Here is a 55,083-nt window from a genome sequence, read left to right on the forward strand (position 1 = left end):
GGAAGCGGAGCGCCACGGGGCGTGCGGAAGGTGGCTCAATCCCTCCGCGCCGCATCCTGGCTCAATGGAAGCGGCCTGATACCCAACCGCGCCTCGCGGCGCTCCGCTGCCCCTCACCACCACCGAACGCGGCGACGCGGGCGGGCGAAGGCGTGTGCGTCGCGTGGGTTCAGATGGCTTTTGCGGCGTATTGCGCGTCGGTCACCTGTTCGAGCCAGTCGACGGGCGAGCCGTTCAGCTTTTCCTGAAGGGCGATGTGGGTCATCGCGGTCGTCGCCGTGGCGCCGTGCCAGTGTTTCTCGCCGGGCGGAAACCAGACGGTGTCGCCCGCGCGGATTTCCTCGATCGGTCCACCCTCCCGCTGGGCCCAGCCGCAGCCGGCGGTCACGATCAGGGTCTGGCCGAGCGGATGGGTGTGCCAGGCGGTGCGGGCGCCGGGCTCGAAGGTGACGAGGGCCGTGGCGATCCGCGCCGGCTCGGGCGGGTTGAACAGCGGGTCGATACGGACCGTGCCGGTGAAATATTCGGCCGGCCCCTTGCCGGAGGGCTGCGAGCCGATGCGTCGGATTTCCATGGTTCGCTCCTGCTCGCGCCCCTCGTCTTATTCCATCACCGCGGCCTTGAGGATGCAGACCATCAGCGCCGAGCCGGGTTCGTTGCCGACGCAGCGGACGATGTGGCGGCGGTCGCAGCGGTAGCGCAAGGTCTCGCCCGCCTTGGCGCGCTGGACGATATCGCCGACCTCGACCTCGAATTCGCCGGCGGTGACGGAGAGCGATTCGATCGAGCCGCGCTGATGGCCTTCGGAATCGAGCTCGCCGCCGGGTTCGGAGGAGACCTCGTACCATTGCAGCCATTCGACCGTCTTGATCCAGCCGACGATGGCGAGCCTGAGCTTGCCGTCCTCGGAGACCAGAATCGGCGTGTCGGCGCGGGTGGTCTTGTCGATGAAGGGCTCTTCCTCGCCGCTGGACAGCACGCGCTCGATCGAGATGTCGAGCGCCTGCGACAGCCGCCAGATGGTCGCCAGCGTCGGATTGGTCTCGTTGCGCTCGATCTGGCTGATGATCGACTTGGCGACGCCCGACTGCTCGGCGAGGTCGGAGAGCGAAAAGTTGTAGGCCTTGCGCAGGCGCTGGATCGTCTTGCCGAGCTGGCCCGAGATGACCTGAGCCCCGGATTCAAGCTCCCGCCCGCCGCGCTCCTTCGTCTCGATTCCCATGAATTCGGCCCCTCCTGCGTATGAGGCCGTTTGTAACGGCGGACGTTCGTTTGAACAAGCGAACAATGCCCGGCATCCGGCGAGGCCGGACCGTGCACCGCCGAAAACGCACCCGGACTCAGGTCAGGCGGCTGGGGCCGACCTCGCGCTGGGCGCGCCGGGCGAGGCCGAGTTGGCGCTCGCGGAAGATCACGTAGATGCCCGAGGTGATGACGATGAAGGCCCCGATCACGATGGTCTGCGCCGGCCATTCCCCGAACCAGAACCAGCCGATGGCCACCGCCCAGAGCATGGTCGAATATTCGAAGGGCGCGACCAGCGAGGCGTCGCCATAGCGATAGGCCTGGACGATCAGGATCTGGCCGAGTCCGCCGAGGATGCCGATGACGACCATCATCATCGCATCCCTGGCATCCGGGATGTTCCAGCCGAGCAGGATGGTCGAGAGGCCGAGCAGGCTGGTCAGCAGCATGAAGTAGAAGACGATGGCGCCGGTGCGCTCGGTCGAGGTCAGAAGCCGGACCTCGACCGAGGCGAAAGCCGAGCAGAAGGCGCCGGCCAGGCCCAGCGCGGCACCGATCGCGGCGTTGCTGCCGACAGGGTGCGCGCCGGCGCCCAGATGCGGCGAGAGCATGATGAGGACGCCGACGAAGCCGATCGTCACCGCGGTCCAGCGATAGATCCGCACGCGCTCCTTCAGCACCAGCGCCGCGAGCACGACGACCGCCAGCGGCGCGGCATAGCCGATCGCGACAGCCTCCGAGAGCGGCAGGAACTGCAGCGCCGCGAAGCCGCAGAACATGCCGGTCGAGCCCATGATGCCGCGCTTGAGATGGCCGCGCAGATTGTCCGTCTTCAGGGCTCCCGGCAGCTCAGAGCGCCAGGCGAGCCAGATGAGCAGCGGGATCATCGCGAAGAAGGAGCGGATGAAGACGATCTCGCCGGTGGGATAGCGTGTCGAGATCGATTTGATGCCCGCCGACATCAGCGTGAAAGCCAGCGCCGAGACAAGCTTGAGACTGATGCCGAGAAGAGGGGACAAGGCGGCGGCGCGGCGGGAGGGCTGGGACGGGTTCGGGCGAAACCGCTTCTCCTTAGACCATGTCGAGATCGAGGAGCGAAGCGTGAACTCTGCAACCCGGCTAGGCCATTGGCGTGGGAGCGGGCCGTTCCCGGCGAAAGCGCGTCATTCCCGGGTGGCGCATCGCGCCGACCCGAGAATCTCTTTGCGGAAGAGGCGCAAGAGCCTCCGTGTCGCGAGATGCTCGGGTCAAGCCCGAGGCGCGCGGCTCAGAACGTCCCGCGGAAGGCGCCGCCATCGATCAGGAAGTTCTGGCCGGTGATGTAGCCGGCGTTCGCGCTGGCCAGGAAGGCGCAGAGCTGGCCGAATTCGTCGGGCGTGCCGAGGCGGCCGGCGGGAACCGCGGCGAGCCGCCGCTTCGTCGCCTCCTCGATGCTGATGCCCTGCATTTCGGCCACCTTGTTGGTCGCGGTCTTGATGCGGTCGGTGTCGAACACGCCGGGCAGGATGTTGTTGATGGTGACATTGGCGTGGGCGACCTCGCGGGCGACACCCGAGAGGAAGGCGGTGAGGCCGGCGCGGGCGGCGGAGGAGACGTCGAGGCCGGTCAGCGGCGTCACCACGCTGGCCGAGGTGATGTTGACGATGCGGCCGAAGCCGCGCGCGATCATGCCGTCGATGACGCGCTGCACCAGCTCGAGCGGTGTCGCCATGTTCTGGACGACGCCTTCCAGCAGGCCCTCGCGCGTCACCTGGCGGAAGGGCTTGGGCGGCGGGCCGCCATTGTTGTTGACGAGGATGTCCGGGTTGGGCGCGGCCGCGAGCAGGGCGTCCTGACCGGCCTGGGTCGAGACGTCGGCGACGACGGCGATGACGGTCGCGCCGGTCGCGGCGCGGATCGCGCTGGCGGTGGCTTCCAGGGTGGTCGCGTTGCGGCCGTTGATCACGACGGTGCAGCCCGCCTCGGCCAGGGCCTGCGCACAGCCGCGGCCCAGCCCCTTGCTGGAGGCGCAGACGATGGCCGTGCGGCCGGCAATTCCAAGATCCATCAGATGTCTCCGTCAGTTTCGCACGCCGTTGTCGGACAGCGGCCGGTCAGCAAGGCTGAGCACGGATTGCTGGTTCCGTCATCAAAGCGCAACGCAAATCAGACACACGCCGCAAACATCGCAACAGCATGGACTGCCGCGCATGAGCGACGAGGACGACGCGAAGCAGGTTCGCAGCATCTTCATCTCGGACCTGCATCTGGGCACGCGCGGGGCGCAAGCCGATCTCGTGCTCGAGTTCCTGCGGGCCTATGATGCACCGAACATCTATCTCGTCGGCGACATCATCGACGGTTGGCGGCTGAAGAGCGGCTGGTATTTCCCGCAGAGCCACAACGACGTCGTCCAGAAGCTGCTGCGCAAGGTGCGCAAAGGCTCGAAGCTGATCTACGTCACCGGCAACCACGACGACTTCCTGCGCGATTTCACCGGCCTGCAGTTCGGCGGCATCACGCTCGTCGACGACATCGTCCACGAGACGGCGGATGGCCGGCGCCTGCTCGTCATCCATGGCGACCTGTTCGACCTCGTGGTGCGCAACGCCAAATGGCTCGCGCTGCTCGGCGACTGGGCCTACACGGTGGCGCTCGGGCTCAACATGGTGATCAACAAGGTCCGGCGCGTCCTGCGCCTGCCGCATTGGTCGCTCTCGGCCTGGGCCAAGCACAAGGTCAAGAACGCCGTGAACTATATCGGCGAGTTCGAGACCTGCCTGGCCGACGAGGCGCGCCGCCACAATGCCGACGGCGTGATCTGCGGCCATATCCATCACGCGGCCTATCGCGAGATCGCGGGGCTGACCTACATCAACACCGGCGACTGGGTGGAGAGCTGCACCGCCTTCGTCGAGCACCATGACGGTCGCTTCGAATTGATCCGCTGGCCGCAAGGACGCCTCAAGGGCGAGGCGGCCGTGCCGGTCGTCGTGCCGGCCCGGCCGGCCGCCGTGCCGGAACTCGTCGAGGCCGCCCGGAGCATGCTCCAGCCTCTGGAACTGGCACGCATCATTGGCGCTCTGCCGGAAACGGCGGAACGGAAAGCGCGCTGATGCGCGTCCTCATCGCCACGGACGCCTGGCGGCCGCAGATCAACGGCGTGGTGCGCTCGCTCGAACGGATGATCGAGGCGGCGCCGGATTTCGGCGCGACGGCGGCGGCGCTCACCCCGGACGGCTTCCGGCAGATCGCCATGCCGAGCTATCCCGACATCCGGCTCGCGCTCGCCACCCGCCGCGCGCTCGCGAAACGGATCGCCGAATTCAGGCCGGACCACATCCATATCGCGACGGAAGGGCCGATCGGCTGGCTGACGCGGGCGGTCTGCCTGGCGCAGAAGCGCCCGTTCACCACGAGCTACCACACGCGCTTCCCGCAATATGTCGCGGCGCGCTGGCCCATTCCCGAAAGCTGGAGCTACCGGCTGCTGCGACGCTTTCATGGCCCGGCGGCTGCCGTGATGGTCTCGACCGCGACGGTCGAGGAGGAGTTGCGCCAGCACGGCTTCGAGAAGCTGGTGCGCTGGGGGCGGGGCGTCGATCTCGACCTGTTCCATCCGCGCCCGCAAAGCGTGCTCGACCTGCCGCGGCCGATCTTCCTCAGCGTCGGGCGCGTCGCGGTCGAGAAGAACCTCGACGCCTTCCTGTCGCTGCGGCTGCCGGGCAGCAAGGTCGTGGTCGGCGACGGGCCGGCGCGGGCCGATCTGCAGCGCGCCTTTCCCGAGGTGCATTTCCTCGGGACGAAGGAAGGCGAGGAACTCGCGGCGATCTATGCCTCCTCAGACGTCTTCGTCTTTCCGAGCCTGACCGACACCTTCGGCATCGTGCTGCTGGAGGCGGCGGCGAGCGGGCTGCCGGTCGCGGCCTTTCCGGTGCAGGGCCCGCGCGACGTCTTCGCCGGCAGCGGCGCGGCCGTGCTCGACGAGGATCTGCGCAGCGCCGCCATGCAGGCGCTCAGGATACAGCCTGAAATCCCGCTGGAGCTGGCGGCGCGGCATAGCTGGACGAGCAGCGCGGCGCAGTTCTACGGACATATCCGGCGTGTGGCGCAGCAGGCGGGCTATCTCGCGCGCGAGGCCGCGAGCCCGGGCCTCACAGCCTTCGGGAACGGGCATGGCGCGGAAGGGCGCGGGCTGCCGCGGCGCCTGCCGGCTTGAGCTGGGCGCGGAAGCCGTCGCGCCGCTCATGCACCGAGGCGATGACGAGGCCCATCGGCACGCCGAGCCCGACCAGCGCCGCTTCCGACAATTGCAGGCTCGCCTCGATCGTCTCCGGCACGGCGTCGTTGACGCCGATCTCGTAGAGATGGCGGGCATGGGCCGCGTCGCGGGCGCGGGCGACGATGACGATGTCCGGACGCAAGGCGCGCGCGGCCTGCACCGTGGCATCGACGGCGCGCGGATTGTCGATGGTAACGATCAGCGCTGTCGCCTCTTCCAGTCCGCATAGCCTGAGGAAATCGGGCTGCGTCGCATCGCCGTAGAAGGCCGGACGGCCTGAGCGGCGCTGGGCGGTGACCAGGGCCGCGTCCGAATCGATCAGGATGTGCGACTTGCCGTGCTCGTCCAGCATCGAGGCGACGAGGCGCCCGACACGCCCGCCGCCGACGATGATGGCGCGCGGCGCGCGATCGTCCGGCGGGAGCACCTTGGCCTCGTCCGGCAAGGTCACCGGCGCGGCGAGCTTCTGGGCGAAATGGCGGGCGAAGCGCGCCTGCAGGGGTAGCGCGACCATGGTCAGCGACACCGCCGCCAGCGCGATGCTGGTCGCATTGCGGTCGAGAAGGCCTGTGGCGGAGGCGTCGTTCAGCAGCACGAAGGCGAATTCGCCGCCGGGGCTGACCATCAGCGCGGTTTCGAGCGCCGTCGCCGCAGACAGGCGGAAGCGGCGGGCGAGAACGAAGATGATGAGGCTCTTGATCGCGACCAGCCCGACCGCGATGGCGAGGATGGCGACGGGGTGGGCCGCGATCTGGGCCGGATTCACGCCCATGCCCACGGTGAGGAAGAAGACGCCGATCAGCAGGGACTTGAAGGGGTCGATCGTGACCTCGATCGCCCGGCGGAACTCGGTCTCGGCCAGCAGCAGCCCGGCGATGAAGGCGCCGAGCCCCATCGAGAGCCCGGCGGCGGCGGCGATGAGGCCCGTGCCGAGCGCGGTCAGCAGCGTCGCGGCCATGAAGCTTTCGGCCGAATCGGTCGAGGCGACGAGGCGGAAGAGCGGGCGCAGCGCCAGCCGGCCGATGACCACGATGGTCGCGATGGCCGCCGCCGCCTGGATGAAGGCCTGCGCCAGACCGGCGACGAGCGAGCCCGAGCCGTTCTGCGCATCGAGCACGGCGATCAGGAACAGCAGCGGAATGACCGCGAGATCCTGGCAGAGCAGGATGGCGAAGCTGGCGCGGCCGGCCGAGGTCGTCATTCGCTTCTTGGCGGCGAGCAATTCGACTACCATCGCCGTCGAGGAGAGCGCGAGGCCGAAGCCGATGATCAGCGCCGCCGTCGTGGGCTGGCCCAGCGCATAGGCGACGAGGCCGATCGCCGCCGCCGAAAGGCCGACCTGGCCGAGGCCGAGGCCGAAGACGAGGCGCCGCATCGTCATCAGGCGCTCGAAGGACAATTCGAGCCCGATGACGAAGAGCAGGAAGGCGACGCCGAGCTCGGCCGGCCCGGCCAGCGCCTCCGCATTCGAGACCGTGACCGTGCTAAGCAGCGGCACCTTCGAGACCAGCCCGCCGAGGCCGAAGGGGCCGAGCAGCGCGCCGCAGGCCACGAAGGCGATGATCGAATTGATCTTGAAGCTCTTGGCAAAAGGCACGATCACGCCGGCCGTCGCGAGCACGACGACGGCGTCCTTGTAGACGGAAGGATCGACGGTTCCGGCCAAGGCCTGCCCTTGCGATTCGATGGAGAAGCGGATGCCTCGTCATTCTTGCGATTCGTGGGTGCGATGCACAACCTTCGAATTGCGGTGGCGGAGAGAAATTCGCCTTGCGACGCGAGCGCTTAGGCAATGACCTTCGCGCCGAGCGTGCAAATGGCGGTTTTCGCGTTCGGCGCCGATGGGCTAGCGTACCGGCGTAAAATCAAAAGGATCGCTCATGCGTTTTGCCGGCACCGAGAACTATGTCGCGACGGAGGACCTCACCGTCGCCGTCAACGCCGCGATCCGGCTGGAGCGGCCGCTCTTGGTGAAGGGCGAGCCCGGCACGGGCAAGACGGTGCTGGCCGAGGAGATCGCCGCCGCGCTCGGTGCGCCGCTCATCACCTGGCACATCAAGTCGACGACCAAGGCGCAGCAAGGGCTCTACGAATACGATGCGGTGAGCCGGCTGCGAGACAGCCAGCTCGGCGATCCGCGCGTGTCGGACATCGCCAACTACATCAAGCGCGGCAAGCTCTGGGAGGCTTTCGTTGCGCCCGTCCGGCCGGTGCTGCTGATCGACGAGATCGACAAGGCCGATATCGAATTCCCCAACGACCTGCTGCTCGAGCTTGACCGCATGGAGTTCCACGTCTACGAGACGGGCGAGACCGTCAAGGCGGCGCGGCGGCCGGTGATGATCATCACCTCCAACAACGAGAAGGACCTGCCGGACGCCTTTCTGCGTCGCTGCTTCTTCCACTATATCCGCTTCCCCGATGCGCCGACGATGCAACAGATCGTCGAGGTGCATTTCCCCGGCATCAAGAAGCGGCTGATGGAGGAGGCGTTGCGTCTGTTCTTCGAGGTGCGCGAGGTGCCGGGCCTCAAGAAGAAGCCCTCGACCTCGGAACTGCTCGATTGGCTGAAGCTGCTCGTCGCCGAGGATATCGGGCCGGAGGTGCTGCGCGAGCGCGACCCGCGCAAGCTCATCCCGCCGCTGCACGGCGCTTTGCTCAAGAACGAGCAGGACGTCTCGCTGTTCGAGAAGCTCGCCTTCATGGCGCGGCGCGAGAGCCGTTGAGCCATCTTCAGCCGATGCCGAGCAGCGGACGGGCGTTCAACGCAGCGATGAGTGCCGCTGCGGTGATGCCGGCATAGACCAGGGCGAAGGCTTCGACGCTGCGCAGCGCTGCGGTGCGGCCAAGCAGCGAGGCGAAGAGCGCGAAGGCCGGCAGGATCTGCATGGCGTGCAGCGCCAGGAAATGGCCGAAGCGCAGGTCGCCGACGCTGAGCGACCAGCCGAAGAACGGGACGGCGGGCGCCGATGGCGGCAATGCGCCGACCGTATGTGATCCGGTCGCGCTGAGGACGACGCCCGACAGGATGCCGAGGACGGCTGTCAGGCCAAGGCCGAGGATGAGCGAGCGCCGCAGCGCCGGCGGGAGCGGCGCGGCGTCATGGCGGGCGAGGCCATAGGCGAGGATACCGCTGGCGGCCGTGAAGAGCACCGCTGCGATGCCCATCGCAGCATAGAGCGCGATGGCGAGCGCGCTCGCCTCATTGTAGTGCGAGGCTTCGGCGCGCGAGGCGCGCCAGGCGATGTAGATGATCTCGAAGGTGAGCAGGGCGATGACCGGCCGGACCGTGAAGCGGCCGAGCCACGAGCGCTGGAAGGCTTCACCGGTCAAAGGCAGGATGAGCGCGAAGGAAAAGAGGTAGATCGCGACCGAGATCTCGAACTTCAGCGGCTTGAGCCAGACATTGTCGCCGTTGAACAGGCGCGGATCGAGGGCGTAGGCGAGCGCGGTCGGGACTGCCAGCAGCAGCATCGCGATCCCTGCGGCGGTCAGCCGGGGCTCCCATTCGAGCGCGCGCAGCGGCGCCGGCAGCCGCGCCAGGAAACGCGGAATCCGATCTTCCGAGGCGATGGCGTGACTTGCCGCAAGAAGGAGGTAGAGCAGATAGCCGACCGGGCCGAAGAGGAAGGTCAGGGCGAGGACAGGCAGCATCGCTCCATGCGGCAGGCCCTCGCGCTGCGAGCGGCGCAGCAGCCAGGCGCCGATGAGGAGATCGAAGGCGAGATAATGCGCCCAGCCGGCGAGCAGCAGCGGCCGCGAGGCGAACAGGGCCGCGACATCGTCGAGCGAGGAGAAGCCGCCGCGCGCCTGATGCCAGTAGACACCGATCAGGACGAGATAGCCGAGCGACAGCAGGCTCGGGATGACCAGGCCGGCGAGGAACTGGCCGGCGCGCCAGCGCGGCGCCACGAGCAGCAACAGCCAGCCGCCAACGGCCAGCAGATTGGCCGCGGAAAAGGCGGCGTCCAGCGTCAAAGGTGGCATGACGACCTCCCAACTTGACAGTGTTCAGTTGCGGGACGGTTCTGACTCGCTATCTTGACGTCGTCAAGATTATTTTGACACTGTTAGGATTGGTGGAGTTGCCGATGGCCGAAGCGACGCCCCGGGCCATGCGCGAGCATTATCACCATGGCGCCTTGCGGCAGGCGATGATCGCGGCCGCGGAGGAGGTCCTGGCCGAGCGCGGGCTCGGCGGCTTTACCTTGCGCGAATGCGCCCGGCGGGCCGGGGTGTCGCCGGCGGCTCCCGCGCATCATTTCGGCAATCTCACCGGCCTGCTGACGGCGATCGCGACGCTGGGCTTCGACGATCTCTCGACGGCGATGGAGGCCGCAGTCGCGGCGGCGCAGGAGGCGGGGACCAGCCGGCTCGCCGCGATCGCACGGGCCTATGTCGAAACGGCGCTCGCCAATCCCGGGCGCTTCCGGGTCGTCTTCGGCCAGCGCGGAATAGACAGGGAGGACCCTGCCTTCCGGGCCGCCTCGACACGGGCTTTCGCCATCCTTGTGCGCGAAGTCCGGTTCGGCCGCGGCCTGCCGCCGCTTCAGCTTCCGGACGGGAAACCCAGCGCTGACGCCCTCGATCCCGAGCTGCCCGAGGTCCTGCTGGCCTGGTCGGCAGTGCATGGCTTCTCGACGCTGCTGATCGATGGCGCACTGGATTTCCTGGCGGAAGGCAGCCGGCAAGCTTTCCTCGACAGGCACGCGGCGCGGCTGTTCGGGCTGCTGACATCGGCGTTCCCGGCGATGCAAGGGCTCGCAAAAGCGGATGCCCGCGATTAGGTTCGTCGGATGCGACGCCTCATGCTTCTGCGCCATGCGAAATCGAACTGGCCCACCGGCGTGGCCGATCGGGACAGGCCGCTCGCCCCGCGAGGGCGCGAGGCGGCTCCGGTGATGGGGCGCTATCTCGCCGACGAGCTGCTGCTGCCGGACCTCGTGCTGATCTCGCCGGCCAAGCGCACGGTCGAGACCTGGGAGCTGGTCGCGCCGATGCTGCCGGAGAAGCCGGCGACGCAGTACGAACCGCGTATCTACGAGGCCAAACCCGGGGCGCTGCTCTATGTCGTGCAGGAGACGGAGCCCTCGGTCAGGACGCTGCTGATGATCGGCCACAATCCCGGATTCGAGGAGCTGGCGCGGCGTTTGGCCGGGCATGGCGACCGCTATGCGGCGGCGCGGATGAGCCAGAAATATCCGACGGCAGGCCTCGCGGTGATCGATTTCGCCATCGAGGATTGGCGCGATGTGGCGGAGCGGGGCGGGCGGCTCGACCGCTTCGTCACTCCCGCGTCGCTGGGCGAAGGCCCCGACGAATGAACGTCGTCGCATCGTGAGCGATACCTCCTATATCGATACCGCCCGCAATGCGGCGCTGGCCTTCGGCGACAGCCTGCTCGGGCTCGCGCGGCCGCGCCTGCGGCTCGGCGTCACCGGGCTGTCGCGTTCCGGCAAGACCGTGTTCACCACCGCCCTGATCCAGAACCTGATCGAAGGGGCGCGGCTGCCGGTGCTGAAGGCAGCATCGGAAGGGCGGATCGCTCGCGTGCGGCTGGTGCCGCAGCCCGATCCCGACGTGCCGCGCTTTCCCTATGAGGCGCATCGCGCCGCGATGAACGGGGCCGAGCGGCGCTGGCCGGACTCGACGCGGCGCATCTCGGAACTGCGCGTCGAGATCGACTATGAGCGGGCCTCGGGCTGGTTCAAGGGGCCGGCGACGCTGACGCTCGACATCGTCGATTATCCCGGCGAGTGGCTGCTCGACCTCGCCTTGATCGGACAGGACTACAAGAGCTGGTCGGCGCAAGCCGTGGCGGATGCGCGCAAGGCCCACCGCCGCGCGGCCGCAGCCGAATGGCTCGCCGATCTCGCCGGGCGCGATCCGGAGGGGCCTGCCGACGAGCTCGCGGCCGAGGCGGCGAGCGAGCGCTTCAAGGGCTATCTGGCGCGGCTCCGGGCCGACCCCGAGGCGGTGGCGGTGACGCCGCCCGGCCGGTTCCTGATGCCGGGCGATCTCGAGGGCTCGCCGGCGCTGACCTTCGCCCCGCTCGATCTCGGCCATGATCGCGAGCCCCGTCCCGATACGCTCGCCGGGCTGATGGCGGAGCGCTTCGAGGCCTATAAGCGCGTCGTGGTCACGCCCTTCTTCCGCGACCATTTCGCGAGGCTGGACCGGCAGATCGTGCTGGTCGACGTGCTGGCGGCGCTCGATGCCGGGGCGCCGGCGCTGGCCGATCTCGAAACCGCGCTGGGGCAGGCGCTCGCGGCCTTCTCGGTCGGGCGCAATTCCTGGCTCTCCAGCCTGTTCGCGCCGCGCATCGAGCGCGTGCTCTTTGCCGCGACCAAGGCCGACCATATCCATCATTCCAGCCATGACCGGCTCGCAGCTGTGATGTCGCTCCTGGTCTCGCGGGCGCTGACGCGGGCGCAGGGTGCGGGCGCGCAGGTCGAGGCGATGGCGCTGGCCGCCGTCAGGGCGACCCATGAGGTGCGCATCCGGCAGGGGCGCGAGGAATTGCCGGCCATCGCCGGCGTGCCGGAGGCGGGCGAGGAGATCGACGGGAAGGTCTTCGACGGCATCACGGAGGCTGCGATCTTTCCCGGCGAATTGCCGGAGCGGCCAGACGCGATCTTCGACCCGAAGGCGCGTTGGCAGATTAGGGCGCCGCGCTTCCGCCCGCCGCTGGTCGAGGCGGATGCGGGCGGGCGGCTGAAGCCGCCGCCGCAGATCCGCTTCGACCGGGCGCTCGAATTCCTGATCGGCGACAAGCTGGCCTGAGGAGGGCGCGGCGATGACGAAGGCACCGCGAGCGATCCTTCTGGGCGAGAAGGCTGCGCATGAGGTGGAGGTCGACGACGGCGTGATCCGGCAGGGCGATGTCGCCATCCTGCCCGAGAGCGAGCCGGTCGATGCGGCCGAGCCGGCGGCCGGGCCGGTGGCGAAACGAGCTTTTTCCTGGGGCTCGCTCTTCGTTGCCGGCCTGTCCGGCTTCCTGGCGCTGGCCGCTGGTGTCTGGGTCCAGAACACGATCTCGGCGCTGATGAGCCAGAACCCGGCGCTCGGCTATGCCGCGCTCGTCTGCGCAGCCATCGCGGCCTTTGCCTTGCTGGTGATGCTGGTGCGGGTGCTGCGCGACATCCTGCGCGAGCGCAAGGTCGAGTCGTTGCGCCAGCGCGGTGCGGATCTGCTCGTCGGCGGGACGACGGACGATGCCAAGGCGCTCGCCGGCGAACTCATCGGCCTCTACAAGGGCCGGGCGCAGACGGCGAAGGGCCGGGGCGAGCTCGAAGAGGCTATGCCGCAGCTTTTCGCGCCGCGCGACGTGCTGACCGTGGCCGAGCGCAGTCTGCTCGCGCCACTCGACGCCCAGGCAAAGGCTCAGATCGCGATCGCGGCGCGCAGGGTTTCGCTGGTCACGGCGGTGAGCCCGCGTGCGCTCGTCGACGTGCTCTTCGTCCTCGTCGCCTGCGCGCGGCTGCTGCGTGCCATCGCCGGCATCTATGCCGGGCGGCCCGGCACGCTCGGCCTGTTCAGGCTGGCGCGGCAAGTGCTCAACCATCTCGTGCTGACCGGCGGCATGGCGGCGGGCGATGCGGTGATCCAGCAGGTGCTGGGGCAGGGGCTCGCGGCGCGCCTTTCCGCCAAGCTCGGCGAAGGCGTCATCAACGGCATGCTGACCGCCCGGATCGGGCTCGCAGCGCTCGCGGTCTGCCGGCCGCTGCCCTTCGTCGAGGCCACGCCGCCGACGCTGTCGGACGTCGCGGGCGATCTCGCCTCCTGGCGCGGCAGCAAGGCCGAGGCGGAATAGACCCGGCAGAATCTGCCGGGGGTAGGCGTTTCTGCCCGGCGCGGACTGCCACGAAACCTCCTGTAAACGATCTAACTCACTGAAATGAAACGACCATGCCGGTGGCATGGCGCGTGCAGACTTCGCCGAGAGTTGTGGGCTGCCCCAGGGGGCATGCCGGTCCAGGCGAGGGTTCCATGGGTGTTTTCAGTGCGCTGACGACAGCGGTTTCGGGCATGCAGGCGCAGTCCTATGCGCTGGAGAACATTTCCGGCAACATCGCGAACTCGCGGACGACCGGCTACAAGCGGGTCGATACGACCTTCGCCGACCTGGTGCCGGATTCCGCGCTGAACCGCCAGACCGCCGGCTCGGTCGCCGCCTTCAGCCAGGCGACCAACTCGATCCAGGGCGATCTCAACGCCACGCGGATCGACACCAACGTCGCGATCAACGGCGACGGCTTCTTCGTGGTCGATCAGCGCAAGAGCGGCGTCGGCGCCAACACCCTGTTCGCCAACCAGAACCTCTACACCCGCCGCGGCGATTTCGACTTCGACGCCAATGGCTATCTGGTCAACGGCGCGGGGTACTATCTCAAGGGCCAGAAGATCGACCCGGTGACGGGCCAGCTCATCGGCACCCAGCCGGAGGTCCTGCGGATCACCAAGGACCAGTTCCCGGCCAAGGCCACGACCTCCATCGAGTACAGCGCCAACATCCCCGCCTATCCGAAGACCAACACTGCCGACAGCACCGTTCCCGGCTCCGAACTGCTGAACCCGGCGAGCTTCCCCACGAGCAATCCGCTCGCCACACCGGCCGGCACCGGCCTCGTCGTCGGCAGCGAGATCACCAGCTTCCTCAGCCAGTCGATTCCCGGCGGCTCGGTCACGGTCTACGACTCGCTCGGCAAGGCGACCAATGTCGAGCTGCGCTGGGCCAAGACGACGAATGCCTCCGCCGGTCCGCCGGCCACGGTCGACACCTGGAACCTCTTCGTCGCTGAAAATACGGGCGCGACCGGCGGCGCCGTGGCCTATCGCAACGCCAATGTGAACGTGACCTTCGATGCGACCGGCAAGATGGCGCTGCCTGCCGGCGGCACCATTCCGCTGCCGAACATGACGATCGGGGGCAACGCGATCACCGGCATCCAGCTCACGACCGATGGCGGCACCGCCCTGACCCAAAACGGCGACGTCAGCGGCCAGATCGATGCCCGCAGCATCCGGCAGGATGGCTACACGGCCGGCACGCTCGACCGCGTTTCGGTCTCGGCCGAGGGCCAGGTCATCGGCACCTTCTCGAACGGCCAGGTCGTCGCGATGGCACAGATCGCGGTGTCGCGCTTCAACGCCGACAACGCACTCAAGCGCCTCGACGGCGGTGCCTATGAGGAGACGATCGAGTCGGGTCCGCCGATCGTCGGGCTGGGCACCTCGCAGCTCGTGGGCGGCAGCGTGGAGCAGTCCAACACCGACATCGCCGACGAGTTCTCGAAGATGATCGTCACCCAGCAGGCCTATTCGGCCAACACCAAGGTCATCAGCACCGCGCAGGAGATGCTGACCGCGGTGTTCAACATCATCCGCTGACCGGCACGTCCGCGAAGGCGGTCCAGGAGGGCCGCCGATAACGACAGGAGTTGACGATGGGGCTGAGCACCTCCCTCAATACGGCGATCGGCGGGCTCAACGCCACCCAGGTCGGCATCGGCGTCGTCTCGCAGAACGTCGCCAATGCCGGAACGGCCGGCTATGTCCGCCGCGTCGTCTCGAACACCGACAGCCTGTCGGGGCTGACCATCGGCGTGCAGAGCACGCAGGTGCAGCGCCTGCTGGACACGATCGTCCAGAGCCAGCTCTGGCAGGAATCGGCGGGGTCCGGATACACCTCCACCCGCGCGAGCGCGCTCTCCAATCTCGACCAGCTCTATGGCGCGCCGGGCAGCTCGACCGCGCTCGACACGATCTACAACAACTTCACCAGCGCCCTGCAGGGCCTGCAGAACGATCCGTCGTCCTACAGCCTGCGCTCGCAGGTGCTCGACGCCGCCAACACGCTGGCGAAGCGGCTCAACGGGCTGTCCGATGGCGTGCAGGCCTTGCGCAGCCAGGCCGAGGCCGGCATCGGCGCCTCCGTGACCCGGGTCAACGACCTGCTCGGCGCGCTGACCAAGGTCAATGCCCGCGTCGTCGCCGCCCCGCACGACAACGCGACGGCAGCCCTCAAGGACCAGCGCGATCTGATCCTGTCCGAGCTGTCGCAATATGTCGACATCAAGACGACCGAGGATGCGCGCGGCTCGGTCAGCGTGGTCACCGGCTCGGGCACGCAGCTCTTCGACGGCCAGGCTGCGGTCACCTTCAGCTTCGACCAGCATTCCGATCTCCAGCCCGGCGATCAGTGGAGTTCCGATCCGACGAAGCGCGGCGTCGGCACGATCACGATGAAGGACGCCTCCGGCAACATGTCGGACGCGATCGCCAACAACGTGTTCAGGTCGGGCTCGATCGCCGCCAATATCGAGCTGCGCGACAAGTCGCTGGTGCAGGCCCAGGCCCAGCTCGACGAGATCGCCGCCCAGATGTCGAAGGCGCTCTCCGACCGCGAGATCGCGGGCACGCCCGCGACGGCGGGCGCCGCGAGCGGCTTCGACGTCGATATGACCGGCCTCCAGGCGGGCAACGCGATCACGCTCGACTACAAGGTCATGCCCGGCGGGCAGACCCAGCGTTTCACCTTCGTCAGGGTGGATTCCGCGGCTTCGCTGCCGCTGCCGGCCTCGGCGGGCGGCGACGCCAACAACCGCGTCGTCGGCATCGATTTCTCGGGCGGCCCGGCCTCCGTCGCGGCGCAGATCCAGGCGGCGGTCGGGCCCGGCTTCACCGTCTCCAACACCGGCTCGACCCTGCAGATCCTCGACGACGGCGCGGCCGGCACGCGCGACGTGGTCGGGCTCACGGCGCGGCCGACCAATACGGTGCTGTCATCGGCGGGCGGCACGGCCGAGCTGCCGTTCTTCGTAGACGGCTCTGCCGCCAAGGCCTTCACCGGCTCCTATGACGGCGGCTCGCAGACGGTCGGCTATGCCTCGCGCATCACGGTCAATCCCGGGCTGATCGCGGACCGCTCGCTGCTGACGGTCTACAGCACCAATCCGGCGACGGCGCAGGGCGACGCGACGCGCCCGCAGCTCATGCTCGAGCGCCTGACCAAGAGCCAGCGCGCCATCACCAACGCGACCGGCCTGGACGGCGGCACGTCGACGTCCAGCAGCACGGTCGGCAATCTCGTGCAGCGCGTCATCTCCACGCAGGGGCAGGCCGTCGAGAACGCGAAGCGGCTCGACGAGGGCCAGCAGGTCGCGCTGGCCTCGATCCAGAGCCGCTTCCAGCAGACCGCGCAGGTCAATGTCGACCAGGAAATGTCGCAGCTCATCGAGCTCCAGAACGCCTATGCCGCCAATGCCCGCATCATCTCCACGGTCAAGGAGATGATGGACATGCTGATGAGAGTGTGAGGCTGCCATGACCATCAACGCCTACGGCACCGGCGCCTATCGCGCTGCCAGGACCACGGACTTCGTCTCGCAGCGCGCGCAGTTCGACGATCTGCAGCGCCAGCTCGCGACCAAGGAGCGCAGCACCAGCTATGGCGGGCTCGGCGCCGACCGCACCGTCAGCCTGGACCTCAACGCCAAGATCACCACGCTGGATTCCTGGCTGGACGGCATCCAGCTCTCCAATACCAATCTGAAGCTGATGTCGAACGCGGTCAGCAACTTCGCGACGATGACGAGCGAGAGCCGCAACGACATGCGCTCGAACACCTATCTGGCGAGCTCGACCGGCCAGACCGCGCCGCAGGTGCTCGCGCAGGAAAAGTTCAAGCAGACGCTCGACCTGCTCAACACCAACGTCAACGGCCGCTACCTGTTTTCGGGCAAGACGTCGGATGTCGAGCCGGTGGCGGGCTTCGACGAGATCATGAATGGCGACGGTGCCGGCAAGGCCGGGCTGAAGCAGCTTATCGACGAGCGGCGCCAGGCCGATCTGGGCTCCGGCCTCGGCCGGCTGACCGCGGGAGGCGCCGGGACGACCGCGACGATCTCCGAGGAGGCGACGGTCCACCCCTACGGGTTCAAGCTGGCGAGCGCGGCGACGAGCTCGGCCGGGATCACGACGGCGCTGAACGCCGGCCCGCCCGCCGATCTCTCGATCAATGTCGCCGCTCAGCCGGCGGCCGGCGAGACCGTGACCATCGGCCTCAACCTGCCGGACGGCACGACCACCACGATCAAGCTGACAGCGCGCGCGACCGGCTCGCAGGGCTCGGACACGAACAGCTTCGAGATCGGCGCCGATACCAATGCCACGGCCGCCAATCTCAGGACGGCGATCTCGGCCGCGCTGGGGCAGGAGGCCAAGACCACGCTCTCGGCCGCCTCGTCCCAGGTCGCCGCTCAGGACTTCTTCGCCGGCAGCCCGAGCAACCCGCCCAAGCGCGTGCCGGGCCCGCCCTTCGACACGGCGACGGCGCCGCCGACCAATGCAGGCGCGGCCGCGACCACCGTGATCTGGTATCGCGGCGACGACGGCTCCGATCCGGCGCGCGGCACCTCGACCGTGCAGGTCGACCAGGGGCAGATCGTCGGCACCGGCGCCCGCGCGAACGAGCAGACGTTCCAGGTGGGGCTTGCCCAGTTCGCGATCATGGCGGCCGAGACCTTCCCGGCCGATGATCCCAATTCGCAGTCGCGCTACGAGGCGATGGCGGCGCGGGTCAGCGACAAGCTCGGCTTCGGCGGCACGACGCAGAAGCCGGCCGAGATCATCACCGAGCTCGGCTCGGCCCAGACGGCGCTCGACCGTGCCAAGGATCGCCATCAGAGCACCAAGGACTACCTGACCACGACCTTGTCCGGGGTCCAGAACGTCACCACCGAGGAGGTGGCGACGCAGATCCTCGCCCTGCAGACGCAGCTCCAGGCGAGCTATCAGGTGACCTCGATGCTCTCGAAGCTGACCTTGACGAATTATCTCTGAGCCGCGTCTGGTCCTGCGCTGGGCCCTCGTCGCGCGACAAGACGAAACCGCCGCTTCCGGGTCCGGAAGCGGCGGTTTCGTCAGTTCTGAGGCCGGTCGTGGCCGTGGAGACAGGTGCTCTCAGCGCCCGCGCAGTCCTGCGGCGATGTCGCGGTTGATGTTGACGAGAATGCCGAGGCCCTGCGGCTGCGGGTCGGCTGCGATCTTGAAGGTCTGGTTGAAGATGAAATTCGCCAGGCCGAGGATGTTGGTCTTGATGCCGACCGGCAGCGGGTTGTCCTCGGCGATCACCGCCGAGACGAGCAGGGTCCAGAGCCGGCGGTTATAGGTCAGCGCCTCGTCGAGGTCGTGCTCGCGGGCCTGCCAGTCGTCGGCGACGGCCTGCAGCCGGGTTGCGGCCTTGATCAGCAGGGAGGCTTCGAGTTCGCGGGGTGAAACGACGGATTGGGCCGTCTTGGCAGCGGCGGCGTAGGCGTTAAACCCGTTTTGCATGCTCGATCAGTTCCGCTTCGTAGGCGATCAGTTTCTTGGCGGCCTTGAGGGCTTTGTAGAGGTCGTCGCTTAAGATGCGGTTATTGATCTCATGAACATACGGCAGAGCGCTGGGCGCCGCCTGGACGAAATCGCGCACGAGCTGGAAATAGGTTTCGTGCTCGTGCGTCGGATCCTGGGCGAGATACATCAGCTGGATGGCGAAATAGATCTTCTTCGCCGGGCTGTCCGCGGTCGCGGCGGTGAGAATGTCCTTTTCGCGCAGGATCGGGGCGTCGCCCTCGATGAAGAAGCGCGTGCGCTGCTCGTCGTTGCGGATCACCACCTGACCGATGATGATCCGTTCGCGCGGCTTGAGCTCGACCTTGAGAGCCATGTCTGTCCTGCCTTCTGGCCGAGGGGAGAGGGGCGAAGCGAACCCGAAGGCGTCAGCCGAACAGGCGCAGCACGCCCTGGTCGGCCTGGTTCGCCAGCGACAGCGCGGTCTGCGAGAGCTGCTGGCGGGTATTGAGCGCCAGGAGGCTCGCGCCTTCCTCGTTCGGGTCGGCCAGCACGAGGTTGCCCGCGCCGGTGGTCAGGACGTTGGCCAGTTCCTTGGTGAAGTCCTGCCGGGTCTGGGCGACCGAGAGGTTGGAGCCCAGGGTCGAGGAGAGCGACTTCAGCGAGGTCAGCGCGCCGGTGAGAGCGGCGGTCGCCTTGTCGAGGTCGGCATCGTTCTGGAAGTTGACGAAGCCCGCGAGCTGGGTGTTGATGGCCTGGCTGATGCCGAGATTGTCGGCGGTCAGCGTCGAGCCCTGGATGTCGAGCTTGGTCTGGTTCTTGCCGGTCTTCTCGTTGAACTGGATTGAGAGCCGGTCGCCGGCGAGCAGGTTGACGCCGTTGAAGCTCGAATCCTTGGCGAGATCGTCGATCTTGTTGCGCAGGTCGTTGTACTGGTCGATCAGGTTCGAACGCACCGAGGAGGTGATGTTCTGGCCCTTGATCGCGCCGGCTGCGGTGGCATCGGCAGCGAGATAGCCGAAGGCGGTGTTGGCGCTGCCGGTTCCGGCGGCGGTGACGGCCGCGGCGGCCGAGGTTCCGGAACCGATGCCGAACTGGACGTCGTCCGAGCCGTTGCCCTTGACGTTGAGCTGGCCCTTCTCGTCGACGAAGGCGGTCGCGATGCCCGACTTGTTGATCTCGTTGACGACGTCGCGGACCGTGGCGTTGGCCGAGCTGAAAGAGGCCGTATAGGTATTGCTGCCGCTGGTGATCGAGATCGCCAGATTGGTGTCGGTGTTGGCGATGCCGAGATCGCCGGAGCTGGTCGCGGTCGCGGCATCGGCGGCGCCCGCGGTGCCTCCGGCGATATCGATGACGTGCTTGTCGAGCGCGATGTCCTTCAGGCTCTTGCTGGTCACGGCGGTTTCCGCCGCGGTCGCCAGCGCCGTTCCAGCCTTGGTCGGGCGGTTCTGGGCTGCGTCGGCCTGGGCCTGCTTGACCGTCGATTGCAGGGACTGGACCAGCTTGGTGATGCCGTCGATGCCCTTGGACGCGGCCTGGATGGTCTGGATGCCGTTCGAGATGCCGTCGAGAAGGCCGGTGAGCTGGCTCGAACGATCGTTCAGCGACAGGGCAGTGAAGTAGTTCACCGGGTTGTCGATCGCGGAGTTGACCTTCTTGCCGGTGGCGAGGCGGTTCTGGATGACGCTCTGCTGGGCCGTGGTCTGCTGCAGCGTCAACAGGTTGTTGCGCACTCCGCTGGAAAGGATCGTGTTGGCCATCTTCGGTCCCCTGAACGCGCGACTGCGGCGCGATGCAACCTGATTTCAGGGGCAATCATCACTCGTTAGGGATAACAAAAGGTTAATCACGGCCCGATCCGGTTACTGGGCCGCAACGAAAAAGCGGCGGAGCCGAAGCTCCGCCGCCCTTTGATTTCGCCCCGCGTTCTGCGGGCTGATCCGCTTCTGCGGACCGAAGATCAGAACAGGCGCAGGACGCCCTGGTCGGCCTGGTTCGAGAGCGACAGCGCCGTCTGCGAGAGCTGCTGACGGGTCTGCAGCGCGAGCAGGTTGGCGGCTTCCGCGTTCTGGTCGACATTGACCAGGTTGGAGGCGCCAGTGCTCAGCACATCCGACAGGTCCTTGGTGAAGTCCTGACGGGCCTGTGCAACCGAGAGGTTGGCGCCGAACGTCGACGACAACGACTTCAGCGAGGTCAAGGCACCGGTGAGGGACTTGGTCGCGGCTTCGAGGTCGGCGTCGTTCTGGAAGTTGACCTGGCCGGCGAGCTGGGTGTTGCCAGCCTTGACGATACCGAGGTTGTCGGAGGTGACGTCCGAACCCTGGATGTCGAGCTTGGTCTGGTTCTTGCCGGTCTTTTCGTTGAACTGGATCGAGAGACGGTCGCCCTTCAGCAGGTTGATGCCGTTGAAGCTCGAATCCTTGGCGAGATCGTCGATCTTGTCGCGCAGGTCATTATACTGGTCGATCAGGTTCGAGCGCACCGAGGAGGTGATGCTCTGGCCCTTGATCGCGCCGGCGGCGGTCGCGTCAGCTGCCAGGAAGCCGATCGCGGTGTTGTTCGTGCCGGTGCCGGCCGCGGTCGCGGCTGCGGCCGCATCGGCGCCGACGCCGAAGCCGAACTGGACGTCGTCCGAGCCGTTGCCCTTGACGTTGAGCTGGCCCTTTTCGTCGACGAAAGCCGTGGCAATGCCCGACTTGTTGATCTCGTTGACGACATCGCGAACCGTCGCGTTGGCGTTGGCAAAGCTCGCCGTATAGGTCGTGCTGCCGGAGGTGATCGAGATCGCGGCCTGGGGCGAAGCGCTCGTGTCGATGCCGAGGTCACCCGAGGAGGTGGCGGTGGCAGCGTCAGCGGTGGCATCGGCGCCGGCGATCTTCTTGTCGAGCGCGATGTCCTTCAGGCTCTTCGAGGTCGCGACCTGCTCCGCCGCGGTGGCAAGAGCCCCGCCGGCCTTGGTCGGGCGGTTCTGGGCCGCGTCCGACTGAGCCTGCTTGATGGTCGACTGCAGGGAGTTCACCAGCTTGGTGATGCCGTCGATGCCCTTGGAGGCGGCCTGGATGGTCTGGATGCCGTTCGACATGCCGTCGAGCAAGCCCGTGAGCTGGCTGGAGCGGTCGTTCAGCGAAGCAGCGGTGAAGTAGTTGACCGGGTTGTCGACTGCGGTGTTGACCTTCTTGCCCGTCGCCAGCCTGTACTGGGAAGCCTGGGCCTGGGCGGTGATCGACTGCAGCGACGAGAGAGCGTTGCGCACGCCCGGGTTGAGAGAAACGGCCATCTGTTTTTACCTTCTGGTATGATGCCTTCTGGCGCCCGGACCGTTCTGGCCAGGACGAGGCGACCTTGAGGCGGCAGCCCGTAACAATCGGTAAATTTCCCGCCGCGAATTGAATGCAAGGCGGGGCTCGTCGGGCGATGGTTAAGCATGCGCTAACCGCCGTCGATCTCCCGACCTGGCGATCATGTGCCGACGTAAAAAAGCCCGCGCGGGGCGCGGGCGTCATGCCGATGATGGTTGGAACGGAAGGGCGGAGCCGTCAGGCCGTCCGCTCGATCCGGTGGCGGGCCTCTTCGGCCTCGCGTGCCCGCTCGCCGAGTTCGCGGGAATAGGCGCGGAGCTTCAGCAAGGTCTCGTCCGGGAGCTGCGAGATCGTCTCGCCGGTCTCGCGATCCTTCTTCTGCAGCACGACAGCACGGGTCTTCGGATCGATGATGAGCTTGCGCTCGACGCCCTCGTCGATCGTCTTGTCGGCGAGGCGTCCGTTCTGCGCGTTGGCGAAGGCGCGCTGCTCGCCGGCTGCGCGGCTGCGGGCGTCACGCTGCTGCGCGCCGACATCGACATGGACGGCGTCGCCGGCCGGGGCGGACTGGACGGTCTTCTCGGGAGGGAGCTCGACGGCGACGCTGCCGGGCCGGGCGATGACGTCGGCGCGTGCGACGACAGGTGCGCCGGCTGGAGCAGCCACCCTCGGGGCATTGCCAAAGTCCATGTCGCACTCCTTCTGGAGCTTTCAACGGCACCGTCGTGCCGCCAGGCGTCGTCGTCGCGGACTGGATGCACCAATCCGATCCTGACGATAATGCCGGAAATGATTGAATCCGGCGTTAGGAAATTAGGTAAATATTGACGGTTGCCGTGGCAGCGGCCCGCCGCCGCCGTTCCCTTGGTCGCCGCCTGGAACGGCGTGACCGGCCCATCCGGCCCTAGAGCCGCCGCGATACCACCAGCGGACCGGAATTGGGGCGCGCGAAGACGCCAGCGCCGACCGTGGCGGCCGGTCCGTAGCCATTGGCGCGCATCGGCTTGTTGGCGTCGGCGGCGAGATCGCGGATCACCGATTCCGAGACGGCGCGGGCCGTCGCCAGGACCAGCTGGTTGGTCTCGATGAGATTCTGGAAGGCGTGATGCGCTTCCTTCAGCCGCTTCACCTGATCGGGCGCGAAGCGGGCCAGCGCCACGGCGTTGAGCTTCACCTGCTCGACGCCGCGCATATAGGTGCCGGCGAGCTCGGCCTTGCGCGGCTCGCGTGTCATCGCCTCGGGCAGGCGGCCGACGCGCACGAGCTCGGTCTCCTCGCCGACGAGATGGGCGAGGGCGGACAGCGCATCGAGCACGTTCTCGATCAGCGCCCGGGCGTCGCTGGCGCCCGAGACGCGCGGCCGCTCGTCGAGAATGCGTTCAGCCACCGACATGTCAGGCTCCCTTCGAGGCCTGGGCCTGGAGGCTCAGCATCTCGCGCATGATCTGGTCGGAGACGCCGATGCCGCCGGATTTCTGGATCTGCTTGGCGTATTGCTGGGTGAGCTGCGAGCGCCAGACGTCGCCGCCCGTGCCGTTCTCGCCGAGCGGACCCTCCGCGCCCATGTTGGTGAACATGTGCTGGGTCATCTGCTCGAGGAACATCGTCTCGAAATCATCGGCCTGCTTCTTGGCCTTGGCCTTGGCCGGGTCCAGCGCGTTGGCAATGCCGTCGACGACCTTGCCGGCGACGCCGAGCGCCAGATTGGCGGCGGGGAGGGCGAGAGCGGCAGTCATCACATCACCTCGATTTCGGCCTGCAGCGCGCCCGCCGACTTGATGGCCTGGAGGATGGAAATCAGGTCGCGCGGGCCGATGCCCAGCGCATTGAGCCCGTCGACGAGCTCGGCCAGCGTCACGCTTTCCTTGACGAGGGCGAGCTTGTTGCCGCCTTCGGTGTCGACCTTGACGCTGGTGCGCGGCGTCACGACCGTCTGTCCGCGCGAGAAGGGCTCGGGCTGCGAGACCTGGGGCTGCTCGCTGATCGTGACGGTGAGGTTGCCCTGCGCCACCGCGACGGTGGAGACGCGCACGTCCTTGCCCATAACGATGATGCCGGAGCGCTCGTCGATGACGACGCGGGCGCCCTGGTCGGGCTCGACGCGCAGCTGCTCGATGTCGGTGAGCAGCTTGATCATGTTGCCCTTGAAGCGGGGCGGGATCTGCAGGGCGACGGTCGAGGGGTCGGTCGGCTCGGCGGAATCGCCGCCGATGAAATCGTTGATCGCGGCGGCGACGCGGCGCGCCGTGGTCAGGTCCGGATTGCGCAGCGAGAGGCGCAGCGTCTGGAGCTTGTTCAGCGCGAAGTCGATCTCGCGCTCGACCACGCCGCCATTGGCGATGCGCCCGACGGTGGGGACGCCGCGGGTGATCTTGCTGGCCTCGCCCTCGGCCGAGAAGCCGGAGATCGCGACCGGCCCCTGCGAGACGGCGTAGACCTCGCCATCCGCGCCGAGAAGTGGCGTCACCAGCAGCGTGCCGCCCTGAAGCGACTTGGAATCGCCCATGGCGGAGACGGTGACGTCGACGCGGGTGCCCTGGGTGGCGAAGGGCGGCAGATTGGCTGTCACCATCACGGCGGCGACGTTGGCGGTGCGCATGTTGGCGCCGCGGGTGTTGACGCCGAGCCGCTCCAGCATCGCCTGCAGCGACTGCTTGGTGAAGGGCGTGTTGTTGAGCGTGTCGCCGGTGCCGTTGAGGCCGACGACGATGCCGTAGCCGAGCAGCTGGTTGGTGCGGACGCCCTCGACCGAGGCGAGGTCCTTGATGCGGGAAAGCGCGAAGGCGGGCTGCGCCGGCAGGCTGAGGCCGAGCGCGAGCAGGCCGACCAGCGGCCGCATCAGCGATCTCAGGACAGGCAGGCGAAACATGCGGCTTCCGATGCTCGTGAACGAATCTCGGCTTTGCCTTGCGAGCGCCGTGCCAGATCGCGAAAAATCGAAAAGCCTTGTTTGTCAGTCGTTTGGAGTTTCGATGCAGTCTGGCGCCGGGGAGACCGGGCGGCCGTTCCTGCCGGGGCGGCAGTTTCTGCCGGGTGATTTACCGGCTGTTAACCGTGCCGGGGCAAGCTTTCGTTAACTGTTGAGTTCACGCATCCGATCACCGGGAACCAGCTTCCCCATTCCGGTTCGATGCTCCAGCGAGGCCGCCATGATCAGGATCGACCAGCGCGCGCCCGTCTCCAACGCCGGCTCGGCCGGTTCCGCGAGGCGCACGGGCGGCGCGTCCTTCACGCTTCCGACATCCGACAGCGAGGCGCCGGCCCGCAGCGCCGGCGTCGCCGCGGCCGGTCCGCTCGACATGCTGCTGGCGGTGCAGGCCGATGAAGACCAGCAGGAGCGCAAGCGCCGCCAGGCCCGGCGCGGCCATGACCTGCTCGACGGGCTCGACCGGCTGAAGGCCGCGCTGCTCGCGGGGCGCGTCCTGCCTTCGGAGCTGGAGCGCATCAGGAACGCGCTGACGCTCAGGCGCGAGACGACCGACGACCCGCGCCTCGACGAGGTGCTCGCCCATATCGAATTGCGCGCGGCGGTGGAGCTGGCGAAGCTCGGGCGCTGAGGGGGCGCGTTACCGCTTCGTGCCCAGGGAGGGGCTGGGAAGCGTCTGCGCCGCCAGGCGCTTGATCTCGTCGGAACGGAAAGTCTTCAGACGGCCAAGAAATGCACCGATCGCCTCGTTCCCGTAGGCGCGATGGCTGATCGCGAAAAGCAGGACGCCGGAGCGGCCGTTCGCACCTTTGAAGGAAGCATAGCGATAGGCGTTCCATTCGGCGATTTCGCCGCCTTGCGCGTCACGGCCGCCGATCAGGAAATCGACGATGATCTCGCCGCTCTGCTTGTTCTCCATAATGGCGAGGTTGGCGAGCGGATCCTTGCCCTTGCGGGCGTTGATCGTCCGTATCTGTGCGGAGGCCACGCTCGCGACGCCGCCTCCTTCGAGCAGTTCGACGAGAAGCATCCGCCCATAGCGCTCGACCGTCTGGCCGGCAGGCAGATATTCCTGCTTGTAATAGGCCGGTGTCGGCTGTGCGCTCCAGGCCAGCGCATAGGGCGTTCCGGCGAAGGAGAGGGGGCCTGGCACGCCGATCCGGTCGATGGCCTGAGCGCCAGCGGGCACGGCCAGGACCGCCGACAAGGCGACGGTCGCAGCTTGGATGGCTTGCCGTCTCGTGGCGCGAACCATCTGCCCTCCCAACTCAGCGAATGAACTGGTCGACATACTCCGCGCCGAGGCCGTTCTGCGCATAATGCGCCCGGCATTTGTCGATGCGCGTGAAGACGTCGTCATAGCCCAGGCATTTGCCGTCCGGATCGACATAGATCATCGCGCCGTTGACCTGGAACATGGTGATCATCTCCTCGACATCGGGATCGACCACCAGCGTATGCGTCTCGCCCGGCGCCTCGTAGACATAGGAGCCCTCGGTCGCGACCCAGTCATGCTCCAGGTAGCGCCATTGGCCCTTCAGCACATAGCCATGCACCGGCAGCGGGTGGCGATGGCGCGAGAGCACGCCGGCGCGGCGGACCTTGAGCAGGTTCATCCAGTAGCCGCGCGAGGTGCACAGCAGCAGGGGACGGAACCAGACATTGTCGTCGACCGGCACCCAGACACGCTCATCCGTCGGGATGACGTTCGGCACGATCAGCTCCGGCGGCGATTCCTTCGGCTGGGGATGGCGATAGGGCGTCCAGCGCTCCTCCTGCGTGGCCGTGACGGGCATGGGACTCGTCGAGGTCATGGCGTGTCTCCCGTGTTGAGTTCTTGATTCAAATGCCGCTCGAACTGATTCAATATCGGCGCGCAAGCGGTTGAAATATCTGGGTTTCTAGAGCGTCAGATAGCCGCCGTCGACGGGCAGGATCGCGCCGGTGATGAACTGCGCCTCGTCCGAGACGAGAAACGCGATGGCGCCGCCGACATCGCCCGGCTTGCCCCAGCGGCCCATCGGCGTGCGGGCGAGGATCGGGGCCGAGCGGGCCTCGTCCTCGACCAGCGGCCGGGTCAGTTCGGTCTCGATCCAGCCCGGTGCCACGGCGTTGACCCGGATGCCTTCGGGCGCCCAGGCGGCGGCGAGCGACTTGGTGAGCTGGCCGACGCCGCCCTTCGAGGCTGCATAGCCCGGCGCGAAGGGCGAGCCATGGAAGGTCAGCATCGAGGCGGTGTTGACGATGGCGCCGCCGGGCTTGTCAGGCCCCTTCGCCGCGAGCTTCTCCTTTGCCGCCAGGCTCATCCGCATCGTGCCGGTGAGGTTGACCTCGATGGTCAAGCGGAAGGCGTCGATCTCGAATTCCTTGCCGCCGCGCTGGATCATGCCGGCGCAGTTCACCAGCGCGTCGATCCGTGGGCAGGTCGCGACGATGGCGGCGACCTCATCGTCGCGGGTGACGTCGAGCCTGGCGTGGCGGATGGCCGGGTGGGCGGGCGGCACCGCGACCTCTTCCACGGTCAGCCCGGTGGCGAGAACCTCGTAGCCGGCCTTGGCCAAGGCGAGGGCGGCGCCGGCGCCGATGCCGCGCGTGCCGCCGGTGACGAGAGCGAATTTGGACGAAGTCGGCTGTGTCATGCGCCGGAGGCTAGAGTGCCGGCCGGCGCCGGGGAAGCGCGCGCGCCGCAAGCCGCCATGAGCCTGCGGCCTGCCTCACCTCATTGCCACCTGTATTTCAGCGAAAGCAGCGCGGTGCCGCGCGTCTCATAGTCGCTGGCGACCAGCGGCAGCTTGCGGGCTAGCGCGAGGTCGAAGGAGGCCTGCCAAGGCAGGTCCGCCGCCTTGGCGAGATCGACCGAGAGCTTGACCTCCGGCGTCAGCGCGGAATGAAAGCCGTCGCCCGCCGCGAAGACATAATTGCCGGCCATGCCGAGCTGGGTCGTCAGCATCAGATGCGGGAAGAGCTGTTGCCGATAGCCGATCGTGGCATCGCCGGTCTGCTCGGGATTGCCGCCGACCGCGCCGCCGCCACCGGTCGAGACGCCCCAGATCACGCCGGGATCGGTGGATGCGGGCCGTGCCCAGCGCCAGTCCAGGCGGGCGTCGCGCGAGGTGCCGGGCCCGGCCGGCGCGTTCAGGCTGGTCGAGAGCGAGAAGGCATCCCGGCCGAGCTTGAAGCCGACGGAACGGTCCTGATCCGCGCCCGTCATGGTCTCGCGCGCGGCGAAGCCCTTGCGGATGATGTCGACCGGGATGGGGGCGCGGGCGCGCAGATGGGCGCCGGACGCAGTGTCGGCGCGGCCGATCGCGGCCAGGGCCGGATTGAAGACGACGGCATCGGAATCCGCGACGACGGGCGCGGCCGCGTCCATCCCATTGGCGTCGGGGTCGAGCAGGGCTCCACGTGGGATCGGGAGTTGCACGGCGGCGTCCGCGCTTGCGTCCTGCGCCCAAACCGGGCTGCAAGACAGCATTCCTGCGAGGAAAAGCGCCGCCGATGCCGGTGCGGCGCTCCACATCATGATGATACGAGACACGTCGTTCGTCCTGTCGCTATGACGAGCGGCAGGACAGGCTAGGCGGCGAAATTGCCGATTTTGCGGCGGTGCAGCATAAACCGCCGGGCGAGACATTGCCCGAAAGCTGCGCTTCCCCCGCCGCCCCGAACCCGCTAGGAAGCGACCAGCCGGAGACCTTGGCCGAAAGCCACGGTTTCGGACGTTCTATCTGGAGAGCACAGGGGTCATCGCATGAGCAAGATCAAGGTCGCCAACCCGGTCGTCGACATGGACGGCGACGAGATGACCCGGATCATCTGGCAGAAGATCAAGGACACGCTGATCTTCCCCTATCTCGATCTCGAACTCGAATATTACGACCTCTCGGTCGAGAACCGCGACGCGACCGACGATCAGGTTACGATCGACGCCGCCAACGCCACCAAGAAGCACGGCGTTGCCGTGAAGTGCGCGACCATCACGCCGGACGAAGCCCGCGTGAAGGAGTTCAACCTGAAGCAGATGTGGAAGTCGCCGAACGGCACGATCCGCAACATCCTCGGCGGCGTGATCTTCCGCGAGCCGATCATCTGCAAGAACGTGCCGCGCCTCGTGCCGGGCTGGACTCAGCCGATCGTCATCGGCCGCCATGCCTATGGCGACCAGTACCGCGCGACCGACTTCAAGTTCCCGGGCAAGGGCACGCTCTCGATCAAGTTCGTCGGCGAGGACGGCCAGGTGATCGAGAAGGAGGTCTTCAAGGCCCCCGACGCCGGCGTCGCCATGGCGATGTACAACCTCGACGACTCGATCCGCGACTTCGCGCGGGCCTCGCTGAATTACGGCCTGATGCGCAAGTACCCGGTCTATCTCTCGACCAAGAACACCATCCTCAAGACCTATGACGGCCGCTTCAAGGACATCTTCCAGGAGATCTACGAGAAGGAGTTCAAGGCCGAATTCGACAAGCTCGGCATCACCTATGAGCACCGTCTGATCGACGACATGGTGGCGTCGGCGATGAAGTGGTCGGGTGGCTACGTCTGGGCCTGCAAGAACTATGACGGCGACGTGCAGTCCGACACCGTGGCGCAGGGCTTCGGTTCGCTGGGCCTGATGACCTCGGTGCTGATGACGCCGGACGGCAAGACCGTCGAGGCCGAGGCCGCCCACGGCACGGTGACCCGCCACTACCGCGAGCACCAGAAGGGCAGGGAGACCTCGACCAACTCGATCGCCTCGATCTTCGCCTGGACGCGTGGCCTCGCCCATCGCGCCAAGCTCGACAACAATGCCGAGCTCGCGAAGTTCGCTGCGCTGCTCGAGAAGGTCACGGTCGATACGGTCGAGTCCGGCGACATGACCAAGGACCTCGCCCTGCTGGTCGGCCCCGACCAGAAGTTCCTCTCGACGACCGGCTTCCTCGAGAAGGTCAGCGAGAACATGAAGAAGGCGATGGCCGCCTGATCTCGGGCCCTATCGCAGCAAGCCATGCAGAGCCCGGCCGAGAGGCCGGGCTTTTTTTCTGCACGGGAAGGCGAAGCGCGAGGTTGCCCTGAGGCTTCCCGGTGGGGAGCGGGCGCTCATCGTGAACAGGATCGGGGCGCCTTTTCACCGAAAGCCGATACCGATGATCACATGAAGCCCGGATTGCGCGGCAGGTATCGCGTCCAAGTTCCATAACCGTGCGATGCCATCAGCAGCATCGGGAAGGTGATGCGCATGCCACGACTGACTGCGAGGCTCAGGGCGCTTTCGCATGTCCCGGGCAGGAACGCCGATATGTTCTCGCAGGATCGATTGGCCGCCATCTTCAATGCGGACGCAAAGGCGTCACCGAGAGCGTCGGCCTCCCTGACCGCGAGAGGTCCGATATGCCCGCTGGAACTGACATAGCAGTAGCCGACACAATCGCTGCCGGAGCAGAGCAAGACCCCTGTGGCAGCCGGGTCATTGAGCAGGTAGCGGTGATGCTTCTCTCGCGTGAAGCCGATCGCGCGGGAGTCGATTTCAGCCAGTTTTTCCATCGTCGCGGCATTGTCGTCGATCGGGATGCTATCGAATGGAGGCTCCCGCAATCCCTCCATCACCCGCTCTCGCGCCGCGCGGAACAAATAGATCGGCATCTTTGGAAAAAGCCCATGCCGGATGTAGAGGCCCTGCGAGACCCTGTTAAAGGTGAAAGTGATCAGGGCCTTGTGAGCCACGTCCGATTTCCGGGCATGTTCCAAGCTGCGTTTCAATAGTTCATTCCCGATGCCACGACCCTGTTGGGCGGGATCGACGAATAGCTGGGCAAGAAACCACACATTCCCGCACACCCAACTCCAGACAAAACCGAGGATGTCATCGCCATCCTCCGCGATCCATAGGCCGTCAGGGTCGTCCCTGAGGGAGAACAGCTGAAAATTGGGCGCGCTCGGGGTCGCCATCAGACCGAAGCCATGGCGCGTGGTCAGATCGTTGATGCTGGCAACAACGAGGGCGTCTGCCGTCGCCAAATCCTGCGCTCGGGCGGGCCTGTAGACGAGTGACATCGGACAACTCCGTCAGAGCTATTCAAACAGGTCTTGGCATCCCGTGTCCGGCTAACAGAGCCAACAATATCGCGTCGCGTTGCCGTCCGGTTGGGAAAATTCATGGCGAGATCCGCTGTGGACTCGCTCCAGCGTCCTATGGGATCGCCGCGATTGGTCCGCAAAGGGTGGGACGCGGAAGCCGGTGCGTCCTGATTTTGCGAAAGGGAGCGAGCCTTTCGTCGGACGTGCTCTCCTGTCCGGAAGGCCTGAGCAGGAGGCCATGAAGCGGCGGATCGCCGGCGACCAGGCTTCGGCCAGCATGGGCTTTTTCGTTTGCGCCCTCGCGAGCGGTGAGTCCGCGGCAAGATTCGGAAACGAAATGGCCTTGGAAATGCCGGCTCGGCACCCAAAAAGCTGCACAGACCAGTTCTAGCAAGCAAGGCATGAACACAGGCTTTGCACTTGCCATGGGCGTCGTCGCCGGACTGCTGACAAATCTGTCGGCCGGGATCACCGTAGCCGGCCTCGTCTGGATGATGCTGATGGCGCTCCGCGAGGTCACACGCCAGTATTGAGACCCCGTAGAATGTGAGCCTTTGCGGAACGGGGACCGGGCCGCTTTGCGTTCCCGGAACGATCCGCACGAGCCGCAAACCACCGCATCAGGGTGGTCTCAGACGGGATTCATTCCACCTTGACGGGACGGCGGGCTAGAATGACGGGGCCGCTGACCGGCGCGTTCATCACATAGCGCAATTCATAGACGCCCGGCTGCTCCGGCGCCTCCAATGTCGCCTCGACATTCTCGGCCGGGAAGAAGCGCGGCCCATCGGCCTCGGCCGGGGCGCCGGGCTGCACCAGCACGACGCGATCCTGCTCGCCGTTCGGGCCGATGCCGCGCACCGGCAGCGCCTGGCTATGGCCGACGCGCTCGGGGGCGGCCAGGGTCGCGCTCGGCTCGGTCGTGACAAACGGCTGGCGCAGCAGGATTTGGGGCGCGCCGTCCTTCTCGACGGTCAGCCGCAATTCGTAAGCGCCGACGGCTCCGGGCGTCTGCAGGGAGGGAACGGTGGTCTTCGGCTGAAGGACGACGATCGCCTTCTCGGCCGGATCGTCCGGGCGGGCGATGGCGAGGCGTGCGCCCTGCGGCGCGTTGCTCAGGAAGACGCTGAGCGGGGCGCCGGCCATGATGCTGCGCGCCGCCGAGATCGCGGGCTGCGGCGGACGCGGGGCCGGCTTCTGCTGCTTCTGGGCTGATGCGACGGCCGGCCAAAGGCCGGCCGTGATCAGCACGACACGGCGGGAGAGGGCGCCTATGGCGGCACCGCTCTTCCGGGGCTGCATCAGCCCATCGCGGCCGCGACGGCGTCGAGCGCTTCCTGCGCCTTGCTGCCGTCCGGTCCGCCGGCCTGGGCCATGTCGCGGCGGCCGCCGCCGCCCTTGCCGCCGAGTTGCTCGGAGGCCGCGCGCACCAGCGCGACCGCATCGAAGCGCTCGGTCAGGTCGGGCGTGACGCCGACGACGACGCCGGCCTTCCCGTCATCGGCGACGCCGACGATGGCGACGACGCCGGAGCCGACGCGCGCCTTGGCCTCGTCTGCGAGGCTCTTGAGGTCCTTCATCTCAATGCCGGTGACGGCCCGCGCCAGGAGCTTGGCGCCGGCGATTTCCTGGATCGGTTCTTCGGCTGCGCCGCCGCCGCCCATGGCGAGCTTCTTGCGGGCCTCGGTCAATTCACGGTCGAGCTTGCGGCGCTCCTCGATCAGCGCGGCCAGACGGTTTCCGGCCTCCGAGGCCGGGACCTTGAGCAGGCTCGCGAGCCCATCGAGCAGGCGCGATTCCTCGTTGAGGCGCAGGCGTGCGCCATTGCCGGTCATGGCTTCGAGACGGCGGACACCCGCCGCCACCGCGCCTTCGCCGACAATGCTGACGAGGCCGATGTCGCCGGTGCGCGCCGCATGGGTGCCGCCGCAGAGCTCGACCGAATAGGCCTTGCCGGCCGGGTTTGTGCCCATCGCGACGACGCGGACCTCGTCGCCGTATTTCTCGCCGAAGAGGGCGCGCGCGCCCGATTCGATCGCCTCGTCGACGCTCATCAGCCGGGTCGTGACCGGTTCGTTCTTCAGCACGATCGCATTGGCGATCTCCTCGACCTCGCGCAATTCCTCGGCGCTGATGGGCTTGGGATGCGAGAAGTCGAAGCGCAGCCGGTCGGGCGAGACCAGCGAGCCCTTCTGCGCGACATGGTCGCCGAGGACGAGGCGAAGCGCCTCGTGCAGCAGATGCGTCGCCGAATGGTTGGCGCGGATCGCGGTGCGGCGCTCATGATCGACGATCAGCTCGACGGCAGCGCCGAGCTTCAATTCGCCTTCCTTGACCGTGACGCTATGGGCGAAGACGTCGCCGAGCTTCTTCTGGACGTCGGAGATCTCGACGACCGTGCCCGGCGCCTTGACCACGCCGGCATCGCCGACCTGGCCGCCGGACTCGCCGTAGAACGGCGTCTGGTTGACCAGCATGAAGCCGCTCTCGCCGGCCTTGAGGGACTGGACCTCGGTATTGTCGCGGATCAGCGCGGTGACCACGCCCTCGGCAATCTCGGTGTCGTAGCCGAGGAACTCGGTCGCGCCGAGCCTGTCGCGCAGCGGGTACCAGAGCGTCTCGGTCGCGGCCTCGCCGGAGCCGGACCAGGCGGCGCGCGCCTTGGCCTTCTGCTGCTGCATGGCGGCGTCGAAGCCCTCGACATCGACCGTGATCTCGCGAGCGCGCAGCGCGTCCTGCGTCAGGTCGAGCGGGAAGCCGTAGGTGTCGTAGAGCGTGAACGCGACGTCGCCCTTGAGGCTCTGGCCGGCGGTCAGGTCCCTGGAGGCGTCGTCGAGCAGCGAGAGGCCGCGCGCCAGCGTGGTGCGGAAACGGGTTTCCTCCAGCTTCAGCGTCTCGGTGATCAGCGCCTCGGCGCGGACGAGCTCGGGATAGGCCCGGCCCATCTCGCGGGTCAGCACCGGTACGATCCTGTGCAGCAGCGGCTCCTTGGCGCCGAGGAGCTGCGCGTGCCGCATGCCGCGGCGCATGATCCGGCGCAGCACATAGCCGCGGCCCTCATTGGAGGGCAGCACGCCGTCGGCGATCAGGAAGGCAGAGCAGCGCAGATGGTCGGCGATGACGCGGTGGCTCGCCTTCATCGGCCCGTCGGCGGGGACCGAGGTCAGGTCGGCGATGGCGCCGATCAGGGCCCGGAACAGGTCGATATTGTAGTTGTCATGCGTGCCCTGGAGCACGGCCGCGACGCGCTCCAGCCCCATGCCGGTGTCGATCGAGGGGCGGGGCAGGTCGGTCCTGATGCCGCCCGCGGCCTCCTCGTATTGCATGAAGACGAGGTTCCAGATCTCGATGAAGCGATCGCCATCCTCCTCGGGCGAGCCGGGCGGGCCGCCCCAGATATGGTCGCCATGGTCGTAGAAGATCTCGGAGCAGGGGCCGCAGGGGCCGGTGTCGCCCATGCGCCAGAAATTGGCGGACGTCGGGATGCGGATGATCTTGTCGTCGGTCAGGCCGGCGATCTTCTTCCAGAGGGCATGCGCCTCGTCGTCCTCGGAATAGACGGTGACGAGGAGCTTGTCCTTGGGCAGCTCGAACTCGCGCGTGACCAGCGTCCAGGCGTGGGTGATCGCCTGTTCCTTGAAATAGTCGCCGAAGGAGAAGTTCCCCAGCATCTCGAAGAAGGTGTGGTGGCGGGCGGTGTAGCCGACATTGTCGAGGTCGTTGTGCTTGCCGCCGGCACGCACGCATTTCTGCGCCGTGGTGGCGCGGGAATAAGGACGCTTCTCCTGGCCGGTGAAGACGTTCTTGAACTGCACCATGCCCGAATTGGCGAACATCAGCGTCGGGTCGTTGCGCGGCACGAGCGGGCTCGACGGCACGACCTCGTGGCCCTGAGACTTGAAGTAGTCGAGGAAGGTCGACCGGATATCGTTGACGCCGCTCATCGGTTCTTGCGCTTTTCAACACGGGCAGGGCCGGGCTGGCGCCCGGCGGGAACGACCGGTTCTAGTCAGGCCGCTCGCGCCTGTCCAGAAAGCTCGTTGCAGCGCACCGCGCGCAAGGTCTTATCGGCAAACGAAAACGGGCGGCCCGAAGGCCGCCCGCTTGATGGAACGTCATTCTCGGGCGGAGCGAAGCCCAGACTCGAGAAGCTCTCTCAGGATAGGTCGCCTCATTCGGCCTGAGCGGCTCGGGTCAAGCCCGAGCATGACGGCATTGGTTGTCTCAGGCTTCGCCTTCGTCGAGATCGTCCGCGGTCGGGTCCGCCTGATCGAGGATGCGCTCGGCGACCAGCCCGGAATTCTGGCGGATCGTGGCCTCGATCTTGGCGGCCATGTCCGGATTTCCCTTCAGGAAGGTCTTGGCGTTCTCGCGGCCCTGGCCGAGGCGCTGGCTGTCGAAGGAGAACCAGGCGCCCGACTTCTCGACCATGCCGGCCTTGACGCCGAGGTCGATCAGTTCGCCGACCTTCGAGATGCCCTCGCCGAACATGATGTCGAACTCGACCTGCTTGAAGGGCGGCGCGACCTTGTTCTTGACGACCTTGACGCGGACCTGATTGCCGGTCGCCTCGTCGCGCTCCTTCAGCGTCGAGACGCGGCGGATGTCGAGGCGTACCGAGGCATAGAATTTGAGCGCGTTGCCGCCGGTGGTGGTCTCCGGGCTACCGTACATCACGCCGATCTTCATGCGGATCTGATTGATGAAGATCACCATGCAGTTCGAGCGCGAGATCGAGGCGGTGAGCTTGCGCAGCGCCTGGCTCATCAGGCGGGCCTGCAGGCCGGGCTGGACATCGCCCATCTCGCCCTCGATCTCGGCGCGGGGTGTGAGCGCGGCGACCGAGTCGACCACGAGCACGTCGATGGCACCGGAGCGCACGAGGGTATCGGTGATCTCGAGCGCCTGCTCGCCGGTGTCGGGCTGGGAGATCAGCAGGTCGTCGAGATTGACGCCGAGCTTGCGGGCATAGACCGGGTCGAGCGCATGCTCGGCATCGACGAAGGCGCAGACGCCGCCCTTCTTCTGGGCTTCGGCGATGGTATGCAGCGCCAGCGTGGTCTTGCCCGAGGATTCCGGCCCGTAGATCTCGATGACGCGCCCCCTGGGCAAGCCGCCGACGCCGAGCGCGATGTCGAGCCCAAGCGAACCCGTGGAGATCGTCTCGATCTCGATCGAAGGCGAGTTCTTGCCGAGCCGCATGATCGAGCCCTTGCCGAAGGCGCGTTCGATCTGGGAGAGCGCCGCATCGAGCGCCTTGGCCTTGTCCATCGAGGAGCCTTCCACGAGCTTGAGATTTGCCTGATTCACGGTTCGGGCTCCTTATGGCAGGGCTGCAGAGACATCTCAATGCGTCTTGACAGGAGAATGGTCACGCTTTGTTCCTGTCGGCAAGTTCTTTTTTTGTTCCCGTTGCGGGTATGGTGACAGGAGATGTCATGAGCCCGCTCTGACCAAGGGGACAAATGGGCGATCCGCGCGGCAACCGGACATTGGGAGATCGCCCGGATCCGGTCGCTTCTCGCTCCTGCCGCCCAAGCCTCGAAGCCGTGGCCGGAGGACGACGCTTACAAGCCTGCGGGCCACTGGCCATAAACTCGCCCTTAACCTTGATCGGGCATTTCCTCGGACCAGTGAGTGGCTTCGCGCGGGCTGTACCTGCTGCGGCGCGAGGGTGGCAAACCATGCGGCTGATCGTCGGCACAATCATCGTCTTCGTCTGCGTCTTCGGTAGCTACGCGGCGATGGGCGGCCACCTCGAGGTCCTCTGGCAGCCCTTCGAGTTTGTCATCATCCTCGGTGCAGCGATCGGTGCCTTCGTCATCGGCAACCCCGCGCCGGTGCTCAAGGCCGTGCCCGCCATGCTCGGCTCGCTCATGAAGGGCGCCAAGTACAAGCAGGAATGCTACGTCGAACTGCTGGGGATGCAGTATTCATTGTACAAGCTCGTGAAGCAGAAGGGCATGCTCGCGGTCGAGCAGCACATTGAAAATCCGAGCGAATCGACGCTGTTCAACGCCTTCCCGACTTTTGCGGCGAACCATCATGCGGTCGAGTTCGTCTGCGACTACATGCGCATGTTGACGATGGGCGCCAACAACGTCCACGAGATGGACGCTCTCATGGACGAGGAGCTGGAGACGCACCATCAGGAGCAGGAGCGTGTCGTTGCGGCCATGCAGTCGCTTGCCGACGGAACTCCGGCGCTCGGCATCGTCGCCGCCGTGCTCGGCGTGATCAAGACGATGGGGGCGATCACCGAGCCGCCGGAGGTGCTGGGACATCTGATCGGCGGCGCGCTCGTCGGCACCTTCTTCGGCGTCTTCGTCGCCTACGGCTTCTTCGGGCCCATGGCGCAGTCGCTCAAGGGCATCTATGAGGCGGAAGCCAAATACTACCTTTCGCTCAAGGCGGGTCTGCTCGCCCATATCGCCGGCCAGCCGCCGGTGATGGCGGTCGAATTCGCCCGCAAGGCTCTGATGAGCGACGTCCGTCCGACCTTCAGCGAAGTGGAAGCGGCAACCGCCGGCCTGCCCGCCTAGATCTGACACAATCTCCAGCAGGCACTCGATGACCAAGCCCGTCCAGCCGATCATCATCAAGAAGGTCAAGAAGGCCGCTCATGCGCACCATGGCGGCGCCTGGAAGATCGCTTATGCGGACTTCGTGACCGCCATGATGGCGTTCTTCCTGTTGATGTGGCTGATCAGCATGACGACGCAGGAGCAGAAGATCGGCCTGGCGGAATACTTCGCGCCAGCGGCTGCGAGTCTTTCAACCAGTGGCGCTGGCAGCGTCCTGATGGGCAGTGCCCTGGACAAGGCCGGCAACAGGTCGTCGGTGCCCCGCGACGCCGCGAGGGGCACGACCGGGCAGGACGACAAAGCGCGTCCGACCAATTCGGGCCACGCCAGCGATCGCGAGGCGAACCGCCCGTCCGCCGGCGTGCAGGCCAATTACAGCGCCATCGCCAGCCTCCGGCAGGCGATCCAGAGCATGCCCGAAATTGCCGAGCTGTCACGCAACATCGTGATCGAGCCGACCAAGGAGGGGTTGAACGTTTCCCTCGTGGACGAGAACGGCCGCGCCATGTTCCCCGAGGGCTCGGTCCAGCCCTACCAGCACACCCGTCTCGTGCTGGAGGCGCTCGCGCCCACCCTGCGCCGGATGCCCAACCAACTGTCTGTCGCCGGCCACACGGCCGCCGCGAGCCCGGGCGCGGTGCCGGCCGTCGATTCCTGGAGCCTCACCGCCGGGCGCGCGCTCGCCGTGCGTGAGATCCTGTCGGGTGCCGGGCTTCCCAGCAACCGCTTCACGTCCGTGGTGGGACGCGCCGACACCGAGCCGCTTTTCGTCGAGAATCCCTACATCCCGCCGAACCGACGGGTGACGATCACGCTGCTCAATGCGGAGCCACCGCTGCCCCCGGGCGCCCGTCCCTGACGGGCTAGGCACCATCGAAACGATGCTCGGTGCCAATTGTGGGTTTAAGACGAACCACGCCGTCTGATCGGAGCATAAAATCCGCTGGATGAAGCAGGATTGGCCCGCCCCGCCGTTGGGCCCGATCAGCCCATCGCCGCCTTCACCGTCTCGACGAGCTGCTTCATGGTGAAGGGCTTGGGCAGGAAGTGGAAGCTCTCGCCCTCGGGCAGGTTCTTGCGGAAGGCTTCCTCGGCATAGCCGGAGACGAAGACGACCTTGGTGTTTGGATTGCGCTGGCGCAATTCGCCGAGCAGGGTCGGGCCGTCCATTTCCGGCATCACGACATCGGAAACGACGAGGTCGATGTTGCCGTCCTTCTGCAGGAAGATGTCGAGCGCCTCGACGCCCGAGGCGGCCTCGTGGACGGTATAGCCGCGCGAGACCAGCATGCGGGCGTTGAGCGCACGCACCGCGTCCTCGTCCTCGACCAGCAGGATGACGCCGGCGCCGGTGTGGTCGGCGGCGAGCTTCTTCGGTGCCTCCTTGGCGGCGGCTTCGGCGGCGATCTCCTCCTCGCTCGGGACATGGCGCGGCAGGAAGATCTGGAAGGCCGTGCCCTTGCCGACGGTGGAGTCGACGAAGACATAGCCTCCCGTCTGCTTGACGATGCCGTAGACCATGGAGAGGCCCAGGCCCGTGCCCTTGCCGACCTCCTTGGTGGTGAAGAAGGGCTCGAAGATCTTGTCGAGATGCTCCTGCGGGATGCCGGTGCCGCTGTCCTCGACCTCGAGCAGCACGTAATCGTCGATCGGCAGCGCCTCGTGGCCGAAGCTCACGCAATCCTCGCGGGCGACGTTGCGGGTGCGCACAGTCAGCTTGCCGCCATCGGGCATGGCGTCGCGGGCATTGACGGCGAGGTTGACGATGACCTGCTCGAGCTGGCCGAGATCGGCCTTGACCGGCCAGAGATCGCGGCCCTGGCGGACGTCGAGCGTGACCTTGTCGGCGACGACCCGCTTCAGCATCAGCGAGAGATCCGAGAGCACTTCTCCGAGCTCCAGCACCTGCGGACGCAGGGTCTGGCGGCGCGAGAACGCGAGCAGCTGCCGCACCAGCGCCGCGGCGCGGTAGGCATTCTGCTTGATCTGCATGATGTCCGGGAAGGACGGGTCGGTCGGCCGGTGGCTGGCGAGCAGGAACTCGGAGGCGTTGATGATGACCTGCAGCACGTTGTTGAAGTCGTGCGCGATGCCGCCGGCCAGCTGGCCGACGGCCTGCATCTTGCCGGCCTGGTCCATGTTGTCGCGCAGCTTGCGCTCGGCGGTGGTCTCCAGCGCGTAGACGATGGCGCGCTCGCCATCGCCGTCCTCGGAGGCGGCGACGGGCGAGAGATAGAGCCTCGCCGAGCGGCCATCCTCGCCCGAGAGCGTCACGTCGAGCGGGCTTGCCCCCGAAACGCCCTCCATCGTCTCGATCATCGCCTTGTCCAGGCCGGAGCCCGGCGCGGCGAGATCCTGGATCGTCACGACCTGTACGCCGGCCGGGACCAGCCGGGCGAAGGCGGCGTTGGAGCGCAGAATCGCGCCGGCCTTGTCGACGGTGGCGATCGCCATCGGCGTCGAGTGGAAGAAGCGCGCGAAGCGGACCTCGGCATCGCTGCGGCTATCGGCACCGGCCTCGCCGGCGGCGCGGTTGAGGACCAGGGTGCGCGAGGGGCCGGCGCGTCCGTCCTGACCGAAGGCGACCTGATGGTGCAGGCGCACCGGCAGGGGAGAGCCGTTGCGGCGCTTGAGGTCGAGATCGAGCACTTCGACCCGGACATCGCCGGGCTGGCCGCGGATCGCCTGGACAAGGGCGGCTGCGGCCGGCGTGCAGATATCGTCGAGATGCAGGCCGCCCGAGCCGAAGCGGGCGAGGTCGAAATCGAGCCAGCCCGACAGCGTCGCGTTGAGATAGGAGACCTCGCCGTCGGCGTCGATCGAGACGAAACCGGCGGGCGCATGGTCGAGATAGTCGATGGCGTGCTGGAGCTCCTGGAAGGCGTTCTCCTGCCGCTCGCGCTCGGGGGTGACGTCGGAGACGGTCCAGAGCGTCGCGGTCGAGGTCTCGCGGCGCACCGGCGCGACGCGGACGCGATACCAGCCGACCTCGCCGCGCCCGTTGAGCGCGGGTTCCAGCCGGACCTCCTCGACGAGGCGGCGGTTCTCGCGCGCGGCGGTGGCGAGCCGGTAGATCGCTTCGGAGACGTCGGCGCGGCCGGTGAGCAGCCGGCCGACCGGCTTCAGATCGTTGGCGCCGGTTGCGCCCGCGAGGCCGAGATAGGCCTCGTTGGCATAGACGATGTCGTTCTCGCCCTCGGTGACGACGATGCCGTCATCGGCGCCGTCGACGATGGTCTTGGTGAGGTCGTTGCGCGCGGCGCGGCCGGAGAACTGGATCAGGCCGATCGCATAGGCGAAGAGGCCGAAAACGCCGACGACGGAGAGGATGGCGAGCAGGCCGAGGATCAGCGGCTGGGCCCATTCGTTGGCGATGAAGCCAAGCGCGATCGCCGCGCCGACGAGCAGGCCGGCGACGAGCAGGATGACGCCGATATGCCCCGGCTTGTCGGAGCGATCGATCGCGCTGGTGGCCGTGCTTCCGCTCATTGCGGTCAAGTCCGTTTCCTTGCTGCCGTGCCCGTCCGGCGGGGAGAAGACTGGCGGCTTAGGTTCATTCGCATCCGCTGTCGAGTTAGGCGCGGCGGCCCTTCAGGCGCAAGACGTAACCGATGACTTCGGCGACAGCCTGATAGTGTTCGACAGGAATTTCTTCGTCGATGCCGACCGTCGCGTGGAGCGCGCGGGCGAGCGGCGGATTCTCGACGATCGGGACGTGGTGCTCGCCCGCGACCTCGCGGATCTTGAGCGCGACGGCATCGACGCCCTTGGCGAGGCAGAGCGGCGCGGCCATGCCGGGCTCGTATTGCAGCGCCACCGCGAAGTGGGTCGGGTTGGTGATGATGACCGTCGCCTTGGGCACGGCCGCCATCATGCGCTTGCGCACGCGCTGGCTGCGGATCTGGCGCAGCTTGGCCTTGATCTCGGGATTGCCCTCGGAGTTCTTGAACTCCTGCTTGAGCTCCTCCTTCGTCATCTTCTGGCGCTGGTACCAGGAAAAGCGCTGCCAGACGAAGTCGCCGATGGCGATGACGGCGAAAAGCGCCAGCACCGCGCCCATGAGCTGGATCGCCAGTGAGAGCGCCGCCGGCATCAGCGCGGACACGTTCATCTCGGCGAAGGCTTCCAGCCGGTCGTGCTGGTTCCAGAGCGTGTACCAGATCACGATGCCGATCAGCGTCGTCTTGGCGAGGCCCTTGGCGAAGTTGACCCAGGCCTCCTTGCCGAACAGCCGCTTGAGGCCGGCCATCGGCGAGATGCGGTCGAATTTCGGCATCAGCGGCTCGAAGGTCCAGAGCAGCTTGTGCTGGATGAACGCGCCGGCCAGGCCCGCGCAGAGGATGAAGGCGAAGGGCAGGCCGAGCGCCATGAAGCCGGTCAGCACGCCTTGCCGCGTCACCTGCATGAAGGCGGCGCCGTCGGGCGGAACCTGATGGGCGTTCATCAGGAAGCCGCGCAGCGAGAGCATGGCGTCGCGTGCCGACCAGCCGGCAGCGACCAACAGCGACAGCGTGAAGCCGCAGAGCACGAAGAAGGTACCGATCTCCTGCGATTTGGGGACGTCGCCTTTCTCCGTGGCTTCGTCCAGCTTTCGCTGGGTCGGGTCCTCTGTCCTGTCTTCCTTGTCGGAGTCGTCCGCCATCCCGCGCTAGCCCCCGGTGAACTGGCGCAGGAAGACGCCGAGCCCGTTCATGAAGACGCTCATCATCACGCCGAGGACGACGAGCAGCATCAGCATGCCGCCGAAGATCGAGGCCGGCACGGCGAGGAAGAAGACCTGGAGCTGTGGCATCATCCGCGCCAGCACGCCCAGCCCTAGATTGAAGAGCAGGCCGAAGACGATGAAGGGCGCCGCGATCTGCACCGCCAGCGCGAAGCCCTGCGCGGTGGAGCGCACGGCGAGCGTCATCACGTCCGTCAGATCCGGCGCACCGCCGGGCGGCAGCAGGCGGTAGCTCTCGTGGATCGCGGCGATGGCGATGTGGTGCAGGTCGCTGGTCAGGATCAGCGTGATGCCGAGCATCGTCAGGAAGTTGCCGATCGAGGGGTTCTGGTTGCCGCCGGTGGGGTCGACCGTCATGGCGAAGCCGAGGCCCATGGACTGGGCGACGATGGTGCCGGCCGTCTGGAGCGCTGCCATCACCAGCCTGGCGCAGACGCCGATGACGAGCCCGATCAGCAATTCACCGATCAGCAGCGTGGCCAGGGCGGGGAGGGTCTCCGGGATCTGCAGCGAGGGACGCGCCATCGGCAGGATCATCAGCGCGATGAAGAAGGCGAGCGAGAGCCGGGCGCGCGAGAAGATGAAGCGCTCGCCGATGCCGGGCATGAGCATGACCAGCGTGCCGACCCGCGCGAAGACGAGCACGAACAGCGCGCCGATCTGGGGCAGGATCGCGATCTGCATCGTGCCGCGGTCATCCTCGCGCCGGAATGGATGCCGCGGGACGGCACCACCGGCGAGGGCGGGGCGCAGCCGCGGCAGGTTCATCCGCCCGTGGCGATTCGGACGGCGACCCGTCCCATATAACCTGCCAGCGCGTCTCCCATGAACGGAAGAAGCAGGAGCAGCGAAGCGAAGACGGCGAGAATCTTCGGGACGAAGACCAGCGTCTGCTCCTGGATCTGGGTCAGCGCCTGCACCAGCGAGACGACGAGGCCGACGAGCAGCGCGACCGCCATCAGCGGGCCACCGACCTTGAGGAAGACGACGATGCCGTCGCGGGCGATGTCGAGGATGGCTCCGGAAGTCATGGTTTCGATCCGTCCCCGCCGTCAGACCGGCATCCGCATGATGTCTTCATAGGCCGCGATGACGCGGTCGCGCACCGCCACCAGCGTCTCGATCGCGGTCTCGCTTTCGGCCACCGCCGTGACGACATCGACCACGTCGGCGCGCCCGGCGGCGACGCTCGCCGTCTGGACGTCGGCCTTGCGGCCGGCCTCGGCCGTGGAGTCGAGCGCCTTGCCGAGCAGCGCGGAGAAGTCCGGGCCGCCCGCTTCCGCGCCGCCGATGCCGGCGGCGGGTTTCTTCATCAGATTGCCGGCGCCCAATCCCCCGATCGAGGCATAGGCGCCTGCAGCGAAGCCCGGTGTAGCCATGGCGGTTCAGTCTCCTTCTGGAGGCGCGCTGTTCAGGCGCGCAGGATGTCGATGGTGCGCTGGATCATCCGCCGGGTGGAGGAGATCAGGTTCAGGTTGGCCTCGTAGCTGCGCTGGGCCTCGCGCATGTCGACCATCTCGACCAGCGAATTGACGTTCGGCATCTGCACGTTGCCGCTGGCGTCGGCGGCCGGGTTGCCGGGCTCGTGCTTGACGCGGAAGGCGCTGGGGTCGCGCTGGACGCGGCCGAGCGCGACCGTCTGGGCATCGAGCTCGCGGTCGAAATGGCGCTGGAAGCTCGGCACCTTGCGGCGATAGGGGTCGGCGCCGGCGCGCTCCGGCCCGGAATCGGCGTTGGCGATGTTCTCGGCGATGACGCGCATGCGCCCCGACTGGCTGCGCAGGCCGGAGGCGGCGATGGCGAGGCTCTTCATCAGTTCCATGAGATGCTCCCTCCGCGATCGCTGCTTCAGCGGCCCTTGCCGATCGCGATCTTCATCAGGCCGAGGCCCTTGCTGTAGAGCGATGCGGCGAGCTGGTAGTCGGACTGGTTCTGGGCGACCTTCATCATCTCGTCCTCGAGGTTGACGGCGTTGCCGTTCGGGGTCGTCTCGAAGCGCGGGGCGCCGGTGCTGTCGAAGCCGCCCTTGCCGCCGGTCAGGCTCATATGTCCGGCGCTGGTGCGGGCGAGCGCCACGCCGCCCCGGTCGAAGCCCGGCGGCTTCAGGTCGACGGGGCGGAAGCCCGGGCTGTCGGCATTGGCGACGTTCTCGGACAACACCTTTTGCCGCGACTGCTGGTAATGCATGCGCAGCTTGAGGGCCTGCATGAGGCCGCCGCCGATGTTCAAGCCGTCATTCGCCATGGCTGCCGCCTCGCAGGGGCGGGCCCGCATGGCCGCCTCACTGGGCAAATCTTGCCGGGCTCATGGTTAAGAAGGCGTTAAACGCATCGCCTTTCGGATAACCGGTTAACCACGCGTTCACCATGTTTCCCGTTAAGGAAAGCGTTATGCTATAGCCAAGGTGTTGAACCTTGAGCGGAACTTCTGCCGCCCAGGGCGGCCGTCGCGGAAGAGGCAGACCTTGCAGAGCTTGTTCGGATTGGAACTCACGACCGCACAGAAGGTGATCGTCGCCTCCGTGGTCATCCTGGTACTTCTTGCCCTGCTCGGCCTGTTCGTTCGGCAGATACAGGGTGGGCGCCTCAGGATGCGCGGGCAGGCCGGCGGTCGGCAGCGCCAGCCACGGCTGGGCATCGTCGATACCTATGATCTCGACCGGCAGCGCCAGCTCGTGCTGATCCGCCGCGACAATGTCGAGCATCTCATCATGCTCGGCGGGGCCTCCGACGTCGTCGTCGAGACCAATATCCTGCGCAGCGGCGCGCGCGCCACGGCTCCCTCCTATAGCGAGGGCGCGGCACCCGACAGGCCGCTACCGCCCTTCGAGACGCTGGTGCCGCCGAGCGAGCCTGCGCTACGGGCCGGTGACGAGATTCGCCGCAGTACTGCGGTTTCCGCCAGCCCCGACGTCCTGCCCCCGTTGCCCACCCGCCACGCCCAGACGCATGCCGAGGCCGTCACTGCAGCGAGCGCGGGCGTCGCGGCCGCGCTCGGCCTCGAGGAGGTCGGCGCTGCCGCTGCGCCCACGCCGGTTGCTCCCGCTCCGGTTCCGCCGGCGACGGCTCCCATGCCCCCGATGACGACCGGCCCGGCTCCGAGCTTCCCGCGCGAGCATGCGCCGGCGCCCGCCGTGAGCGCCGACGAGCTCGACGACATGACGAAGCAGCTCGAGGCGGCGCTGAAGCGTCCGTTCTCGGCCGTGCGGCCCGCGAATCTGCCGCCCGAGCCGCAGGTAGAGGCGGTCGTGGTGCCGCCCAAGCCCGCCGCGCCTGCGCCGGCCGCTCCGGCAACGAGCCGGGAGCCGATCGCTTCGCCGTCCAGGCCGGTCGAGCCGCCCAGGACCGTGGAGCCGCCCAAGCCGGCCGGTCCCTTCGCGCCTGCGGATCGGGTCAAGCCGGCCGAGCCGGCGAAAGCTCAGCCGGCTCCGGATGCTCCCGCAGCGCCGTCGACCCCGGCTTCGGTGGCGACGAGCATGGAAGCCGAGCTCGAGGCGGCTCTCGGATTGAAGCCGGCGCGCGTGCCGCCGACGCATGCCGAGCCGAAGCCGCCGCAAGCGAGCCCCGCTGCTGAAAAGCCCGCCGTTGAAAAAACCGGCAGCGAGAAGCCCGCGCCGGTCGTTGGACCGGTGGAGCCGGAACCGTCCGTGACCGTCGCGGAGCCTGCCCAGCCCAAGCCTGCCCAGCCCAAACAGGCCGAGGCCCCCGAGCCGCCGCAGAAGCCGACCGAGGCAGCCAAGGAGCCGGACCCGGCGAAGGAGATCGATCCGTTCTCGGTCGATGCGATCGAGGCCGAGTTCGCCCGGCTGCTCGGCCGCGATCCCAAGGCGAAATCCTGAGCGGCGCGGCGCGCCGGCACAGCCTAGCCGCCGCCATCAACAGGAATGTCGCCGATCCTGCGGCGGGCCGGTCCGCCGCGGTTGCTTGCCGATGCCCGCCCGCTAGCTTCGTCTCGCCCGATCGTCTGAGTCGGGCGGCAGCGACGGTCGCGCGTGATACCCTACCTCGCCACGGCAAGACGGCGGCGCCTGTGCCGATCCCTGACGGCAGCGGTGCTGCTGCTCGGCCTCGTCGCGACGCCGGCAATGCCGCAGACGCTGTCGCTCGATCTCGGGCAGGGCGGCGGCGTGGCGGAGCGGGCGCTCCAGCTCATCGCCGTGATCACGGTGCTGTCGCTGGCGCCGTCCATCCTGGTCATGGTGACGTCGTTCACGCGCATCGTCGTGGTGCTGTCGCTGCTGCGCTCAGCGCTGGGCACGCAGACGGCGCCGCCCAATACAGTGATCATCGGGCTGGCGCTGTTCCTGACCGGCTTCGTGATGGCGCCGACCTTGCGGGAAGCCTACACGACCGCCGTGCAGCCGCTCGTCGCCGGGCAGATCCAGCCGCAGGAAGCGTATAACCGCGGCGTCGTGCCCTTCAGGACCTTCATGCTGAAGCATGTGCGTGAGAAGGACCTGCAGCTCTTCCTCGACATGTCGCAAGGGGCGCGCCCGCAGACGCCGCAAGATATCGGCATCGAGGTGCTGGTGCCGGCCTTCATGATCTCGGAGCTCAGGCGGGCTTTCGAGATTGGCTTCCTGCTGTTCGTGCCCTTCCTGATCATCGACCTCGTGGTCGCCTCGATCCTGATGTCGGTGGGCATGATGATGCTGCCGCCGGTGACGGTGGCGCTGCCGTTCAAGCTGATCTTCTTCGTGCTGGTCGACGGCTGGGGGTTGGTCGCCGGCTCGCTGGTGAAGAGCTATGGCGGTGGGTGAATTATCGCTAAATCACGTATCGGATCAATTGGCTGAACGCGGTTCCTCCGAGCTTGATTCAGCCGGACTTTAGCCCACCACCACCCGGCCGCGCTGGATGCGCAGGCTGAGCTGGCCGTTCTTGAGCGCCAGCGCCTTCTCGCCGAAGACCTCGCGCCGCCAGCCCTTCAACGCCGGCACATCCGACAATTCGTCGGAGGCGATGGCTTCGAGGTCGTCGGCGGTGGCGATGATCTTGGGCGCGACGCGCTCGGCGTCGGCGGTCGCCTTGAGCAGCACCTTGAGCAGGTCGAGCACCGCGCCGTTGGTCGGCCGGCCGCGCTCGCGCTCCAGCCGGGGCAGGGTTTTCGGATCGATCGCGGCTGCGCGCTCGATCGCGGCGAGAACCTCGCCGCCATTGCGCGAACGCTCGAAACCGTTGGGCACGGAGCGCAATTCCGCGAGAGCCTCGACCGAGCGCGGGCCGCGCTGGACGATGTCCATCAGCGCGTCGTCCTTGAGCACGCGCTGGCGCGGCACGTCGCGGCTCTGCGCCTCGCGCTCGCGCCAGGCGGCGATCTCCATCAGCAGCGGCAGCTCGCGCGGCTTGCGGATGCGGCCCTTGAGGCGCAGCCAGGCATTCTCTGGCTTGACCTCGTAGGTGGCGGGCGAGCTCAGAACCGCCATCTCCTCGGCGACCCAGGCCTCGCGGCCGCTGGCGTCGAGATCCTCCTTCAGCGCGAGATAAACCTGGCGCAGATGGGTGACGTCCGATTCGGCATAGGAGAGCTGCGCCTCGGTGAGAGGGCGGCGCGACCAGTCGGTGAAGCGCGAGGATTTGTCGATGCGCGCCTTGGCGAGATCGTTGGCGAGCTGCTCGTAGCCGACCGAGTCACCATAGCCGCAGACCATGGCGGCGACCTGGGTGTCGAAAAGCGGTGTCGGCAGCACGCGCCCGAGCAGCCAGACGATTTCCAGATCCTGGCGGGCGGCGTGGAAGACTTTCACCACGGCCTCGTTGACCATCAGCCCGAAGAAGGGGGCGAGATCGAGATCGGGCGCGAGCGGATCGACCAGCACTGCCTCATCCGGCGAGGCGAGCTGGATCAGGCAGAGTTTCGGATAATAGGTCGTCTCGCGGAGGAACTCGGTGTCCACCGTGACGAAGGGATGAGCCGCAAGGCGGTCACAGGCTGCGGAGAGCTCGGCGGTATCGGTGATCAGATGCATGGCTTTCGGCTCATAGCAGACAGCGATGCGGGATGTCGCGGGCGTTCTTGACATTTCGGGCGCGCGCGTGTGGTTAGCCCCGAAAAGCTGTGCGCTGGCCCTTTCGGCCTGTTCCCGGCGCCTTTTGCCGAAAGACCGATACCGTGACCTTGCATCGCTACCGTTCCCACACCTGCGGCGCGCTCCGTGACAGCGACATCGGCCAGAATGTCCGTCTCTCCGGCTGGTGCCATCGCATTCGCGACCATGGCGGCGTGCTCTTCATCGACCTGCGCGACCATTATGGCATGACGCAGGTCGTGATCGACCCGGATTCGCCGGCCTTCGCGGACGCCGAGACGCTGCGCTCGGAATGGGTCGTGCGCATCGACGGCAAGGTCAAGGCGCGTCTCGCCGGCACCGAGAACGCCAACCTGCCGACCGGCGCGGTCGAGGTCTTCGCGACAGGCATCGAGGTGCTCGGTCCCTCGGCCGAATTGCCGCTGCCGGTCTTCGGCGATCTCGAATATCCAGAGGATACCCGCCTCAAGTACCGCTTCCTCGACCTGCGTCGCGAGAAGCTGCACAACAACATCATGCTGCGCACCAAGGTCATCGACTCGATGCGCCGCCGCATGAAGGATTCCGGCTTCTCCGAGTTCCAGACGCCGATCCTGACCGCGTCCTCGCCGGAAGGCGCGCGCGACTTCCTGGTGCCGAGCCGCCTGCACCCCGGTAAGTTCTACGCGCTGCCGCAGGCGCCGCAGCAGTACAAGCAGCTCCTGATGATGGCGGGCTTCGACCGCTATTTCCAGATCGCGCCCTGCTTCCGCGACGAGGACCCGCGCGCCGACCGCCTGCCGGGCGAGTTCTACCAGCTCGACGTCGAGATGAGCTTCGTCGAGCAGGAGGACGTGTTCGCGACGATGGAGCCGGTCATTACCGGCGTGTTCGAGGAATTCGCCGAGGGCCGCACCGTCCAGAAGAATTGGCCGCGCATTCCCTATGCCGAGTCGATCGCCAAATACGGCTCCGACAAGCCGGACCTGCGCAACCCGCTGGTGATGCAGGATGTCTCCGAGCATTTCCGCGGCTCGGGCTTCAAGGTCTTCGCGCGCATCCTGGAAGGCGAGAAGAACCGCGTCTGGGCGATTCCAGCTCCGGGCGGCGGTTCGCGCGCCTTCTGCGACCGGATGAACTCCTGGGCGCAGGGCGAGGGTCAGCCCGGCCTCGGCTACCTGATGGTCAAGGAAGACGGCGAGGGCCAGGGGCCGATCGCCAACAACATCGGGCCTGAGCGCGTCGCGGGAATCATCAAGCAGATGGGGCTGAAGGGCGGCGACGCCTGCTTCTTCGTCGCGGGCGATCCGGACAAGTTCTACAAGTTCGCCGGCAGCGCCCGGAACAAGGTCGGCCAGGAGCTCAACCTGATCGACGAGAACGTCTTCGCCTTCGCCTGGATCGTCGATTTCCCGATGTTCGAGTATAACGAGGACGAGAAGAAGGTCGATTTCTCGCACAATCCCTTCTCGATGCCGCAGGGCGGCCTGAAGGCGCTGACCGAGGAAGACCCGCTCTCGCTCAAGGCGTTCCAGTACGACATCGCCTGCAACGGCTTCGAGCTGGCCTCCGGCGGCATCCGCAACCACCGCCCCGAGGCGATGGTGAAGGCCTTCGAGATCGCCGGCTATGGCGAGGAGACGGTGATCGAGCGCTTCGGCGGCATGTATCGCGCCTTCCAGTACGGCGCTCCGCCGCATGGCGGCATGGCGGCGGGCGTCGACCGCATCATCATGCTGTTGGCGCGCGCGACGAACCTGCGCGAGGTCGCGCTGTTCCCGATGAACCAGCAGGCCGTCGACCTGCTGATGGGGGCACCGGCCGAGGCGACGCCGAAGCAGCTTCGCGAGGCGCATCTGCGCGTCAACCTGCCCGAGAAGAACGGCTGACCACCATGCCTTCGCTGCCTGTCGGGCGAGCCCTGCTGCTCGCCTGCTTCCTCGCGCTGCCGCTGGGCGCTTGCGTCGCCGACGGGGGCGACACCAGCGCCGGCCGCGCTTCGGTCCTCGCGACGACGATCTCGCGGGCGAGCGCCTGCAAGGCCGGCTCGCCGCAGCGCTCGACGCTGGACCGTTTCCTGGCGGCCGAGACGGCACGTGGCGCCACGCCTGAGCAGATCGCGGCGGCGCGCTCGGCCTATGTCTCCGTCTCCGAGGCCGAGATGGTCAATCAGGATGCGCGGCCGCAAGCCTGTGCGGCTGAGGAGCGCGCCGCGCTGAAGGAGCGCATGGCCCGAATCAGGGCCGGCCAGTTCGACTCACCCTGAGCCGGCCAGACGGGCATGCTTCCGAAACCATCTCTCGCGGCAGCGCTCCTGCTCGGCCTCACCGCCTGCACGAGCGCCGGCCCGATTCCCGGCACGGTCGAATATGCCGCCGCGACCGTTTCGCGCGGCTATGATTGCGGCTTGCGTGTCGATCGCGGCCGCATCATCGCGCGGCTCGACCGGCAGGAGCGGGCGGCCTTCGTCGCGGCCAATGCGGGCTATGCGGTGCGCTCCTACAAGGCGCCGCATGCTTGCGGAAGCGCCGAGCGCGAGCGGGTGCAGGGCGAACTCGCGGCGCTGTCGCGGCGCTGAATTCGCTTGATTCCGGCCGGTTCGCATGGCCAGAAGGCCGCAATGCCTGCCGCCGCGATCACCGCCATCGTCGTCAGCTACGACAGCGCCGAAGTTCTGCCTGCCTGCCTCGATGCGCTGGCAGGCGAGGGCGTGCCGGCGATCGTCGTCGACAATGCCAGCGGCGACGACAGCCGGGGCATCGCGGAGAAGCGCGGTGCGCGCGTTATCGCCAATGCCCGCAACGAAGGGTATGGCCGCGCCAACAATCTCGGCGTGGCGGCGGCGGATACGCCCTATGTGCTGATCGTCAATCCCGATCTGGAGCTGAAGCGGGGCGCTGCCGCTGCTTTGCTGGCGGCGGCCGGGCGCTACCCCGATGCCGGGATGCTGGCACCGCGCATCGTCGAGCCCTCGGGGCGCGTCTTCCTGCAGCCGCGCTCGTTGCTCTCGCCTGATCATCTCAATCGCAGCGGTGCGATGGTCGTGCCGGAGGGAGATGCCTGCCTGCCGTTCCTCTCCGGTGCCTGCCTGCTGATCCCGCGCGAAACCTTCCTCGCGCTCGGCGGCTTCGATCCGGCGATCTTCCTGTTCTACGAGGATGACGATCTCTGCCGGCGGATGCGCGATGCCGGCCATGCCCTCATCCATGTCGATGGTGCCGAGGCACGGCATGGGCGGGGGAAGTCGAGCGCACCGTCTCCGCAGCGGCGCTTCAAGGCGCGCTGGCACCTCGCCTGGTCGGAGCATTACATCGCCCGCAAATATGGCCTGCCGGAGCCGGCGCCGCTGCGCAGGCTGGAGAATCTCGGCAAGACATTGGGTTACGGCGTCCTCCTCAACCGCGAGAAGATGTTCGCCCATGCCGGTTCCGCCGCCGGCGCGCGGGCCTGGGCGCGCGGCGAGACGGCGCTGGCATATGAAGGGCTGGAGACTGCGCCATGATCCGCAACGCACCGGGGATCGAGAAGGCGCTCGCCAATCCGCACAATAATTTCGGCCTGCTCAGGCTGGTGATGGCGCTCGCCGTGGTCGTCTCGCACGCCTTCAGCGTCACCGACGGGCGGGTCGAGCAGGAGCCCTGGTTCCAGACCACCGGCTTCACGCTCGGCGAGCATGCGGTCAACGGCTTCTTCGCGATTTCCGGCTTCCTCGTGACGATGAGCTTCGTCAGGCGCGGCTGGCGCGACTATGTGGTGGCGCGGCTGCTCAGGATCGCGCCCGGCCTGATCGCGGCGACGCTGGTCGTGGCGCTGCTGCTCGGCGCGGCGATGACCTCGCTCGATCTCGGCAGCTATCTCAGGGACCCGCGGCTCTGGCGCTTCATCTCCGCGACGCTGACCAGCTTCAAGAGCTCGGCGGCGCTGCCCGGCGTCTTCGAGCACAACCCGCTGCAATTCCCGATGGGAACGGTGTGGACGCTGAAATACGAGACTTTGTGCTATCTCGGCGTGCTCGTCGCCGGGCTCGCCGGTTTGCTGGCGAAGCCGCGCGTCATGCTGGCGGCCGGGCTGGCCCTGACGCTGGCGGTGGTGCTGCGCGAGGTCGTGACGCCTCATGGATCGAAAGGCACCGAGACGGCGCTGCGCCTGCCGCTGATCTTCCTCGCCGGGGGGCTGTGCTATCTCTATCGCGAGAGGGTGCCGCTCTCGCTGCCGCTGCTGGCGCTGGCCATTCTCGCCTTGGTGCCGCTGTCCTTCACGCCGCTCTACAAGGCGGCGCTCTATCTCGTCAGCGCCTGGGGCGTCCTTGTGCTGGCGCTGGCCCCGGCTCTGACACGCCGTTCGGTTGAGCCGCCGGCCGATCTCTCCTACGGCGTCTATCTCTATGGCTGGCCGGCGCAGCAGGCGCTGCATGCGCTGTTCCCGGGCCTCGGGGCGATGGCGCTGCTCTGGCCTTCGCTCGCCGTCACGCTGGTCGTGGCGGCGCTGTCCTGGTTCCTCGTCGAGAAGCCGGCGCTGGGCCTGAAGCGCCGCCTGCTCAAGGGCTCCTGACCGCGGCGATGAACTCCTCGATGCGGCTGCTGAGCAGGAGTGGCAGCAACGCGTCGATCCGCGGCTTGGGCAGATCCCACCAGCGCGTCTCCAGCAAGGCCGCGACCTTCGCCTCGTCGAAGCGCAGGCGGAAGACGCGGGCCGGATTGCCGGCGACGATGGCATAGGGCGGCACGTCGCGCCTGACCACGGCGCGGGCCGCGATGACCGCGCCATGGCCGATCGTCACGCCCGACAGGATCATGCATTGCGAGCCGAGCCAGACGTCGTGGCCGATGACGACGTCGCCGCGTGTCGCGTCATGCCCGGTGAAGCCGGTCGCTGCCGGCCAGAGCCCGGGCAGGGCCGGGAAGGGATAGGTCGTCGTCCAGTCGAGCCGGTGGTTGCCGCCGAGCAGGATCTCGACGCCGTCGGCGATCGAGCCGTAGCGGCCGATGACGAGCTTCGCCCCGCTCTCGGGAAAGCGCACCTTCGGCCGGCCATAGGTATAGGCGCCGGCGACGATCTGGCCCGGCCGCCGGGCGATGAGATGCGCCAGATGCAGCCGGGTCTGGTTGTCGCGGTTCACGTATTTGCGCAGCAGGCCGCGGGTGACGGGCGGCAGGCCCGCCCACCAGGCCTGCAGCGCGGAAGGGCGCCAGTCGCGATCCTCGGGCGCGATGACGCCCTCCGACTTATCGGGCATCGGCCTTGACATCGATCTTGTCGAAGATCTCGGTCGGCTGGGTGATGGTCAGCACGTCGGCGAGGCCGAGGCCGGACGGCGATTTCGCCGTGGCGTCGATCGTCAGCGTGCCGGGCTTGGCGACGAAGCGCGAGGCCGCCGACGCCAGGGTCTTGGCCGCATCGGACGGGCCCAGCATGGCGGCGAGCCCGACACTCGCGACCATGGTGAACTGCTGGCGCACCTCCTCGACCTTGCGGCCGGTGTCGCGCGCCTGCTTCGCGATCAGTTTCTCGACCAGACCGAAATTCTGCAGCTTGATCTGGAGGTTGCGAGCCGTGGCGCCGAGCGCCGCCACCTGGGCGAGCGCGAGATCGCTCGAGAACAGGTCCTGCGTCACATTGGCGAGCGTGCCGTTGGCATCGAGCTGCACGAGGCCGGCGCTGCCGAGCGAGAGGGTGCGGATGGCGAGCTCATTCTTCGCTGCCTCCCAGGCCAGGTCGAGCTTCGCCGAGAGGTCGAGCTTGTCGATGCCCATGGCGAGCAACTCTGCGATTCCCGGATTGTCGCCGGTATCGACGACCGGCGTGACCAGCTTGTCGATCGTCAGGCCGAGGCTGGTCGGAATGCCGTTCAGCGGCTCGCCACCCTTCAGCTCGAAGGTGCCGAGAGCGATCTTGATCGGCTGCTTGCCCGGGATGATCGGCGGCGCATCGACCGAAAGCCCGGTCAGGCGCATGGTCCCGATCTTCGGAATGAAGCGCCGGTAGTCGATCTGCTCCAGATTTGCGTCCGGGCTGGCGAGCAGAGTCCGCAATTCACGCGCGGCATTCCCGAAGGAGAAGCCGGAATAGCTGATCGAATCGACCTTGCCCTTGCCGGGGCCGCTGGTGAACGCCATGCCTTCGATCGCGAAGCCCGACTTGTCCGGCGCATTCTCGCCGAAGGCCATGCGCGCGATCGTCCACTCGACCGGATCCTTCGGCTTGGCACCCTTGTCTGCCGCAGGCGGGCGGATCATGGCCTTGAAATCGCGCGCCTCGCCGCTGCCGTACTCGAACATGTCGAACAGCGTCAGCATCGACAGGGCGAAGCGCTTCTCGACATCGCTCTTGTCGTCCTTGGCCGCCGACTTGTCGTCCGCCTTCTTCTCGAGCTCCTCGGAGCCCTTGCCGACCTTGTCGAGGAGGTCGAGCAGGGGCTCCGGCCCGACCTTCGCCGTGAAGCCGCGCGCCGTGGTCTTGCCGATCGACATTTTGCCGGCCTGGCCCATGTCGATGTCGTAGCCGTCCTGCTCGAAGCTGCCGATCACCGGGACATAGGGCTCGTTCGTCCCGGGCGCCGCCTTCTCGGTGAGGACACGCGCCGACTGCTTGAGATCGAGCATGTCGAAAGCGGTGCGCTTCAGCGTGCCCTTCATCG

General features: G+C 67.3%; 55 protein-coding genes (1 of these 55 only partly in view). 22 read left to right on the forward strand and 33 right to left on the reverse strand.

The window, feature by feature from the left end; all coding sequences use genetic code 11:
* Positions 1 to 169: 169 nt before the first annotated feature.
* From AB6806_RS26865 to AB6806_RS26880, 4 genes are all read right to left on the reverse strand, one after another.
* The gene (locus AB6806_RS26865; protein WP_112765326.1) at positions 170 to 574 is read right to left on the reverse strand and encodes a (R)-mandelonitrile lyase; all 405 of its coding nucleotides are present in this window, start codon (positions 572 to 574) and stop codon (positions 170 to 172) included.
* Positions 575 to 601: 27 nt separating this feature from the next.
* Complete coding sequence (locus AB6806_RS26870; RefSeq protein WP_038358685.1) at positions 602 to 1,222, reverse strand: helix-turn-helix domain-containing protein; 621 nt, start codon at positions 1,220 to 1,222, stop codon at positions 602 to 604.
* 118 nt (positions 1,223 to 1,340) lie between these two features.
* Positions 1,341 to 2,264 (reverse strand): DMT family transporter, encoded by a 924-nt coding sequence (locus AB6806_RS26875; RefSeq protein ID WP_142021862.1) that lies wholly within the window; start codon positions 2,262 to 2,264, stop codon positions 1,341 to 1,343.
* A gap of 248 nt (positions 2,265 to 2,512) precedes the next feature.
* Positions 2,513 to 3,292, reverse strand: coding sequence for an SDR family oxidoreductase (locus AB6806_RS26880; protein ID WP_038358683.1), 780 nt, complete (start codon positions 3,290 to 3,292; stop codon positions 2,513 to 2,515).
* A 142-nt stretch (positions 3,293 to 3,434) separates the two neighbouring features.
* Here AB6806_RS26880 and AB6806_RS26885 point away from each other — a divergent pair, with 142 nt between their 5' ends.
* Together AB6806_RS26885 and AB6806_RS26890 are read left to right on the forward strand one after the other, a co-directional pair.
* Positions 3,435 to 4,340, forward strand: coding sequence for a UDP-2,3-diacylglucosamine diphosphatase (locus AB6806_RS26885; RefSeq protein ID WP_081925099.1), 906 nt, complete (start codon positions 3,435 to 3,437; stop codon positions 4,338 to 4,340).
* Complete coding sequence (locus AB6806_RS26890) at positions 4,340 to 5,443, forward strand: glycosyltransferase family 4 protein (RefSeq protein ID WP_142021863.1); 1,104 nt, start codon at positions 4,340 to 4,342, stop codon at positions 5,441 to 5,443. The genes AB6806_RS26885 and AB6806_RS26890 overlap by 1 nt, the downstream gene beginning before the upstream one ends.
* Here the strand turns inward: AB6806_RS26890 and AB6806_RS26895 are convergent.
* Complete coding sequence (locus tag AB6806_RS26895) at positions 5,379 to 7,172, reverse strand: cation:proton antiporter domain-containing protein (RefSeq protein ID WP_210323554.1); 1,794 nt, start codon at positions 7,170 to 7,172, stop codon at positions 5,379 to 5,381. The genes AB6806_RS26890 and AB6806_RS26895 overlap by 65 nt on opposite strands.
* Positions 7,173 to 7,386: 214 nt before the next feature.
* Here AB6806_RS26895 and AB6806_RS26900 point away from each other — a divergent pair, with 214 nt between their 5' ends.
* Positions 7,387 to 8,232: an AAA family ATPase gene (locus tag AB6806_RS26900; protein ID WP_370956095.1), complete on the forward strand. Its 846-nt coding sequence runs from the start codon at positions 7,387 to 7,389 to the stop codon at positions 8,230 to 8,232.
* Between the two features lie 7 nt (positions 8,233 to 8,239).
* On the opposite strand, the gene AB6806_RS26905 is transcribed toward AB6806_RS26900, so the two are convergent.
* Complete coding sequence (locus AB6806_RS26905; RefSeq protein ID WP_142021865.1) at positions 8,240 to 9,493, reverse strand: ABA4-like family protein; 1,254 nt, start codon at positions 9,491 to 9,493, stop codon at positions 8,240 to 8,242.
* Positions 9,494 to 9,597: 104 nt separating this feature from the next.
* Between AB6806_RS26905 and AB6806_RS26910 the strand changes: the two genes are divergently transcribed.
* The 7 genes from AB6806_RS26910 (at position 9,598) to AB6806_RS26940 (ending at position 18,349) form a co-directional block, all read left to right on the forward strand.
* Entirely contained in the window at positions 9,598 to 10,293 is a 696-nt protein-coding gene (locus AB6806_RS26910) for a TetR/AcrR family transcriptional regulator (protein ID WP_142021866.1), read from the forward strand.
* A gap of 21 nt (positions 10,294 to 10,314) precedes the next feature.
* Positions 10,315 to 10,830: a SixA phosphatase family protein gene (locus AB6806_RS26915; RefSeq protein ID WP_248312502.1), complete on the forward strand. Its 516-nt coding sequence runs from the start codon at positions 10,315 to 10,317 to the stop codon at positions 10,828 to 10,830.
* Between the two features lie 13 nt (positions 10,831 to 10,843).
* Complete coding sequence (locus tag AB6806_RS26920; RefSeq protein WP_038358678.1) at positions 10,844 to 12,289, forward strand: YcjX family GTP-binding protein; 1,446 nt, start codon at positions 10,844 to 10,846, stop codon at positions 12,287 to 12,289.
* A gap of 13 nt (positions 12,290 to 12,302) precedes the next feature.
* Positions 12,303 to 13,319 (forward strand): YcjF family protein, encoded by a 1,017-nt coding sequence (locus tag AB6806_RS26925; protein WP_142021868.1) that lies wholly within the window; start codon positions 12,303 to 12,305, stop codon positions 13,317 to 13,319.
* A gap of 176 nt (positions 13,320 to 13,495) precedes the next feature.
* The gene (locus AB6806_RS26930) at positions 13,496 to 14,896 is read left to right on the forward strand and encodes a flagellar hook protein FlgE (RefSeq protein WP_112763938.1); all 1,401 of its coding nucleotides are present in this window, start codon (positions 13,496 to 13,498) and stop codon (positions 14,894 to 14,896) included.
* A gap of 56 nt (positions 14,897 to 14,952) precedes the next feature.
* On the forward strand, positions 14,953 to 16,824 hold the full coding sequence (gene flgK / locus AB6806_RS26935) for a flagellar hook-associated protein FlgK (RefSeq protein WP_142021869.1): 1,872 nt from the start codon (positions 14,953 to 14,955) through the stop codon (positions 16,822 to 16,824).
* A gap of 7 nt (positions 16,825 to 16,831) precedes the next feature.
* Entirely contained in the window at positions 16,832 to 18,349 is a 1,518-nt protein-coding gene (locus AB6806_RS26940; RefSeq protein WP_142021870.1) for a flagellin, read from the forward strand.
* A 120-nt stretch (positions 18,350 to 18,469) separates the two neighbouring features.
* Here AB6806_RS26940 and flaF read toward each other — a convergent pair whose 3' ends face one another.
* The 8 genes from flaF to AB6806_RS26980 all read right to left on the reverse strand — a co-directional run bounded on the left by flaF (position 18,470) and on the right by AB6806_RS26980 (position 24,985).
* Complete coding sequence (flaF, locus tag AB6806_RS26945) at positions 18,470 to 18,841, reverse strand: flagellar biosynthesis regulator FlaF (RefSeq protein ID WP_142021871.1); 372 nt, start codon at positions 18,839 to 18,841, stop codon at positions 18,470 to 18,472.
* Positions 18,825 to 19,217 (reverse strand): flagellar biosynthesis repressor FlbT, encoded by a 393-nt coding sequence (gene flbT / locus AB6806_RS26950; RefSeq protein WP_112763934.1) that lies wholly within the window; start codon positions 19,215 to 19,217, stop codon positions 18,825 to 18,827. The genes flaF and flbT overlap by 17 nt, the downstream gene beginning before the upstream one ends.
* Positions 19,218 to 19,269: 52 nt before the next feature.
* Positions 19,270 to 20,604, reverse strand: coding sequence for a flagellin N-terminal helical domain-containing protein (locus tag AB6806_RS26955; RefSeq protein ID WP_112763933.1), 1,335 nt, complete (start codon positions 20,602 to 20,604; stop codon positions 19,270 to 19,272).
* 200 nt (positions 20,605 to 20,804) lie between these two features.
* A complete protein-coding gene (locus AB6806_RS26960) occupies positions 20,805 to 22,124 on the reverse strand; it encodes a flagellin N-terminal helical domain-containing protein (RefSeq protein WP_133563245.1) in 1,320 nt (439 codons plus the stop codon).
* Between the two features lie 259 nt (positions 22,125 to 22,383).
* Complete coding sequence (locus AB6806_RS26965; protein ID WP_142021872.1) at positions 22,384 to 22,836, reverse strand: flagellar protein FlaG; 453 nt, start codon at positions 22,834 to 22,836, stop codon at positions 22,384 to 22,386.
* A 214-nt stretch (positions 22,837 to 23,050) separates the two neighbouring features.
* On the reverse strand, positions 23,051 to 23,539 hold the full coding sequence (locus tag AB6806_RS26970) for a hypothetical protein (RefSeq protein ID WP_142021873.1): 489 nt from the start codon (positions 23,537 to 23,539) through the stop codon (positions 23,051 to 23,053).
* A 1-nt stretch (position 23,540) separates the two neighbouring features.
* Positions 23,541 to 23,882 (reverse strand): rod-binding protein, encoded by a 342-nt coding sequence (locus tag AB6806_RS26975; RefSeq protein ID WP_038358668.1) that lies wholly within the window; start codon positions 23,880 to 23,882, stop codon positions 23,541 to 23,543.
* The gene (locus tag AB6806_RS26980; protein WP_038359957.1) at positions 23,882 to 24,985 is read right to left on the reverse strand and encodes a flagellar basal body P-ring protein FlgI; all 1,104 of its coding nucleotides are present in this window, start codon (positions 24,983 to 24,985) and stop codon (positions 23,882 to 23,884) included. Before AB6806_RS26980 ends, AB6806_RS26975 begins: the two co-directional genes overlap by 1 nt.
* A 310-nt stretch (positions 24,986 to 25,295) precedes the next feature.
* Between AB6806_RS26980 and AB6806_RS26985 the strand changes: the two genes are divergently transcribed.
* A complete protein-coding gene (locus tag AB6806_RS26985; RefSeq protein WP_370956096.1) occupies positions 25,296 to 25,703 on the forward strand; it encodes a flagellar assembly protein FliX in 408 nt (135 codons plus the stop codon).
* A 9-nt stretch (positions 25,704 to 25,712) separates the two neighbouring features.
* On the opposite strand, the gene AB6806_RS26990 is transcribed toward AB6806_RS26985, so the two are convergent.
* From AB6806_RS26990 to AB6806_RS27005, 4 genes are all read right to left on the reverse strand, one after another.
* A complete protein-coding gene (locus AB6806_RS26990; protein WP_370956097.1) occupies positions 25,713 to 26,327 on the reverse strand; it encodes a hypothetical protein in 615 nt (204 codons plus the stop codon).
* A gap of 13 nt (positions 26,328 to 26,340) precedes the next feature.
* On the reverse strand, positions 26,341 to 26,886 hold the full coding sequence (locus tag AB6806_RS26995) for a 2,4'-dihydroxyacetophenone dioxygenase family protein (protein ID WP_370956098.1): 546 nt from the start codon (positions 26,884 to 26,886) through the stop codon (positions 26,341 to 26,343).
* 87 nt (positions 26,887 to 26,973) lie between these two features.
* Positions 26,974 to 27,711 (reverse strand): SDR family NAD(P)-dependent oxidoreductase, encoded by a 738-nt coding sequence (locus AB6806_RS27000; protein WP_038358666.1) that lies wholly within the window; start codon positions 27,709 to 27,711, stop codon positions 26,974 to 26,976.
* An 80-nt stretch (positions 27,712 to 27,791) separates the two neighbouring features.
* Positions 27,792 to 28,496: a hypothetical protein gene (locus tag AB6806_RS27005; RefSeq protein WP_142021875.1), complete on the reverse strand. Its 705-nt coding sequence runs from the start codon at positions 28,494 to 28,496 to the stop codon at positions 27,792 to 27,794.
* 327 nt (positions 28,497 to 28,823) lie between these two features.
* On the opposite strand from AB6806_RS27005, the gene AB6806_RS27010 reads away from it, so the two are divergent.
* The gene (locus tag AB6806_RS27010) at positions 28,824 to 30,038 is read left to right on the forward strand and encodes an NADP-dependent isocitrate dehydrogenase (RefSeq protein ID WP_038358662.1); all 1,215 of its coding nucleotides are present in this window, start codon (positions 28,824 to 28,826) and stop codon (positions 30,036 to 30,038) included.
* A 167-nt stretch (positions 30,039 to 30,205) separates the two neighbouring features.
* On the opposite strand, the gene AB6806_RS27015 is transcribed toward AB6806_RS27010, so the two are convergent.
* Positions 30,206 to 31,108 carry a GNAT family N-acetyltransferase gene (locus AB6806_RS27015; RefSeq protein ID WP_133563251.1) on the reverse strand — a complete coding sequence of 301 codons (903 nt, stop codon included), beginning with the start codon at positions 31,106 to 31,108 and terminating at the stop codon, positions 30,206 to 30,208.
* Positions 31,109 to 31,533: 425 nt separating this feature from the next.
* Here AB6806_RS27015 and AB6806_RS27020 point away from each other — a divergent pair, with 425 nt between their 5' ends.
* Positions 31,534 to 31,665, forward strand: a complete 132-nt coding sequence (locus tag AB6806_RS27020) for a hypothetical protein (RefSeq protein ID WP_260368347.1) — start codon at positions 31,534 to 31,536, stop codon at positions 31,663 to 31,665.
* Positions 31,666 to 31,774: 109 nt separating this feature from the next.
* Here the strand turns inward: AB6806_RS27020 and AB6806_RS27025 are convergent, their stop codons facing one another.
* The 3 genes from AB6806_RS27025 to recA all read right to left on the reverse strand — a co-directional run bounded on the left by AB6806_RS27025 (position 31,775) and on the right by recA (position 36,403).
* Complete coding sequence (locus AB6806_RS27025) at positions 31,775 to 32,434, reverse strand: hypothetical protein (protein WP_370956099.1); 660 nt, start codon at positions 32,432 to 32,434, stop codon at positions 31,775 to 31,777.
* Positions 32,434 to 35,076: an alanine--tRNA ligase gene (gene alaS, locus AB6806_RS27030; RefSeq protein ID WP_142021877.1), complete on the reverse strand. Its 2,643-nt coding sequence runs from the start codon at positions 35,074 to 35,076 to the stop codon at positions 32,434 to 32,436. Before alaS ends, AB6806_RS27025 begins: the two co-directional genes overlap by 1 nt.
* Positions 35,077 to 35,356: 280 nt before the next feature.
* Entirely contained in the window at positions 35,357 to 36,403 is a 1,047-nt protein-coding gene (gene recA, locus AB6806_RS27035; RefSeq protein ID WP_112765288.1) for a recombinase RecA, read from the reverse strand.
* A 413-nt stretch (positions 36,404 to 36,816) separates the two neighbouring features.
* Here recA and motA point away from each other — a divergent pair, with 413 nt between their 5' ends.
* Both motA and AB6806_RS27045 read left to right on the forward strand, forming a co-directional pair.
* Entirely contained in the window at positions 36,817 to 37,674 is an 858-nt protein-coding gene (gene motA, locus AB6806_RS27040) for a flagellar motor stator protein MotA (RefSeq protein ID WP_112765282.1), read from the forward strand.
* Between the two features lie 28 nt (positions 37,675 to 37,702).
* Complete coding sequence (locus AB6806_RS27045; protein WP_038358653.1) at positions 37,703 to 38,575, forward strand: flagellar motor protein MotB; 873 nt, start codon at positions 37,703 to 37,705, stop codon at positions 38,573 to 38,575.
* Between the two features lie 125 nt (positions 38,576 to 38,700).
* Here the strand turns inward: AB6806_RS27045 and cckA are convergent, their stop codons facing one another.
* The 8 genes from cckA to AB6806_RS27085 form a co-directional block, all read right to left on the reverse strand.
* Complete coding sequence (gene cckA, locus AB6806_RS27050) at positions 38,701 to 41,205, reverse strand: cell cycle histidine kinase CckA (RefSeq protein ID WP_133563259.1); 2,505 nt, start codon at positions 41,203 to 41,205, stop codon at positions 38,701 to 38,703.
* Between the two features lie 85 nt (positions 41,206 to 41,290).
* Positions 41,291 to 42,358 carry a flagellar biosynthesis protein FlhB gene (gene flhB / locus AB6806_RS27055; RefSeq protein ID WP_038358649.1) on the reverse strand — a complete coding sequence of 356 codons (1,068 nt, stop codon included), beginning with the start codon at positions 42,356 to 42,358 and terminating at the stop codon, positions 41,291 to 41,293.
* A gap of 6 nt (positions 42,359 to 42,364) precedes the next feature.
* Positions 42,365 to 43,123, reverse strand: a complete 759-nt coding sequence (gene fliR / locus AB6806_RS27060; protein WP_038359952.1) for a flagellar biosynthetic protein FliR — start codon at positions 43,121 to 43,123, stop codon at positions 42,365 to 42,367.
* Positions 43,124 to 43,203: 80 nt separating this feature from the next.
* A complete protein-coding gene (fliQ, locus tag AB6806_RS27065) occupies positions 43,204 to 43,470 on the reverse strand; it encodes a flagellar biosynthesis protein FliQ (protein WP_038358647.1) in 267 nt (88 codons plus the stop codon).
* 21 nt (positions 43,471 to 43,491) lie between these two features.
* Positions 43,492 to 43,818, reverse strand: a complete 327-nt coding sequence (gene fliE, locus AB6806_RS27070; protein WP_038358645.1) for a flagellar hook-basal body complex protein FliE — start codon at positions 43,816 to 43,818, stop codon at positions 43,492 to 43,494.
* A 32-nt stretch (positions 43,819 to 43,850) separates the two neighbouring features.
* Positions 43,851 to 44,261, reverse strand: a complete 411-nt coding sequence (flgC, locus tag AB6806_RS27075; RefSeq protein ID WP_038358643.1) for a flagellar basal body rod protein FlgC — start codon at positions 44,259 to 44,261, stop codon at positions 43,851 to 43,853.
* Positions 44,262 to 44,287: 26 nt separating this feature from the next.
* Positions 44,288 to 44,683: a flagellar basal body rod protein FlgB gene (locus tag AB6806_RS27080; RefSeq protein ID WP_038358641.1), complete on the reverse strand. Its 396-nt coding sequence runs from the start codon at positions 44,681 to 44,683 to the stop codon at positions 44,288 to 44,290.
* A 37-nt stretch (positions 44,684 to 44,720) separates the two neighbouring features.
* Positions 44,721 to 45,143, reverse strand: a complete 423-nt coding sequence (locus tag AB6806_RS27085; protein WP_260368366.1) for a hypothetical protein — start codon at positions 45,141 to 45,143, stop codon at positions 44,721 to 44,723.
* On the opposite strand from AB6806_RS27085, the gene AB6806_RS27090 reads away from it, so the two are divergent.
* Together AB6806_RS27090 and fliP are read left to right on the forward strand one after the other, a co-directional pair.
* Positions 45,114 to 46,277 (forward strand): hypothetical protein, encoded by a 1,164-nt coding sequence (locus AB6806_RS27090; RefSeq protein WP_370956100.1) that lies wholly within the window; start codon positions 45,114 to 45,116, stop codon positions 46,275 to 46,277. The two genes, AB6806_RS27085 and AB6806_RS27090, sit on opposite strands and share 30 nt — an antisense overlap.
* A 153-nt stretch (positions 46,278 to 46,430) precedes the next feature.
* Positions 46,431 to 47,198, forward strand: a complete 768-nt coding sequence (gene fliP, locus AB6806_RS27095; protein WP_370956101.1) for a flagellar type III secretion system pore protein FliP — start codon at positions 46,431 to 46,433, stop codon at positions 47,196 to 47,198.
* A gap of 69 nt (positions 47,199 to 47,267) precedes the next feature.
* Here the strand turns inward: fliP and rnd are convergent, their stop codons facing one another.
* Positions 47,268 to 48,407, reverse strand: coding sequence for a ribonuclease D (rnd, locus tag AB6806_RS27100; protein WP_038358639.1), 1,140 nt, complete (start codon positions 48,405 to 48,407; stop codon positions 47,268 to 47,270).
* A gap of 149 nt (positions 48,408 to 48,556) precedes the next feature.
* On the opposite strand from rnd, the gene aspS reads away from it, so the two are divergent.
* Genes aspS through AB6806_RS27125 form a run of 5 tightly spaced genes read left to right on the forward strand, consistent with a single transcriptional unit; the run spans position 48,557 to position 52,997 of the window.
* Positions 48,557 to 50,335: an aspartate--tRNA ligase gene (gene aspS / locus AB6806_RS27105; protein ID WP_142021920.1), complete on the forward strand. Its 1,779-nt coding sequence runs from the start codon at positions 48,557 to 48,559 to the stop codon at positions 50,333 to 50,335.
* Between the two features lie 5 nt (positions 50,336 to 50,340).
* Positions 50,341 to 50,712: a hypothetical protein gene (locus AB6806_RS27110; protein WP_038358637.1), complete on the forward strand. Its 372-nt coding sequence runs from the start codon at positions 50,341 to 50,343 to the stop codon at positions 50,710 to 50,712.
* 15 nt (positions 50,713 to 50,727) lie between these two features.
* Positions 50,728 to 51,024, forward strand: a complete 297-nt coding sequence (locus AB6806_RS27115; RefSeq protein ID WP_113254699.1) for a hypothetical protein — start codon at positions 50,728 to 50,730, stop codon at positions 51,022 to 51,024.
* 42 nt (positions 51,025 to 51,066) lie between these two features.
* Positions 51,067 to 51,948 (forward strand): glycosyltransferase family 2 protein, encoded by an 882-nt coding sequence (locus AB6806_RS27120; RefSeq protein ID WP_142021880.1) that lies wholly within the window; start codon positions 51,067 to 51,069, stop codon positions 51,946 to 51,948.
* Entirely contained in the window at positions 51,945 to 52,997 is a 1,053-nt protein-coding gene (locus AB6806_RS27125) for an acyltransferase family protein (RefSeq protein ID WP_370956102.1), read from the forward strand. Before AB6806_RS27120 ends, AB6806_RS27125 begins: the two co-directional genes overlap by 4 nt.
* Here the strand turns inward: AB6806_RS27125 and AB6806_RS27130 are convergent.
* Positions 52,984 to 53,682 carry a CatB-related O-acetyltransferase gene (locus AB6806_RS27130; RefSeq protein WP_370956103.1) on the reverse strand — a complete coding sequence of 233 codons (699 nt, stop codon included), beginning with the start codon at positions 53,680 to 53,682 and terminating at the stop codon, positions 52,984 to 52,986. The two genes, AB6806_RS27125 and AB6806_RS27130, sit on opposite strands and share 14 nt — an antisense overlap.
* A protein-coding gene (locus AB6806_RS27135) for a hypothetical protein (protein ID WP_162737980.1) crosses the window boundary here: on the reverse strand, positions 53,672 to 55,083 show its 3' portion. It continues 418 nt past the right edge of the window; only the last 1,412 of its 1,830 coding nucleotides appear in the window; its start codon lies beyond the right edge, outside the window; the stop codon is at positions 53,672 to 53,674. The genes AB6806_RS27130 and AB6806_RS27135 overlap by 11 nt, the downstream gene beginning before the upstream one ends.

The organism is Allobosea sp. RCC_152_1 (assembly GCF_041360765.1).
Lineage (GTDB): Bacteria > Pseudomonadota > Alphaproteobacteria > Rhizobiales > Beijerinckiaceae > Allobosea > Allobosea spartocytisi.

Excerpts from the sequence above, each read along its gene's own strand:
- AB6806_RS26865 (WP_112765326.1), bottom strand. The coding sequence starts at position 574 with ATGGAAATCCGACGCATCGGCTCGCAGCCCTCCGGCAAGGGGCCGGCC.
- AB6806_RS26870 (WP_038358685.1), bottom strand. The coding sequence starts at position 1,222 with ATGGGAATCGAGACGAAGGAGCGCGGCGGGCGGGAGCTTGAATCCGGG.
- AB6806_RS26880 (WP_038358683.1), bottom strand. The coding sequence starts at position 3,292 with ATGGATCTTGGAATTGCCGGCCGCACGGCCATCGTCTGCGCCTCCAGC.
- AB6806_RS26885 (WP_081925099.1), top strand. The coding sequence starts at position 3,435 with ATGAGCGACGAGGACGACGCGAAGCAGGTTCGCAGCATCTTCATCTCG.
- AB6806_RS26890 (WP_142021863.1), top strand. The coding sequence starts at position 4,340 with ATGCGCGTCCTCATCGCCACGGACGCCTGGCGGCCGCAGATCAACGGC.
- AB6806_RS26900 (WP_370956095.1), top strand. The coding sequence starts at position 7,387 with ATGCGTTTTGCCGGCACCGAGAACTATGTCGCGACGGAGGACCTCACC.
- AB6806_RS26905 (WP_142021865.1), bottom strand. The coding sequence starts at position 9,493 with ATGCCACCTTTGACGCTGGACGCCGCCTTTTCCGCGGCCAATCTGCTG.
- AB6806_RS26910 (WP_142021866.1), top strand. The coding sequence starts at position 9,598 with ATGGCCGAAGCGACGCCCCGGGCCATGCGCGAGCATTATCACCATGGC.
- AB6806_RS26915 (WP_248312502.1), top strand. The coding sequence starts at position 10,315 with ATGCTTCTGCGCCATGCGAAATCGAACTGGCCCACCGGCGTGGCCGAT.
- AB6806_RS26925 (WP_142021868.1), top strand. The coding sequence starts at position 12,303 with ATGACGAAGGCACCGCGAGCGATCCTTCTGGGCGAGAAGGCTGCGCAT.
- AB6806_RS26930 (WP_112763938.1), top strand. The coding sequence starts at position 13,496 with ATGGGTGTTTTCAGTGCGCTGACGACAGCGGTTTCGGGCATGCAGGCG.
- flgK (WP_142021869.1), top strand. The coding sequence starts at position 14,953 with ATGGGGCTGAGCACCTCCCTCAATACGGCGATCGGCGGGCTCAACGCC.
- AB6806_RS26940 (WP_142021870.1), top strand. The coding sequence starts at position 16,832 with ATGACCATCAACGCCTACGGCACCGGCGCCTATCGCGCTGCCAGGACC.
- flaF (WP_142021871.1), bottom strand. The coding sequence starts at position 18,841 with ATGCAAAACGGGTTTAACGCCTACGCCGCCGCTGCCAAGACGGCCCAA.
- flbT (WP_112763934.1), bottom strand. The coding sequence starts at position 19,217 with ATGGCTCTCAAGGTCGAGCTCAAGCCGCGCGAACGGATCATCATCGGT.
- AB6806_RS26955 (WP_112763933.1), bottom strand. The coding sequence starts at position 20,604 with ATGGCCAACACGATCCTTTCCAGCGGAGTGCGCAACAACCTGTTGACG.
- AB6806_RS26960 (WP_133563245.1), bottom strand. The coding sequence starts at position 22,124 with ATGGCCGTTTCTCTCAACCCGGGCGTGCGCAACGCTCTCTCGTCGCTG.
- AB6806_RS26965 (WP_142021872.1), bottom strand. The coding sequence starts at position 22,836 with ATGGACTTTGGCAATGCCCCGAGGGTGGCTGCTCCAGCCGGCGCACCT.
- AB6806_RS26970 (WP_142021873.1), bottom strand. The coding sequence starts at position 23,539 with ATGTCGGTGGCTGAACGCATTCTCGACGAGCGGCCGCGCGTCTCGGGC.
- AB6806_RS26975 (WP_038358668.1), bottom strand. The coding sequence starts at position 23,882 with ATGACTGCCGCTCTCGCCCTCCCCGCCGCCAATCTGGCGCTCGGCGTC.
- AB6806_RS26980 (WP_038359957.1), bottom strand. The coding sequence starts at position 24,985 with ATGCGGCCGCTGGTCGGCCTGCTCGCGCTCGGCCTCAGCCTGCCGGCG.
- AB6806_RS26985 (WP_370956096.1), top strand. The coding sequence starts at position 25,296 with ATGATCAGGATCGACCAGCGCGCGCCCGTCTCCAACGCCGGCTCGGCC.
- AB6806_RS26990 (WP_370956097.1), bottom strand. The coding sequence starts at position 26,327 with ATGGTTCGCGCCACGAGACGGCAAGCCATCCAAGCTGCGACCGTCGCC.
- AB6806_RS26995 (WP_370956098.1), bottom strand. The coding sequence starts at position 26,886 with ATGACCTCGACGAGTCCCATGCCCGTCACGGCCACGCAGGAGGAGCGC.
- AB6806_RS27000 (WP_038358666.1), bottom strand. The coding sequence starts at position 27,711 with ATGACACAGCCGACTTCGTCCAAATTCGCTCTCGTCACCGGCGGCACG.
- AB6806_RS27010 (WP_038358662.1), top strand. The coding sequence starts at position 28,824 with ATGAGCAAGATCAAGGTCGCCAACCCGGTCGTCGACATGGACGGCGAC.
- AB6806_RS27015 (WP_133563251.1), bottom strand. The coding sequence starts at position 31,108 with ATGTCACTCGTCTACAGGCCCGCCCGAGCGCAGGATTTGGCGACGGCA.
- AB6806_RS27020 (WP_260368347.1), top strand. The coding sequence starts at position 31,534 with ATGAACACAGGCTTTGCACTTGCCATGGGCGTCGTCGCCGGACTGCTG.
- AB6806_RS27025 (WP_370956099.1), bottom strand. The coding sequence starts at position 32,434 with ATGCAGCCCCGGAAGAGCGGTGCCGCCATAGGCGCCCTCTCCCGCCGT.
- alaS (WP_142021877.1), bottom strand. The coding sequence starts at position 35,076 with ATGAGCGGCGTCAACGATATCCGGTCGACCTTCCTCGACTACTTCAAG.
- recA (WP_112765288.1), bottom strand. The coding sequence starts at position 36,403 with ATGGACAAGGCCAAGGCGCTCGATGCGGCGCTCTCCCAGATCGAACGC.
- motA (WP_112765282.1), top strand. The coding sequence starts at position 36,817 with ATGCGGCTGATCGTCGGCACAATCATCGTCTTCGTCTGCGTCTTCGGT.
- AB6806_RS27045 (WP_038358653.1), top strand. The coding sequence starts at position 37,703 with ATGACCAAGCCCGTCCAGCCGATCATCATCAAGAAGGTCAAGAAGGCC.
- cckA (WP_133563259.1), bottom strand. The coding sequence starts at position 41,205 with ATGAGCGGAAGCACGGCCACCAGCGCGATCGATCGCTCCGACAAGCCG.
- flhB (WP_038358649.1), bottom strand. The coding sequence starts at position 42,358 with ATGGCGGACGACTCCGACAAGGAAGACAGGACAGAGGACCCGACCCAG.
- fliR (WP_038359952.1), bottom strand. The coding sequence starts at position 43,123 with ATGCAGATCGCGATCCTGCCCCAGATCGGCGCGCTGTTCGTGCTCGTC.
- fliQ (WP_038358647.1), bottom strand. The coding sequence starts at position 43,470 with ATGACTTCCGGAGCCATCCTCGACATCGCCCGCGACGGCATCGTCGTC.
- fliE (WP_038358645.1), bottom strand. The coding sequence starts at position 43,818 with ATGGCTACACCGGGCTTCGCTGCAGGCGCCTATGCCTCGATCGGGGGA.
- flgC (WP_038358643.1), bottom strand. The coding sequence starts at position 44,261 with ATGGAACTGATGAAGAGCCTCGCCATCGCCGCCTCCGGCCTGCGCAGC.
- AB6806_RS27080 (WP_038358641.1), bottom strand. The coding sequence starts at position 44,683 with ATGGCGAATGACGGCTTGAACATCGGCGGCGGCCTCATGCAGGCCCTC.
- AB6806_RS27085 (WP_260368366.1), bottom strand. The coding sequence starts at position 45,143 with ATGCTCGACATTGTCGCGGCGGATCAGCACGAGCTGGCGCTGCCGGTC.
- rnd (WP_038358639.1), bottom strand. The coding sequence starts at position 48,407 with ATGCATCTGATCACCGATACCGCCGAGCTCTCCGCAGCCTGTGACCGC.
- AB6806_RS27110 (WP_038358637.1), top strand. The coding sequence starts at position 50,341 with ATGCCTTCGCTGCCTGTCGGGCGAGCCCTGCTGCTCGCCTGCTTCCTC.
- AB6806_RS27115 (WP_113254699.1), top strand. The coding sequence starts at position 50,728 with ATGCTTCCGAAACCATCTCTCGCGGCAGCGCTCCTGCTCGGCCTCACC.
- AB6806_RS27120 (WP_142021880.1), top strand. The coding sequence starts at position 51,067 with ATGCCTGCCGCCGCGATCACCGCCATCGTCGTCAGCTACGACAGCGCC.
- AB6806_RS27125 (WP_370956102.1), top strand. The coding sequence starts at position 51,945 with ATGATCCGCAACGCACCGGGGATCGAGAAGGCGCTCGCCAATCCGCAC.
- AB6806_RS27130 (WP_370956103.1), bottom strand. The coding sequence starts at position 53,682 with ATGCCCGATAAGTCGGAGGGCGTCATCGCGCCCGAGGATCGCGACTGG.